This is a genomic window from Nisaea acidiphila (assembly GCF_024662015.1).
Lineage (GTDB): Bacteria > Pseudomonadota > Alphaproteobacteria > Thalassobaculales > Thalassobaculaceae > Nisaea > Nisaea acidiphila.
On record NZ_CP102480.1, the window covers coordinates 4138230 to 4193834 of the forward strand.

The window sequence follows — 55605 nt, forward strand, 5'->3', positions numbered from 1 at the left end:
CACCATTTCCCGGATGCTTCAGTAGGCGCGGTCGCTTCGGTGCGTCAGACCTGCCCCGTGCGCCGCAGACGAAACAGCTCCGCGTAATTCCCGGCCAACGCATGTGTGCGTACGTCGATCCCTGGCGATGCGGATCGCGCTTCGACCCATTTCCGGATTCCCGGACGATGCTCGACATGGAACCAGGACAGCCATGTAAAGAGTAGGCGGCGGAACCAGGCCGGCATGCCGCGCTGATCCCCGAAATCGACAATATGCAAGGTGCCGCCGGGCCGGAGTAGTTGCACCGCGCGTTCGAGCGCCGCGTCCCAGGGCGGGATCATGGAGAGGGAATAGGAGAAGACGATATGGTCGAACCCGTCCCCCTCATCGAAAGTTCCCTCCGGATCGAACTTCTCCGCGAATGCGAGTCCGAGCCGCACCCGGTCTTCGAGGCCCGCGCGCCGCAGCGAGGCTTCCGCGGTTTCCAGCATTTCCGCCGAGGCGTCGATGCCGAAATACCGGCAGCCCGGATAGCGCCGTGCCAGCTTGACGAGATTGCGCGCCGTGCCGCAGCCGATCTCGCAGACCGTCTGGCCGGGAGCGGCATCCAGTTCCCGGATCAGCCTGTCGCGCCCTAGTAGGTAGAATTTCCGCGTCAGATCGTAGAAGTGCCGTTGGACCCGGTAGATCCGGTCCATCTTCTCTCCGGCATCTTCCGGTAGGTGATCAATCCCGGCGGATGTAGAGATGGAAGCCTCCATAAATCGAGGACCGGTCGCGCCGGCAGAGATCTTCCGACTCTTCGGCCCGGTAGTCCCAGCGCTCCAGGATCTCGTCCGGAATCCGACCGGGCAGGGGACTTTCCTCGCCGGCGGTGCGGAAGATGACGCGGGCGCCCGGCGTGGAGGTGCGCAGGATCTCCGACCAGAGCTGGGTAAGCTGCTCCGCGTTCATCCAGTCCTGCGCGTCCAGCAGGATGTAGCGGTCGAAGCTATCCTCCGGGCTCTCGCCGAGGAAATCGGTCATCGAGGCCTGCACCGCATCTACCTTCGGCGCGGTCTCGCGCAGGGTCTCGTAGTTGCTGGCATGCAGATAGCGGGGGATCGCCTGCCGCCTGTGCCGGTCGTAGCCGCGTCCGAATGCCTGCCAGGCGAAGTAATTATCGTCGATCGAGAAGTCGCAGGCGAGCCGCTCAAGGCGCGAGCGCATGAGGCCCGCCATGTCGCCCCCGGCGGAGGCGGAGAGGGCCTCGAACTGCGCCGGCGGAATGCCGAGCCCGTAGAACGAGACCGGCAGGCGGCAGAGGGCGCGGACCATGCGGCTGTCGAAGATCGGGCCGATGATGCTGTCGAACAGGGCGCGCTGTTCCTGCAGGGTTTCCGCCTCCAGGATATGGCGCGGGTTCTTGCCATGCAGGCGCGCGATCAGGTGGAGCAGTCCGATGAAGCGGCCGAGCAGGCCGAACTCGTAGACATTGCGGGTGAACATGTCGATCCGCCGGCCGCGCAGTCCCCGCTTGCTCCAGTAGGCCCGGGTCTCGGCGTCGAGATGCGGCGCGAGGTCGTTGAAATAGACCCGCTTGTTCTCGCGCTCGTCGGCATGGCCGAAGAAACGGAAGAAGGTCTCGTGTTCGGGGAGCTGTTTCAGCGCGGTCAGCTTCAGACGGGTCAGCGCGATATGGGCCGGATTGAGATCGACGGCCTGGATCCGCGCCGGACGCTCGGTCAGGTAGTTGAGGATGTTGCAGCCGCCGGAGGCAATGGTGAAGACCCGGCTTTCCGGCGTCAGCTGCAGGGCTTCCAGATCGACTTCCGGGTCTTCCCAGATCTGCGGATAGACGAAGCCCTTGAAGGCCATCGTGAACATCCGGTCGAGGATGCCGCGTTTGGTGAGTTTATGACTCTTGCCGGCAGTGACTGCGTTCTGAAGCAGGGGGTTGGCGGTCATGGATGCGAACTCTCCCGGATGGCGCGGCGCCGGGCGGGTGATGCCGGGCCGGTCCATGCTTGGCCAAACCTCTTACGGGATTCGTGTTTCAGCTTTGTTGCGGCTTTGTTGAAGGACGGTGGCGAGAGGTTTCCTGCCGGATCTCCAAAATGCAGTATCGAATGCAAAAGCATCACTTTAAGAAAATTCATTATCATATTGTAAAATAGTAATTATCGACGAATGGAGGTTTTGCGCCCTGGTGTCCGGTGTCGGGGCCGCCGTCTCATCGGGCATCCGCCAGTCTTGTCCGAAAACAGCAAAGAACCCTGAGCCGCCGGCCGATCGGCCAATGCTGGCGAATCGCCTCTCAGGTGCGTCCGTGCGCGGCCAGTGCGGCGCGGCCCGACCGGGTCGCTTCCACCATCGCGCCTGTACCGGCGACGTGTCGCCGGGCCACGAGCCCGCGATCGACCGCTTCCTCCCAGACCGTGAGCCGCGGACAGGAGGTGCGCCAGGCCTCCATCACCTCGCTGTAGAGACGCGGAGTCGCGGCGACCCACTCGACGAGGTCCAGGATCAGCGGCAAGGGGGGATCGGTGGGGGCATCGCTCATGGTGGTTTCCTCCGTCGGCGCGATGGGCGATCCTAGCGCGGAAACGGGCACGGAGCTGCAAACGCGGTTTCGTGACTGCAATCCGGGTTGCGCGACCTGCGGACAAAGTTGCGCCGCCTGGGGTGGCGGGAGGAGACGGTTTCGATGAAAGGTATATGGCGGTGGGCCGGGACCGCGCTGCTTATCCATGCGCTCTTGTTTTGGCCCGGCATTGCGGCGGCGCAGACCGATGCCCGCGCGGCCTGGTCGGTGGCCTCGCCCTCGATCTTCGAGGTGGAGCCGACCTGGCCCGGCTATGCGCGCCCGGGCTTCGGCGCCCCCGCCGGAACGGCGCCGGAAGGCACCGGCATAGCGGTGCTGAAGTCCGGCGTCATCGCGACGGCGCTGCATGTGGTCGCCAAGGCGACCGAGATCCATGTCCGCGCGCCGGACGGTACAGTCCTTCCGGCCGAACTGCTTCGTGCCGATCCGCGCACCGATCTTGCCTTCCTGAGGATCGATGCCGAGACGGTGCCGATCCGCCTTGCTGAGGACCGCCCCGAGACCGGCGCACCGGTCTGCGCGCTCTCCAATGCCTTTGGACTCGGTATCGGGATCACCTGCGGCGTCGTTTCGGCCAATCGCCGTTCCGGCGTCGGCTTCAACCGGGTGGAGGATTTTCTGCAGACCGACGCCGCACTCAATCCCGGCTCATCCGGCGGCGCGCTGGTCGATCTCGAGGGCCGGCTGGTCGGCCTGCTCTCGGCCATCTTCACGAAAGATTCGGACGCCAATATCGGCGTGAATTTCGCCGTCTCGACCGAGCTGCTGCTGAAGAGCGTGCCGCCGGAGCTGCGCTAGTTATTCTGTTTCACAACCAGTTTGAAGTCGTCATCCCCACGGCAGTGGGGACCCAGGGAAGACGGGCCCGGCTCTACGATCCCTGGGTCCCCGCGTTCGCGGGAATGACGACCTCAGACTGGGAAGATGAGGCGTTTCGCTCCGCACCGGAGAGAGTGAGTTGCGCGGCTCCACACTTGCCCCGTGCGCCCGAAGCCGGGAGACTGCGGCCGAAATCAAATACGGAGGAAACAAGATGACCGCCCTGCTGCCCGGCCCGTTCGAGACGCTGACCCTGGAGCATCCGTCCGAGCATGTGCTGCTGCTCACCCTCGACCGGCCCGACCGCGGCAACGCGCTCAATACCCAGATGGGCTTCGACCTGCGCGATCTCTTTACCGAGCTCTACCGCGACCAGCGCGGCATCCGCTGCATCGTGGTCACCGGCCGGGGCGAGAAGATCTTCTGCGCCGGCGGCGATCTGAAAGAGCGCAACAACATGAGCGACGAGGCCTGGCAGACCCAGCACGCGCTGTTCGAGCAGGCGGTGCGCGCGATGAAGGATTGCCCGATCCCGATGATCGGTGCGATCAACGGCGCCGCCTTCGCGGGCGGCCTCGAGATCGCGCTTTGCTGTGACTTCATCTATATCGCTCCGAACGCCCGTTTCGCGCTGACCGAGGTGACCCTCGGCATCATGCCGGGCGCGGGCGGCACCCAGAACCTGCCGCGCGCGGTCGGCGTCCGCCGGGCCAAGGAAATCATCCTGACCGGTACGCCGTTCAATGCGGAGCAGGCGATGGAATGGGGACTCGCGAACAAGCTCAGCGAGGCGGGCGAGGTGGTCGACGACGCGCTGGCGACGGCGGAGAAGATTGCCTCCAACGCGCCGATCTCCACCCGCCAGGTGAAGAAGGCGATCGACGTCTCGACCCAGCTCGACCTCCATAACGGCTACGCCTTCGAGATCGAGGCCTATAACCGCATGGTCCCGACCGAGGATCGGCTGGAAGGGGTCAGGGCCTTCAACGAGAAGCGCAAGGCGGAGTTCAAGGGGAAGTAAGTCCCCTAGATCCTGCCTCCAGGTTCGTCATCCCCACGGAAGTGGGGACCCAGGGAAGACGGGCGGCGCTCTACGATCCCCGGGTCCCCGCTTTCGCGGGAATGACAACCTTTGTTTAGGGCGACAGAGGGAGCGGTCTAAAGCCCCGCCCCCGCGCGCCATTCGGAGAGCGGCAGGAAGCTCGGGATCGGGCGCGGCTCTTCCGGCAGCAGCGAGATGAATTCCAGCGAGTGGCCGTCCGGGTCATCGAAATAGACGCTCGCCGCCGGCATCCAGCTCAGCACCACCGGCTCGTCGATGGGCTCCTCTCCGTTCTTCGTCGGGGTCAGACCGGCCGCCTTCAGCCGCTCGACCGAGCGCTCCACGTCCTCCAAAGCCACGTTGAAGGCGATGTGCAGCTTCATCCCCATCGGTGCCGAACCGACGCCCCAGAGCCCGAGCATCGCTTTCTCCGCCTCCGGCACCCAGAAGAAGGCGACGTTGCGATCCTTCACCACGTGGGCCAGCGGCAGGCCGAGCACGTCACGGTAAAAGGCGATCGAGCGGTCGAGGTCGCGGACGGTGAGATGGGCCTCGTAGAGACCCTTGATGGGGACGATCATGCGGGCGTTTTCCTATTTTCAAGTTATTTCTTGAATAATAAAAGGCAAATTGGTCCGACGCAAGATGCTGTTGGGCTGGATCCCTGGCGGACCGGGGGCGAGTGGCTCCTGCACTTGTGATGGCCCCTCGATGCCGCGCGCTTTTCGGCTTTTCAAAAATTAAAATCCCGCGACAGAAAAACAAAAAAATCCTGCTCCTGTATTTAAAGATTTTCGCATGATAGTTGTAGTGCGTTCTTGCGTAATCGACTCGCATTTCGTTGTTTGAGTATTTGCGCTTTAAATTGCTTACTCTTCGATTGGAGAAGGAAAATGGGAAAAGTTTTTGGATTTCTCGCGCTTTTCACAATGTTTCTTGGCGGCCTGGCGGGGCTCAGTCCGGCGAAGGCCGACGATACCCTGATGGTGGTCTGCGCGCAGCAGGGCGGGACCTGCACGGCGCCGACCTCCGGCACGAAGATCTTCTACGGCTATAACGGGGCCGTCGTGACCACGACCAATACGACCGAGGTGCGTTGCAATAACGAGACCTTCGGGCGCGACCCGCTGTCGGGCGAGACCGCCAAGTTCTGCTGGTACTATGTCGATCCCTCGAAGGGATCCTGGGCGACCTGCGCGGACAAGCAGGGCAAGAAGTGCAACTTCACCGGCGCGAAGCTGGTCCGCTACGGCGTTCCGGGCCGCTGGGTCTATGGTGCCTTCATCAACAACGTCACCTGCAGCAACGGAACGTTCAAGGATCCGGCGCATGGCGACACGAAGAAATACTGCGAGGCTTTCACCCCGAGCTGAGGCACCGTCGGCCGCGGCCGGAGAGGCGGGTGCCGTCATACGCCTCCCGTGACCGCCCGCTCTCCGCCCGCGGCGCAGGCAAGTCCTGCGGCCGATCCGTTCCCGGTTCGGTCGCTTTTCTCGTTCGCCGCCTCTCGTGCCGTGGGGAGCGGGAGGAAGAGGTTTCGCGTCCCGCGCGGGTGCGGATAGTTTCGCTTAAGATGGCGCGAGCGGATATGTCGGATGGGGAGTGGCATGCCGGAAGAACGGGGCAGCGAAGGGGGCACACAGGCGGCATTGCCGCGCCATTGGATCAGACTGGCCGCGGTCTATTTCCTGATCCCGGCGATCCTGCTGCTGTGCGGCGGGGAGCCCGGCTGGTGGCAGGCGTGGCTCTATTCCGTTCTGGTCATTGTCGCGGGTCTCGGCGGACGCATCTGGGCGGAACGGCGGCATCCCGGACTGATGGCAGAGCGGCAGGATGCCGGGAATTTCCGCAAGGCCAAAGCCTGGGACAAGGTGCTTGCCCCGCTGATGGCAGTAAGCATCGGCTATCCGCTGGTCATCGCGGCGGGACTGGACCACCGCTTTCAGGGCTCCCCGGACTTTCCGCTCTGGCTGAACCTCGCCGGCTTCCTGCTGATCGCCTTCGGGTACGCTTTCGCGGTCTGGGCACTGGCGGAGAACCGCTTCTTCTTCAGCGTGGTCGTCGTCCGGACGGACCGCGGGCACGTCGTCTGCGACACCGGGCCGTACCGGTATGTGCGGCATCCGGGTTATGCCGGTAACATCTACGCCCTGTTCGGGATCGTTCTCGCCCTGGACTCGCTCTGGACGCTGATCCCCGTGGCGGTGGCGCTGGTCGTTTCGGTGATCAGGACGGAACTCGAGGACCGGACCTTGCAGGAGGAATTGCCGGGGTATCGGGACTATGCGGGGCGGGTGCGGTATCGGCTGGTGCCGGGAATTTATTGAGGGATATATTCCGTACTCTGCGTTGCACTCCATTGATTGCCAAGTGCGAATGAAATTCTTTTTTTGAACTAGAATAGAAAGAAAATCATGCTCCCTAAATTTCGATTGATCATACTTGGCGCCGGTTTCTCGAAGCCTGCCGGGTTTCCGATCGCAGACGAACTATGGAAAGAGATTAGAAGTACAGCGCTTGCATACAGACCAAATGAAAGGGCTTATAAATTTAAAAAGGACCTCGACGAGTATATTGAATTTTACAACAACGCAGATGGAAAAGCGATTTCACCGGACGATGTCAATTTCGAAAAACTCATGCGATTTCTAGATGTTGAGCATTATCTCGGTTTGCGCGGAGGGGATACTTGGAGTTCTGATGGGAACGAGGGCACCATTGTCACGAAATATCTTATCGGGAAGATATTGGCACGGCATGTTAATTCTCTTGTTTCCATACCAGATCTTTACCTTGAATTTGCAAGACGTCTCCAGCCGCATGACGTCATCCTCACGTTCAATTATGACACCTTGTTGGAGCGGGCACTTGATGCGGTCGGCAAACCGTACCGATTGTTCCCGAAGCGGTTTGATAGGGTTAGTGAATATGCCGGCTTTGGTGGCGACGATCGAGATGAAGTAGTTGTCTTAAAAATGCACGGTTCAATCGATTGGTTTGACCGAACAAGTTTTGAACGACGTGTTGATGAACGAAAAAGGCAAAAGGTCTCGCCCCCAACTGATGTAATTTTCTCCGATGAGAAAGCTCTAAATCTGGAGCGCGTGGTTGATGGGCCAAGATTTGAGAATGACCCACTAAAAAATGTGTATCGAGCCAAAAACTTGAAGGCTCTATATGATAAGAAGATTCTTTTCCACGCTACGCCTCGTATCCTTGCGCCTTCTGCAACGAAACTTTTGTATGCAAACGGTCTGAACAATTTCTGGGAAGGAATGCGTGACGCGGGTTATCTAAATTTTGGAATGGCGATTATTGGCTTTTCGCTTCCGGACCACGATGAATATGCGAAACAAATTCTTTATCGGCTAGTTCAGAATTATCAAAAAAATTATTGGAACTCAGATGAGTTTGAGCAAAAGAAGTCGCCTCTCGCCATTGTCGATTTTTTCCGAGATGCGGCATCGGAAGCCAAGTTTATGGAGCGGTATCGTTTCGTTGATTGGTCTCGTGCTTATCTCAGCGGAGATGGGTTTGACGCGGCGTCGCTTGATCGGGTTTTTGCCTGAGAGTTTTACGCTTCGAAGCGGGACGTACTTAACACAGGCGACTCAATTGAGCCCAATCGTCCCCTCAACCGCCGCCACCACATTTCCCACCGGGATCAGCTCCGGGTCCTTCCCACCATACTCCTTCGAATCCACGATCGTCAGCCGCGCGGCGCTCGGGGCGTATTTCGCCGGGTCGTGCTTGCTGAAGAGCGAGACCAGCGGCGCCCCGCCGGTCGCCAGCATGTGGCCGCTGCCGCTGTCATTGGCGAGCGCGGCCGAGAGGCGGCCGGCGAGGGCCATGACGAGCACCGGGCCCTTCAGGTCCGGGCGGCTGTCGCTGCGGTCCCATTCGGGGAAGAGGGCCTCCGGCACCGCCGCGCGCCAGGCCGGGACCTTGGCGGCTTCCTCCGGGCCCGCGAAAAAAACCGGGGTGCGGCCTTTTGCGACCTGTTCCTTCGCGACGGCGAGGAAGTTCGCTTCCGGCCAGACCTTCACCGTATCGCCGGCGCCGGGGGCGATGCCGATATAAGTCGGCCCGTCCGGCAGCAGCTCGGCGGCGAGCGCTTTGTAGTCCGGTGCAACCGGGTCGAAGGCGGGCGGGGCCGACGATGGCGGGGCGGCGAGGTCGGCCAGGAAGGTGAGGGCCTTCAGCAGGTGGCGGTCCGGTTTCGCGTTGCCTTTCGGTTTGGCGTCGGAGAGGAGGAAACCGGCCGCGGGGCTGATGAAGCGGGTGTGGCGGATGCGGCGCGCATTGAGGCTTCGGCGCAGCGTCATCTGGGTGTCGATCACGAGATCGAATTGGCGGCCCTCCAGCGGGCGCGGTGCCCAGGGGAGTAGGGCGCCGAGATCGTCGCCGATCCCCGCATGTTCGATCACCTCGTCGAGCAGGTCCTTCACGACCGGAGCCAGCACCTTCGCGTACATCGACGGGCCGAGGCCGGCGAGCCAGGTGATCTTCGCCTCCGGAAAGCGGGCCCGGAGATCGATCAGAAACGGCAGCTTGAAGAGGCCGTCGCCGATGGTCTCGCCGCAGGAATAGATGAGGACCGTTTCGGGCGTGAGGGAACTGTTCGTCATGGCGGCAAAATCGGTGGTTTGAGGGCGCCGCACTATGACCGATCTTTGCTTCCGAAACCACACGTGCTAGCCAACGCACCACCTGACATTCGCTGGACGGATCCCATGAGCGACACCATCCTCGTTCCCATCGCGCCGGGCGAGCTGCTGGACAAGATCACCATTCTCGAGATCAAGCTGGAGCGGATCGGGGACGCGGCGAAACTGGCCAACGTCCGGACCGAGTTCGATGCGCTCGATGCGGTGCGCCGGGAGACGCTGCCGGCGAGCGCGGAGCTTGCCGACGCGACGGCGCGGCTCAAGGCCGTGAACGAGGAGCTCTGGATGATCGAGGACGATATCCGCGACTGCGAGCGCGGCGGCGATTTCGGCGAGACCTTCGTCTCCCTCGCCCGCGCGGTTTACCGCACCAACGATCGCCGCGCCGCGATCAAGAAGGAGATCAACCTGCTGCTCGGCTCCGCGCTGGTGGAGGAGAAATCCTACAAGGACTATCTCGCCCCCGGGGCCGGAGCGGCAGAGGGGTGACGCGCTCGTGACGGTTTCCGAGAGCGCTGCGGATCCGCGCTTCGCCCGCTTCCGCTTCTGGCTATTGGCGCTGCTCCTGCTGCTTTTCGTACCGGTCGGTATTCTCGCCAAGCAGGCGATGGCCACATTCTTCATCGCCGGCGCGATCCTGCTGCTCGGCGCGGTGGCTCTGGAGCGCCGCCGGCTGCCATTGCCGGAGCGCCCGGTGCTGATCGCCTTCGCGGCGGTCGTGCTGCTTTCTCTTTTGGGGCCTCTTGCGGGCGGTTTCCCGCTCGATATTGCCCGGACGGCTCCAAAGCTCGGTCTGCTGGCGCTGCTGCTGTTGGCGATCTCGGCGGCGCCGGATATCGCGGAGGGGCTGGCGCGCCGGAAACTCGCCCATATCCTCGCCCTGTCGCTTTGCCTCGGCGCGCTGATCTTCGCAATCGAGATCCATTTCGACGCGCCGCTCTACCGGTTCTTCTCCGGAAAGGGGGACGCGGTGGATGTCGCGCCCTCGCGCTTCAACCGGGGCAGCACGGCCCTGGTGCTACTGACCTGGCCTGCCGCCGCCGCGCTCTGGCTGCACGGGCGGCGGATCTTCCCGGCGGTTATCCTGCTGCTCGGCCTCGCCGCCGCTTTCACGGGTGAGTCCGCGTCGGCCGCGCTCGCCGCCGTGGTGGCGCTGCTGCTGTTGCCGCTCGGCCTGCTGCTGCCGCGTTTCACTGCCGCGGCGATCTTCGTCTGTTCCACCTTGCTGATGCTGGCCGCGCCCTGGATCTTCGCGCATGTGCTGACGCTGGTGCCGGACTATCTCCGCCTGTTGCCGCCGTCCTTCGCGGAGCGGCTGGAGATCTGGAACGCCGCCTCCCTCGCGGTGCTGGAGCGGCCCTGGCTCGGGCAGGGGCTGGGGGCGATGCGCTCACTCGCCGTGCCGGAGGCGCTGAGAGAAAGCTACGCGCTCTTCAAGACCTCGACCATCCATCCGCACAATGCCGCGGTGCAGATCTGGCTCGATTTCGGTCTGTTCGGGATCTTGGCGGCGCTGGCGTTGCTCTGGAACCTCATCCAGGCGGCGGGGAGGAGCGCGACGGTCGCACGAGCGGCGGCGCTCTCGGCGCTCGGCGCCGGACTGGTCATCGCCTCCGTCTCCTACGGTCTCTGGCAGGAGACCTGGCTCGGCTTGATCGGCTTCACCATCCTTACCTTCGGCGTGCTCTGCCGCGACGATAGCGCTTCCGACTGATCGCTTTTCCGTCCCGCTGCGCTGGTGTTAAGTGGCGGAAAGAAAACGCGAAGCGTGGGAGGCGCGGCATGGCGAACTATCCGGCGGTCGAAGACATCCGCAAAATCGGCATTCTCGGGGGCGGCACGATCGGCGCGAGCTGGTCGGCATGGTTTCTGGCGCGGGGCTATGATGTAACCGCCTGGGATCCGGGCGAGGGCGCCGAGGCCAAGCTCCGTGCCTTCGTCGACAATGCCTGGCCGCAACTGACCGAACTCGGGCTGAGTGCCGGGGCCGACAAGGCGCGGCTGACATTCGTCGCGACGCCGGAAGAGGCGGTCGCGGGCGCCGATTTCATCCAGGAAAGCGCGCCGGAACGGCTGGACATCAAGCGCGAGCTCTATGCCAGGGTCGACGGGGTGCTTGGGCCGGATGCGATCTTCGCTTCCAGCACCTCCGGCCTCGTCATGAGCGAGATGCAGCAGGGGCTGAAGAGCGCGCCGCGCATGGTCATCGGCCATCCCTTCAACCCGCCGCACCTGATCCCGCTGGTCGAGGTCGTTGCGGGCAAGGAGACCGATCCCGCCGCCGCGGACTGGGCGATGGACTTCTATCGCCATGTCGGCAAGCACCCGATCCGGCTGAAGAAGGAGCTGAAGGGCCATCTCGCCAACCGCCTGCAGGCGGCGCTCTGGCGCGAGGCTCTGCTCGCGGTGAAGGAGGACATCGCCTCGATCGAGGATATCGACGCGGCGATGGCGCAAGGTCCCGGGCTCCGGCTCGCCCTCATGGGGCCGCACATGATCTTCAATCTCGCCGGCGGCAAGGGCGGCATGGCGCATTTCTATGACCATATCGGCCCGGCGATGGAAGCCTGGTGGGAGACCATGCAGGAGACGCCCAAGCTCGACGCTGAACTGCGCGCCGCGCTGATCAAAGGCGTTGAGGAGGAAGCGGCCGGCCGCTCGATCGACCAGCTCGAGGCGGAGCGCGACGGCAAACTTATCGCATTGCTGAAGATGCTGCAGGAGAAGGGATAGGCATTCAGGTGTCCGACGGCTCGAAAAGGATTATTGTCATTGGCGCCGGTATTGTCGGCACCGCGACGGCGCTACGGCTCGCGATGGACGGGCACAAGGTCCGGGTGATCGATCCGAAGCCGCCGGGGCGCGCCACCTCTTTCGGCAATGCGGGCGCGATCGCCAGCGGGGCCGTGACGCCGACCGGCTCGCCGGGCAATTTCAGACAGTTGCCGAAGATGCTGCTGGACCCTGCCGGGCCGGTTTCGATCCGCTGGTCTTATCTGCCGAAATTGGCCCCCTGGCTCATGCGCTTTTTCGCAGCAAGCACGCCGGCGCGGGTCGAACAGATCTCGAAGGAGCTTTGGACCCTGACCGCTCCGGCCGGCGATGCGCATCTGGCGCTGATGAAGGCGCACCGCATCGAGGGCATCGTGAAGCCGCTCGGCTGGCTCAAGGTCTATACGGGCGAGGCTTCGTTCGCCTCGACGAAATTCGAGCGCGGGCTTCTGGAGAAGCGCGGCGTCAACCTCCAGATCCTGAACCGGGACGAATTGCGCCAGTTGGAGCCGGGCCTCGCGCCGACCTTCACCCACGGCGCGTTCCAGCCGGACAATCATTTCGTCACCAGCCCGGTGAAGCTCACAGAGGCGTATGCCGAGGCCTTCACCCGGCTCGGCGGCACGTTTATCGCCGAGCAGGTCCGCCGGTTCGAATTCGACGGGAACCGGGTGAGCCGCGTGATAACGGATCTCGCCATGCACGAGGCCGACGCCGTGGCGGTTTGCACCGGAGCGTGGTCGGCGAGGGTCTGCGCCATGATGGGGCTGAAGGTGCCGCTCGACACGGAGCGCGGCTATCACCTGAACCTGGTCCAGGAGGACGCGCCGAAGCTTGGCCGCCCGGTGGTGATCGGCGATCACGGTTTCGTCCTCGCGCCGATGCAGGACGGCATCCGGCTGACCAGCGGGGTCGAGTTCGCCGGCCTGGACGCTGAGCCGGATTTCACACGTATAAAGCGCATGCTTCCGCTCGCGCGCAAGGCGCTGCCGGGGCTCGGCGGAACCGTCACGCGGGAATGGCTCGGGCACCGTCCCTCGACACCTGACAGCAAACCTGTGATTGGCGCGGCGCCGGAAATACCGAATGTTTTCCTCGGCTTTGGTCACGGGCATCTAGGCCTTACTTTGGCGGCACGGACTGCCGATCTTCTCGCCGGGGAAATCTCTGGGCGCGAGCCTGACATTGACCTCGCGCCGTTCTCGGCCGCCCGTTTCTGAGCCTTTCGTCCAAAATGCCTTATTTATTACGGGTTTCTGACAAAATGACCGTTCAAGATCGGGTGTGACGAAAATCATTGCCCACGGGAACCATTGCGCTAAGAGTCTCGTGGGACTCTTCTAGTCATGCAGGAAGCCACCGAGGAGGGGAGAAGAATGAAAAGCCTTCAAAACCCGGCACTTAAGAAGATTGCTGTCGTTTTCGGAGCTGTGCTGCTGTCCGGTTGCGCCGGCATGCAGCTTGAAAAAGCACGTATGATTGAGCCCAAGGGAGACGAATTCAGCGTGGCGCTGAACAAGGAATATCTGCGCCTGTCCGAGCTCGAGTTCCTCGAGGGTGATTACAAGGATTCGGATAATTTCGCGCTCCGCGCGATGCAGGCCGCCAACAATCAGCCACCGGCGCCGGAAGCGCTGGAAGCCCGCAACCTGCCGGCCGCCCACAAGGGCGAGCTTGCCCAGGCACGGCGTGAACTGGTCGAAGTCATGGGCGCGACGGCGACCAAGAAAGTTCCTGTGAATGCAGCGCAGGCGCAGGCCGCGTTCGATTGCTGGATGCAGGAGCAGGAAGAGAACTTCCAGCCTGACGATATCGCCCGCTGCAAGGCCGACTACATGGCGGCGATGAACGCGATCCGCCTCGCCATGGCGCCGGCCCCCGCGGCGGCCGCTCCGGCTCCGGCACCGAAGGCGCCGCAGCGCATGGCTGCGACCTACACGGTCAATTTCGACTTCGACTCCGATGCGATCACGCCGAAGGCGAGCGCCATCATCGCCGAGGCGGGAATGGCCATCGACGAGATGAAGGCCGGGACCATTATCCTCTCCGGCTACACCGACCGTGCGGGCCCGGCGAGCTACAACATGAAGCTTGCGGATCGCCGCGCGAAATCGGTGCTTGGCGCCCTCGATATCCGCTCGCGGATGAAGGTCGCCGGCAAAGCCGAGATCAAGGTCTATGGCGAGAACAACAACCTCGTGAAGACCGAGGACGGCGTCAAAGAACCAGAAAACCGCCGCGTGAAGATCGAGATCATCCGTTAAGCGGAACTCCATATAGAAACGGAAAGGCCGCCTCCGGGCGGCCTTTTCTTTTTCTCATCGCTCGTTCCCGGATAACCAATCGTCATCCCCACGCAAGTGGGGACCCATGGAAGACGGGCACCGCTCTACGAACCCTGGGTCCCCGCTTTCGCGGGAATGACGGATACTTATGGGGCCGGTGGTAGAAGGCGCCGGCCGGGGCTGGGGGGCGTCCGCTTAGCCGAACTTTTCCAACCCGATCATGGTCTGGCGGATGATCTGGCGGGAGCGCCAGAGCACCATTTCGTACCAGTCGGACATCTGCGGCGAATAGTGGTTGCGGATCTGCTCCTTGATCCGTTTCGTCTCCGGCGCGTTCCAGTCGACCTCGCCCTGGTTGTGCAGCCAGTGGTCCTCTCTGAGCGCGATGCGCCCGCGGTCTGTGCTGTAGGTACCGTATTCCAGCGCGACGTAGGTGTAATCGTCGCCCAATTTCGCGTTCCAGAGCTCGCGCGAAGTGCCGTGCAGGGGGATCGAGGAGGAAGTGCCGAGTTCCGGCACGCCGACGGAATCGCCATACATCTCGACCACGCGCTGCATGCCCTTGCTGCCGGGCAGGTGGGCGCAGATCGGCTCGCCGTAACCGAACGGGCCGAGGCCGGTGTGATAGTCGATCACGGAGACCAGCGCGCGGTCGGCCAGCTTGAAGTCCTCGATGATCTTCTCAAGCGTCTGTCGGGCCCAGGAAGGTCCGAAGCCGCCGAAGAACATGCTGTGCGCATGCTTGTACTGTCCGGCCTTGCGCGCGGCCTGAAAGGCTTTCTCGCCGTGCTTGGCGCGGAAGGCGGCGATCTTGTCCTCGGCGGCTTTCAGTGTCGCCTCGTCGAGCGCCGGCGGAACCAGCGCACCGACCAGCTCGTCATGGCCGGGGTTTTCCGGTACCGGCTTTGAGAAGTCGATGTAGTTGCGGTTGAGGTCGCAGCCTTCGTCGGTGACCCGACGGAGCCAGGCGAAACCGTGCGGGTTGAGCGCGTGGATGTGCAGCGCGGCCATGTCCGCGCCGAGGCCCTGTCGGGCGCCGGAGAGGAACCAGTCGATCTGCGCGCCGGAGCCGCAGAAGCCCTCGACCCCGTGGGTGGCGGAAATCGTCACCAGCACCTTTTTCGCGTCCTTCGGACCGACCCAGGCTGCGTCGCAGGCGAGCGTCTCGCCGTTCGGTCCCTTGTTCGGGTTCTCGTAGGTCGTGACCTCCGCCCCGTCACGCTTCGCGGCGGCGAGTAATCGCTCGCGCGCTTCGGCATAGTCTTTGGAAAAGGCGTGGTCGAGGAATTCCAGGATGCTCATCGGGTCGGGTCCAGGGAGGGCCAGAGGGAGAAAAGGCAGCGGCGGATGCCAGTTTCCGTGGAGACTAGCAAGAGAGGCGGCGCGGACGCCATTTCCGTAACGGAATTTTCTGTTGAGCGGATCGGGACAAGTTGGCAGCGTTGGGTCCTTGCACGTTACCCTTTTCCCGAGTGCCCTCCGACATGACCGGTCCCGGAAACATCCTCCTGATCACCGCCGACCAATGGCGCGCCGATTGTCTCTCCGCCCTTGGCCATCCGGCGGTGAAGACGCCGAACATCGATGCGCTCGCGGCCGACGGGGTGCTGTTCGAGCGGCATTACTGCCAGGCCGCGCCCTGTTCGCCGGCGCGGGCCTCGCTCTATACCGGGCTCTACCAGATGAACCATCGGGTCTGCCGCAACGGCACGCCGCTGGATGCCCGCTTCACCAACATCGCGCTGGAGGGACGGCGCGCGGGCTACGGACCGGCGCTGTTCGGCTACACGGACCAGAGCTTCGATCCGCGCGCGTTGGCGGCGGGCGACCCTCGGCTCACCACCTACGAGGAGGTGCTGCCCGGCTTCGAGCGGATCGAGCGGTTCGACGAGCAGGCGGCGGACTGGCTGCAATGGCTAGAAGGTGCGGGCGAGGATGTTTCGGACGGGCTCGCCGGGGTCTACGGCTCGGTGTCGAAGCCCTTCACCCGGGCGGACCTGACGCCGCGCTTCAAGGCCGAACATACCGAGACCGGCTTCATCACCGAAAGCTTCCTCGACTTCCTTGGACGGCAGGAGGCGGACACGCCCTGGTTCGCGCATCTCTCCTTTATCCGCCCGCATCCGCCCTTTTCGGTACCGGAGCCATACAATTCCATGGTGCCGGACGAGTTGGTGGAGCTGCCCGTGAGGGCAGCCTCCCCGGACGCGGAGGGGGAGATCCATCCCTTCGTCCGCTACGTGCTCGAACAGGTAAAATCGAAATCCTTCGTGCCGGGCGGCGGCGAACGGCCGGTGATCGACTGGAGCGACGACGAGATCCGCGCCCTCATGGCGGTCTATTACGGCATGATCGCGGAGGTCGACGCCCAGCTCGGGCGCCTCATCGAGGGCTTGAAGCGGAACGGCGCCTACGAAAACACGCTGATCGTGCTGACCAGCGATCACGGCGAGATGATGGGCGAGCACCATCTCTTCGGAAAGCTCGGCTATTTTGAGGGCAGCTACCACATCCCGCTCATCGTCCGGGCGCCGGGAGCCGGCGTCGCGCGCGGGACGCGGGTGACGAAATTCACCGAGTCCATCGATATCGCGCCGACGCTGGCGGAATGGAGCGGGATCGACGTGCCGCTGCAATATGACGGTCGCTCCCTGCTGCCGTTTCTCCGCGGCGAGGCGCCGGCGGACTGGCGCGACGCCGCACATTGGGAGTTCGATTTCCGCGAGGTCGTCAGCGGCAAGCCGGAAGGCGCGCTCGGTCTCAAACTCGATCAGTGCCAGCTCGCGGTACATCGCGGCGAGCGTTTCAAATATGTCCATTTCGCCGCCCTGCCGCCGCTTCTTTTCGACCTTGAGGCGGATCCCGGCGAATTGGTGAACCTTTCGGGGAATCCCGATTACGCGGCGGAAGAGCTCGCTGCCGCGCGGTCTATGCTCTCCTGGCGGCAGGCGATGAGCGAGCGCACGCTGACCGGGATCGAAATCACCTCCGGCGGTCCGGTCGCGCGACCCTTCGCGGATCGGTACTGAAGCGGTGCCGCCGGACCGCTTGGATATGCGCGCATTTGCCTGATAGGCTCGGAAAAAAGATCATCCGGGGACGCAGAATGAGCGAGACGGCCGACTATTCCATCGATCCGCAGATGGCCAAAGCCATGGAGCGCATGGTCGAGATTGCCGAGGAAGGCAAGTTCGAGCCATTGCCGCTCGACCCGGACCCGGTCGAGGCGCGGGTCCGGATGGAAGCCGAACGCGCCTGGTGGAACCAGAAACTGCCGGAGATGGCGGAGATCCGTGAGGAGGTCTTCGAGGGGCCGAACGGTCCGGTCCCGGTCCGTCTGCTCTATCCCGACGTGCCGCGTCCTGCGCCGGTGCTGGTCTATTTCCATGGCGGCGGCTGGGTCGTCGGTTCGCTCGAGACCCATCACCGGGCGATGCGTTATCTGGCTTTGAAGAGCGGCTGCGCGGTCGCCGCGGTGGATTACCGTCTGGCACCCGAGCACAAGTTTCCGGCCCCGCTGGAGGATTGCGTCGCCTCGATCGACCATGTCCATGCCAACGGCGCCGCCTGGGGGCTCGATCCGTCGAAGCTGGCGGTCGGTGGCGACAGCGCGGGGGCCAACCTCGCGCTCGGTGCGGCGCTCTCCCTGCGCGACCGGGGCGATAGTCCGATCCGCTCCCTCACGCTGTTCTACGGCTGCTTCGACCGGGATTTCGAGGACGAGTCCCATACGCTCTTCGGCGACGGTTCCTTCGGGCTCTCGACAGACTCCATGCGCTGGTACTGGAACCACTATCTCAGCGACGAGACCGACGCCGCGAACCCCTATGCCTGCCCGATGAAGGCGGACCTCTCGGGCCTGCCGCCGACCCAGCTCTACCCGGCCGGGCTCGATCCGCTGCGCGACGATTCCGCACGCATGAAGGAGCTGATGGAGGCGGCCGGCGTGCCGGTCGAGTACAAGCTCTATCCCGGCGTCTGCCATGCCTTCATCAACCTGACCCGTATGGTCGACCAGGCGCACGAACTGATCGACGACGCGACCGCGGCGATCCGGCGCAATCTGGCTCTCGGCTGATCGCGCACCTGTGCTGAAGCTCGATCATCTCACCGTCATCGCGCCCTCTCTCGGCGAGGGTGCGGCGCATGTCCGCGACTGCCTCGACATCGATGTCCCATTCGGCACACGCCACCTCTATATGGGGACGCATAACCACCGTTTGCAGCTTGGCGGACGGGTCTATCTCGAGATCGTGGCTCTCGACCCAGCCGGGACCGCGCCGGCACGCGCGCGATGGTTCGGCCTGGACAATGCGGCCAAGGTCCGGGCCGACTGGGAGGCCGGCCGAAGGTTGCGCGGCTGGGTCGCCAACACGGCGAATATCGAGGCTCTCATCGCGGCGCGCGGCGCAATTTTCGGAGAGGCTGTGCCGCTGCCGACAGGCGATCCGAGCTTCGCCTTCGCGATCCCCGTAGACGGCTCGCTCCCGCTCGACGGGGGGGCGCCATCCGTGATCGACCACAAGGACGATCCGACCTCCATGGAGGAGATCCCGGATCTCGGGGCGCGGCTCCGTTCCTTCACCCTCGCGCACCCGGACCCGGACGCGATAGCGGCGCTCTACCGGACACTCGCGATAGACCGCCCGCCGGTATTGGTTCCGGGATCCGAGCTGCGCTACAGCGCCGAAATCGAGACAGCCGCGGGACCGAAAACGCTCACCTGATAAGGTGGGTCAGGCCTCGGTCGCCGCCCGGTCCTTCGGCAGGCGGAGCGTGATCAGGTTGGTGATTAGGATCGACCCGGCCAGCATGTAGAAGACCGAGGCGAGCCCGTAGGCGTCCGCCAGCATGCCGCCGAGGAGCGGCATGACCATCGAGAAGCCGCTTTGCGTGCCGAACATCAGGCTGGTTGCCGAGCCGCCGAGATGGTCCGGCGTCAGGTCCATCATCCAGCTATGCACCACCGGGCGGACCGCATAGAGCACGAAGCCGAGCAGCGAGATGCCGGCGATGAAGGCGGTCTCGCTGCCGAGAAAGGTGAGGCTGGCGATGATCAGGGTCGAGGCGCTGAGCCCGGCCAGCACCACGCTGCGCCGTCCCGCCCGGTCCGACCAGATCCCGGCGACCGGCGTCGCGATCACCCCGCCGACCTGCATCGCCGCCATGGCGATGCCGATCATCACCGGGCCCGAGCCCATGTCGTGGGCGAGATAGAGCGGCAGGAAGGCGAGCAGGCCGGACTGGGTCATCGAGCGGAAGCCGCTCATGACGCAAAGGCCGAGGATCGCGCGGTTTGCGATCACGGTCCGGATGCCGTCCAGATATTCCGATAGCCCGGCCCCCTGTCCCGCATCAGTTTTCGGCCGCGCGGTCTCGTAGCGCCAGAGGCCGACGGCGAGGATCGCCGCGACGGCGAGCACGGGCAGGGCGGAGACCTCCGCCGCCTGCTGCCATCCGAGCGCGGCGATCAGCGCGCCGGCGGCAAGCGGGGCGATCGTGTCGCCGGTGCTGGCGCCGAGCCCGTGAATGGAGAGCGCGTAGCCGCGGTTCTTCGGATAGCGCGAGGAGAGGAAGGAGATCGCCGGCGGGTGCCAGAGATTGCCGGTCACCCCGATGATCGTGACGAGACCGGCGATGGCGAGGAAGGTGCCGGCAAGCCCCATCGCGGCCAGCGCGAGCGCGCCGATGGCGACGGAGAGGATCTGGAACAGCACCTTGCGCCCGGAAATGTCGATCAGCGGCCCGCTGAAGAAATTGGCGGCGAAGGAACTGACATGGAACACGCTGACCAGCGCGCCTGTCTCGGTGTAGCTGAGACCCAGCGTCATCGACAGCGGCGGCAGCAGCAGGTAGAAGGTCGCGGCCGTCCAGTGGATGGCGCCGTGGCCGAGCCCGACCAAAGTGATCGGAATGTTCTCCCTGAGGGTGACGCCGGTCAGGCGCTCGGAAATGGACATGGGATTATCCTGACTTGAGGGCTGCCGGGATGTCGTCCGGCGGCCGGGCACTTCGGAATGACTTCTGAAAATAGCACGCCGGTCCAGTCGTTTGACATGCTAGTTCACGAGATGTTTGCGACGGGCTGGTTCGAGCCGCTACTGTTCGCCGTCCTGCTGCTCGCCGGGCTCTCGATCCTCTTCTACACGCTCCGGACCGGCGTGCCGCCGATGCCGTCCAACCCGATGGCGCGTGGGGCGATGTTCAGGCTCATTCCCGGCGGCGCGCAACCGAAGACGATCTACGAGCTCGGCTGCGGCTGGGGCGGGATCGCCTTCGCGCTGGCGGCGCGCTTTCCGGACGCGCGGGTCATCGCGATCGAGCTCTCGCCGCTGCCCTGGGCGGTTTGCCATGTCCGGCGCCTGTTTCAGCCGCGTCCCAATCTCGAGATCCGGCGCGGCGACTTCTTGCGCACCGATCTTTCCGGCGGCGACCTGCTGTTCTGCTATCTCATGGTCGCGCCGATGACCGCGCTGGAACGCAAGCTGAGCGCCGAGCTGCGGCCCGGTGCGCTGGTGATCGCGAATTCCTTCGCACTGCCCGGCTGGGTGCCGGAGAAGACGGAAGTGGTCACGGAAGCGTCCTACGCCAATATCTACCGCTACCGCGCGCCGGGCCGGTAGCGCTCAATCCAGCTCCGCCTCCAGAGCGGCGTCCTTGGCCGGGCTGTCGATCCGCGGCGGCCCCTCCGTCGTCACCGCGCCGCTCATATGGCTGGCAATGCGCCAGACATGGTAGGCGCAGCGATGCAGCCAGCGGATGCCGTCGAGACGTCCGATCGCATCGTCGAGCGAGAGTTCCCGGGCGGCGGCGGCGCGCGCCGCATCGTCCCTCAGCCGCCGTCTCTCCTCCCGAAGGGACTTCCGCAACGCGTCGAAGATCTCTTCCGCGGCCGCCGGGTCCTGCGCGTCCGTAAAGGTCTTGAGAGCGGCGGCGAAGTCCCGGCGCGCCTGCTGGAGCGCCGGATCGCGCGCGATTGTCTCGATCCGCCCGCTGCGGCCGACGCGGTGGAAGAGACGCCGCAGGTGATCGAGCGCATGCATCGCGGCGACGAACCGTCCGGGATCGGAAGCGGGGTCGAGCCGTGGCTGGATGTCCTCCGCATAACGTTCGGCTTTGCCGATCGCATCTCCGATTTCCGCCAAATCGGATTCCGACCGGTGCCGGACCGGATCGGTCATTGCCTGCTCGATCAGATCGAACAGACGGTAGGAACACTCACCGAGCGTGCCGGCGAGCGCGTCCGTCGCGGCGCTCGTGTCCGGCAGCAGGTTGCGGTCGAGACGACGGGCGAGATCCGCGCCGTCCTCCGGAATCAGCCAGAGGATCAGGCGCGCGAACCGGTGGGTGAAAGGCAGGATGAGGAGCACCCCGAGCGTGTTGAAGGCGGAGTGGAAGGCGACCAGAGCGACCTGCTCCGAGCCGACGACAGCGGGGTCGGCGAAATGCGCCGCGATAGCGGCGAACGGCGTCAGAAGGCAGAACGCCATTAAGCCGGTCAGCAGGTTGTAGACGACGTGGGCGGCGCCGGTCTGGCGCATCGCGGAGGATCCGCCGACCGTGGCCAGGATTGCGGTGAAGGTGGTGGCGATATCCATACCGATCACCATTGCCATCGCCTGCGGCAGGGTGATCGCTCCGCTGCCGAGCGCCACCATCGCCGTCGCCACTCCGGCACTGGAAGACTGGGTGACCAGGGTGATCGCGGCCCCGATCGCGACCAGCTGCAGGCGGCCGAGAAGGGTGTCGGAGGGGAAGTCGGCCGGCGTGACCGCGCCTTCGAAGAGCTGCATGCCCTGCTGCATGGTGTCGAGGCCGATGAAGATCAGGCAGAAACCGGCAAGTGCCCAGCCTGCCTGCGCGGTGCGGGCGCGCCCGAACATCTTGACCAGCACCGCGATCAGCAGAACCGGGAGCAGGATCGCGCCGAGCTTCAGCTTGAATCCGATCAGCGCGACCATCCAGCCGGTGACGGTGGTCCCGATATTGGCCCCGAAGATGATCCCGAGCGCCTGCGGGAAGCTGAGCAGGCCGGCCCCGACGAAACCGACGGCGGTCACCGTGGTCGCGCTGGAAGACTGGATAACCGCGGTGGTCAGCGCGCCGGTCGCGGCGCCGGAGACCGGGCTGTTGGTGAAAGCCGCGAGCAGCCGGCGCTGGCTATCGCCGATCAGGCTCTTCAGCCCGTCCGTCAGGATCAGCATCCCGATGAGGAAAAGGCCCACTCCGCCAATGGCAACCGCTGCGCTCGCGAGCATGGTGTCCGTTCAGTCCCCCGTGCCGCTCAGAAGCCAAGGCGCTCGGCGTGCCAGCGCAGGTGGTCCTCGATGAAGGTAGCGATGAAATAGTAGGAATGATCGTAACCCGGCTGGCGGCGCAGCGAGAGCCGAATACCCGCTGCATCGCAGGCGGCCTCCAGCAATTCGGGTTTCAACTGGCCCTCCAGAAACCCGTCCTCGAGTCCCTGGTCGACGAAAATCGCCGGCACCCGGGCGCCGTCCTCGATCAAGGCGCAGGCATCGTATTCGCGCCATTTCGCCCGGTTCGGCCCGATATAGCCGGTCAACGCCTTGTCGCCCCAGGGGCAGCGCATCGGAGCGCAGATCGGCGCGAAAGCGGAGACCCCCTTGAAGCGCTCCGGATTGCGGAGCGCGATGGTCAGCGCGCCGTGCCCACCCATCGAATGGCCGGTGATCGCCTGCCGTTCCATGTCGAGCGGCAGGGCCTGTCCGACGAGCGCCGGCAATTCAGTCTCGATGTAGCTGCGCATCCGGTAATGGGCCGACCACGGCGCCTCGGTCGCGTCGACATAGAACCCGGCCCCGAGGCCGAAATCGTAGGCGCCGTCCGGGTCGTCGGGAACCTCGTCGCCGCGCGGGCTGGTGTCCGGCGCGATCAGCGCGACCCCGAGCTCGGCCGCGACCCGCTGCGCGCCTGCCTTGACGGTGAAATTCTCCTCCGTGCAGGTCAGGCCGGAGAGATACCAAAGCACCGGGACGTCCATCTTATCGGCCTGCGGAGGCAGAAAGGCGGCGAAACGCATCTCCGTGCCGGTCTCCTCCGACCGGTGCGTATAGACAAACTGCTTGCCGCCGAACGCCTTGGCTTCGGAAACGGTCGTCAGGCCCGGTGCACTCATCTTCTCTCTTCCTATTCAGGGTATCTTGCCGGGAGGCTACACCAAGGCCGGATGCCGATAAACACGGCGTCGCCTTTATGGCGCCGAGAGGCAATGAAGGGTCCCTTTCGGGTTATCGGGGTTATGTCCGCCACCTTAGATCTCTAGGATGCGGGCTCAGCCGGATAAGAGGGACCCCATGCCGAAAATCAATGCCGAACGCCTCCTGAACGATCTGAAGACGCTGCGCTCGATCGGCGCGGTCGAGACCGGCGTGGTACGGCCTGCGCTCAGCGAGAAGGATCTCGAAGCGCGGCGCTGGCTGAAGCAGCGCTTCGAGGAGGCGGGGCTCGACACCACGCTGGACGGCGTCGCCAATGTCATCGGACGCTCCACGAAAAACGGCCCGGCGCTGATCGTCGGCTCGCATTCGGACACACAGCCGCGCGGCGGCTGGCTCGACGGTGCGCTCGGCGTGATCTACGGCCTCGAGGTCGCGCGGGCGCTCGCCGAGGATCCGGAGACCTCCGATCTCGCGGTCGATGTCGTCTCCTGGCAGGACGAAGAGAGCCGGTTCTATGGTTGTCTCGGCTCGCGCTCCTGGATCGGCGTGGCGGACTCAGAGGTCGAAGCGAAGGCCACCGACCGGGATGGCGTGAAGCTGACCGACGCGCTGGCGGCCGCGGGCCTTACGGACGTGCCGCGGGCGCGGATGGAGGAGGGGCGCTATGTCGGCTACCTCGAGGCGCATATCGAGCAAGGCGCCTGGCTGGAAGAGGCCGGCGAGCAGATCGGCGTGGTGACCAGCATCGTCGGTATCCGCGGCATGACGCTGACCTTCGAGGGCGAACAGAACCATGCCGGGACCACGACCATGGCAAGGCGCAAGGACGCGGCGACGGCGCTCTTCAAGGCGGCGAGCCGGATCCACGAGGAATTTCCGAAACACGCCAAGCCGACCACGGTCTGGACCATCGGCCGGGTCTCGATCGAGCCGGGCGCGGCCTCCATCGTGCCCGGTTATGCCGAGCTGACCCTGCAGTTCCGCGACAGCGAAGACGCACTGCTCGACAAATACGAGGAGATCGTCGAGGAGATCGTCGCCGCCATCAACGCGGAGGGCCGGGTGAAGGCCGCCGCGACCCGAAACCGTACGCCGGTGCGGCCGTCGGACATGGACGACGGCTTCCAGCAGCATCTCGCGGCGGCCGCCGAGAAGACCTCGCCCGGCAAATGGCGCCGGATGCCGAGCGCGGCGGGACACGATCCGATGGTGCTCGTCGACGCGCTGCCCTGCGCGATGCTGTTCATACCGTCGATCGACGGGATCAGTCACGATTTCGCCGAGGACAGCCACGAGGAGGATATCGTCGCCGGCTGCCAGGTGCTGGCGGATGCCGCGGCTTCGATCCTGAAAACCGCGCAGGAGAAGAGTTAATGACGGAGAACGACCGCATTCCGAAAGCCGTCGACTGGCTCGCCAAGGCCCGCCTCGGCGGCGGGCCGACCGAGCGGCTTCCCGACGAACTCATGCCCGTGACGGAAGCGGAAGGTTACGCTCTGCAGGCCCGGCTGAACGCCCATCTGACCCAGGCCGGGTTCGGGCCGGTGGTCGGTCACAAGATCGGCTGTACCACGCCGGTCATGCAGGATTACATGAAGATCGACCATCCCTGCGCGGGTGAGATCTTCGCCACGATGGAATTTCACGAGCGCGCCGACGTCCAGATCGATCTCTATCACCGGATCGGGATCGAAGTGGAGATCGGCGCGCTGCTGTCGCACGAACTGGTGGCCGACGGGCCTTTCGATCGCGACAATGTGGGCGGCTATGTCGAGGCGATCATGCCGGCGGTGGAATTGGTCGACGACCGCTACGCGGACTGGCGATCGCTTCCCATGCCGATGCTGGTCGCCGACAATTTCTTCAATTCGGGCGCGGTGCTCGGAGCACCGGTCCTGAACTGGGAAGGCATCGATCTGCCGGGGATCGCCGGAAGCCTCTATATCGACGGAGAAGAGGCGGGGACGGGAACCGGCGCGGACATTCTCGGGCACCCGTTCGAGGCGCTCGCCTGGCTCGCCAATCTGCGTCAACAGCAGGGCTGTCCGCTTCAGGCCGGAGAATTCGTTCTCCTCGGCAGCGTGGTGAAAACGGTTCATTTCGATGCGCCGGCCCGTTGCGTCGCCGATCTCGGCGAACTTGGCTGTGTCGAGGTCAATTTCCTCTGAGCCACCGGGTGAGCGCCGCGATTCGCTCGTGCGATCACGTGAGATGCGTGCGGCGGCGAAAACCGTTCTGCCCTTGTTCGTGCCAAGCGTTCCGCGCGTCTTGTGCTGCACACATCGCGGTGCCAACATTTTCCAGGCTGCGCCGGCACATGGCATTCCGCCAATTCGGCTAGATGGAATTCGGATCTGAGACGGGATTGATATGGCAACTTTCGTACTCGTTCACGGGGCATGGCACGGCGGATGGTGCTGGCGGCGGGTCGCGGACCGGCTGCGTGCGGCGGGACACGATGTCTTCACCCCGACCTTGACCGGGCTCGCGGACCGTTCTCATCTTTTGACCCCCAATGTAACGCTGCAGACCCATGTGCTCGACATCGCCAATCTTCTCGAATGGGAGGATCTGAACGATGTTGTGCTGTGTGGCCACTCCTATGGCGGGATGGTGATCACCGGCGCAGCCGACCGTCAGAGCGAGCGCATCAAATCGCTCGTCTATGTGGACGCCTTCGTGCCTGGTGACGGCGAGTGCGCGATGGATTCCCGACCGCCGGAACGCGTGAAACTCGCCTATGAGCAGGTTCGGACGGTCGGAGAGGGCTGGTGGATGCCGCCAACGCCCGCCGCGTCCTTCCGTGTTAACGAAGCGGATCAGGCCTGGGTAGACTCGAAATGCACCAACTTTCCGATCGCGTGCTTCACCCAAAGGCTGTATCTGACTGGCGCGGCTGATCGGGTCGCGTCGAGATATTACGTCCGGGCTGCGGGCTACAAAGCGCCTCAGTTCGATGCCTGCGTCGAAAGACTTGCCGGCGTTCCGGGATGGACGGTCAGCGAAATGCCTTGTGGGCATGACATCATGGTCGACATGCCGGAAGAGCTGACAGCGCTTCTCGCAGAGGCAGGATGCTAGACTGTGGAGCGTCCCGATCTTGCCGAAGCTGGTCACAAAGACGCGTCGCGCTCCTGTTCCGTATTCTCTCAATACGGGAACTCCCGTGACGGTTTGTGCGTTTACGGATTCTTAGGAGCCTTAACCCTAAAAGGTTTGATCAACGAGTTTTGCGTCCGACCCGCTTGCCGGGACAACGTTGCCCGCTCCCGGTCCGCTCATAGGACCCGATCATGAGTAGTTTGGACATTGCCGGACAGTTCAGTGCTTTCGATGCGTTGAGAGACGGAGTCTTTCTGATCGATTCCAATGGGCTTGTGGTCGCGGTGAACGAGGCCGGCACGGAAATGGTCGGCCTGGAACGGATGCGTCTGGTCGGTACCCCGATCCAAAAATATTTTCCCGATTGCGAAAGCGTTCTTCAAAGCGGTGACGGCGACGTTGTCGAGCTTAACGGTCGACGTGCGGACGGTGGCGCGATGCTCGTCGAAGGGCGGTCGACAGAAACGGCAGATGGGGGCAGAACCTGTTCGATCCTGGTCCTCAGGGATCGCCGGACCAGGGTTGCGCTCGAAGAGAAGCTCGTCTGGGCGGCATTCAACGATCCCGCAACGCGGTTGCCAAATCTCCTCGGCTTCTGCAGCCATCTGGGTCAGCGGCTGCAGACTGGCGATTTTGCCGGGGGCGGCCGCGAAATGGTCGTTGCGATATCGCTCGGGCGGCTAGGTTTCTTCGCAGGAACGCTCGGCGAAGCCACCCGCGCGCGGATTGTGCGGGAAGCGGGCGACCGCCTTGGGCGTCTCGATGCTGTCCTTGAAGTGGCGCTGCTGGACGACTCCACACTCGGTGTGATTGCCGCACTTGGGCAGGATGAAGACGCGATCGACGAGTTCATCGGCGCGCTTAGAACTTGTGTGGAAGTCAGCTATTCTCCCAGTGAGAATGCAGCGCGCATCGTGCCGCATTTCGGCATAAGCCGGATCACCGACCTGCAGCTGGACCCGGAGGATATCGTCCGCAAGGCGCGCTTTGCCTTGAACAGCTCCATGCAGAAAGCTCAGGGAAGTGTCGAGATATACCGCGACGAGACTCACCGGGCAGCGGTTGAGAACCTGGTCGTGGAACACGATCTGCGGCGCGCGATTTCCGAGCGTCCGGAAGAGTTCTGGCTTGCCTATCAGCCGAAGGTCGATTGCGATACCGGCGAGCTTGTGGGGTTCGAGGCGCTGCTGCGCTGGAACCACCCGAAGAGAGGGAAGGTTCCGCCGAACGAGTTCTTTCCCGTTGCCCGCCAGGCGGGCATTGCCTCCGATTTGACCGATATCGTTCTGGAGCGTCTCGTTTCCCAACTGAAGGAATGGCGGGATGCGGGGCTCCGGACCGTCCCTGTCGCGTTCAATATCGCGGCGGACGACGTACGCGAGGGCCGCCTTGTTCCGATGCTCGACCGTATGTTGCGCGAGGCCGATTTGCCTCCGAGCATTCTCGAATGCGAGCTCACGGAAACCAGCATCGTTGCCGATGTGACCGCTGCGAAGAAAATATTCGAAAAGCTGGTGGCAATGGGACTCACCACGGCCGTGGACGATTTCGGAACCGGCTATTCTTCTCTGGTTCACCTCACCGACCTGCCGATCAACGTGGTCAAGATAGACAAATCTTTCGTGCAGACGATGGATACGAGCACGGGTAGCAAGGCGATCATTCAGGCGATTATCGCCATGACATCGGCAATGGGATCTGTCTCGATCGCGGAAGGTGTCGAAACGCATGCCCAACTGCGGGAGATCCGCGATCATGGCTGCAGGCTCGTGCAGGGATATCTCTTCGACCCGCCTTTGACGCCGGACGCCGCCGCGGACCGACTGGCGGAAAAACGGCCCTATGCTGCGCGTCTCCAGCCGGATATGGCTTTGCTGGTTTAGGGTGCGGTCGATGGCCTCTCCGTTACATGATATTGATCCGGTTCCGGCAAGGGACAACCGTTCGGCAATCTGTAGCGCGGAGACGGAATAGTGTCAGAGGGCGAAGAGGGGAAACCGGACGACGCGTGCGCTGATCCAGCGCCGCAGACCGCCGCCTCCGCGATCTCGGCCAGTGCCGCGAAATCGGCTGCGGCCGCCCGGGAGGACAAAGGTCATGCCCCGGTTGAAGGCATTGACTTCACTTATTTCCTCTGGCTCGCGACGGTTGCGACGGCGATTCTTGCGTCGGTGAGTTTGCTGCTTGCGCTGGCGATTTACGTCATCAATTTCATATTTGGTTTGATTTGGGATTCGCCGCTCTTCGCGGGTGCCAACTATATCGGCATCATGCGGGTCACGGGGTTCTTCGCTGTGATGTCCGTGGTCGCGCATGCCTTGCGACTGCGGATGATAGCGCTCGCTAAGGCGACCCAGGCAATTCCGTTTCCGGATGAGATCGTTGCAGCGCCGAATACCGGAGACCCGAGCATCGATAAATTCGAATGCGTCGGTCGGGTCCATATCCATGTCTACGAGAACGAGGTGGCGGACCTCATACTGGCCAACAGGTCGCGAATTCAACAGGCTCTGGCGGCGGCGCTGGTCATTGCGATCAGCGACCCGGTTGTCCGCTATTCAAAGGATAAGATCGAACACACATTGCGGATGGGGCTCGGCAGTCTGCTGCCGTTGAAAAGCATTTCGCAGGTTACGCTGTCGGAACTGCGCCACCGCGCCCGTTCCATGCGTCCGCCGGAATAAGAGCGCCGAATATCTCCTCAGGACGCCTGGCGCGGTTCGTCCAAGAGCACGAGATTGGGATCGAGAGGGGCGAGCAGGGCGTTCTCCAGATTCGCCGAGCGCAGATTCGTTTTCCGCACCTTGCCGGCCTTGCTGCCGTCGCTGGCACTTATCGGCGCGGGCTGGATCACCGCATCGGTAAGATCGGCGCCCCTTAGATTGCAGCCCCACAGATTAGCGCCCGAGAGGTTACAGCCTTTCAGACTGGCCATCTCGAAATCGGAATTCGCCAGATTGGCGAGGATCAGCATGGAGCCGTTGAATTGGGCGCCGCGGAAGCTTACACCCCGCATTTGTGCTCCGCTCAGATTGAGATTCCTGAGATCGGCATTGTCCAGATTCGCGCCGTCGAGATCGGCGCGTGCGCCGCGCGCGCCCCCGGTCGTCACCCAGAAATCGTGGTCGATCAGCTGGCGGTGTAGCTCGACAGATACCGGGTCCATGGCGCCATGCAGACGTACGACCGTCATATCGACACCCGACAGGTCGGTGTCCTTGATGCGGGCGCCGATCATGTTGGCGCCTTTGAGCAGCGCTCCTTTCAGATTGGCGCCGCTCAGATCCGCGCCGGTCGCGACGGAGCGGCTGAGATCAGCGGCGTCGAGGGCAGCTCCAACCAGCTTTGCGTTCCGCAGCGTCGCACCGCTGAGGCGGGCATGGGAAAGATTTGTGCGCTCCAGATTGGCGCCGGAAAGGTCCGCGTCCTCGAGAATCGCGCCGGTCAGGTCCGCGCGCTCCATATTTGCCTGATGCAAGCAAGCATGGGACAGGTTGAGCGGTGTGGCCTCGCTGTCGGCGCCGGACCAGGAGGTCTCGGCCACCCGGCCGCGGGTGCGGGTCAGGTTTGCGCCACGCATGTCCGCGTCGGTGAAATCGACCGAGGCAATGATGGCCGCGCTGAGATTCGTCTTCTGGAGTTTTGCGCCGCGCAAGTTCGCGGACATGAGATCGGCGCCGGAAAGATCCGCTCCGGAGAGGTCCGCACCTTCCATGTTCGCGCCTTGCAGGTTCGCTCCGCGCAGCATCACGCGCTGCAGCTTCATCTGCCGCAAGTCGGTGCCAAAGAGATTCGTATCGGACAGGTCCGCCGGACTGCCCGCGGTCGGGTCCTCCAGCCACAGCAAATGCTGATGAAGCGTGTGCTCCAGAGCCGTCTTCGTGATGTATTGCAGAGTCGTCATGAGCATACGATATGGGAGCAGCCTTAATGTTTGGTTAAGTGAATCGCGAGAGCAGCGATATTTTGCTGCCGGAATGCCCTCTGGACGGAGGGGCGGCGCCCCGGCATAAAGGCGTCCAGATTCGGGATTGGAAGAAGAAGGGACCGGCCGTGGCGATTAACAAGGTCGTCCAGACCCGCGCGGAAGCCGTGCAGGGTATCGGGGACGGGAGCACGGTACTGATTTCGGGATTTGGTGCGGCGGGCGTTCCGACGGACCTGATTCATGCCTTGCTCGATCAGGGCGCGCGCGATTTGACGGTTGTCTCCAACAATGCGGGGACCGGCGACCGCGGCCTGGCGGCACTTTTGCGCGAGGGGCGGGTGCGGCGGATCGTCTGCTCCTATCCGCGCTCGGCCGGATCCATCGCCTTCGACGAGCTTTACGCAGCGGGCAAGATAGAGCTTGAGCTGGTGCCGCAAGGGACGCTCAGCGAACGCATGCGGGCGGCGGGTGCCGGCATCGGGGCCTTTTATACGCCGACCGGGGTCGGCACGAAGCTTGCGGAAGGCAAGGAAGTCCGCGAGATCGATGGCCGAGAGTATGTGCTGGAATATCCGCTGAAAGGCGATGTCGCGCTGGTCGAGGCGGAAAGCGCCGACCGCTGGGGAAATCTCACCTACAACAAGTCGGCACGGAATTTCGGGCCGGTGATGGCAATGGCCGCCGACCTGACCATCGTCGAGGCGCGCAATATCGTCGAGCTGGGTCAGATGAACCCGGAAACGATCGTCACGCCGAGCATTTTCGTGGACCGCGTATTCCACGTTCCGGCGGAAACCGCTTCCGCCGCCTGACTCTTCTCGGAAAGAACCGGGATCACCCGTCCCGGTTCTTCTTCCGTTCCGCCACCAGATAGTCGATTGCCTTGGTGACCCCGCCCGGCTCGTACGGCACGTCGAGATAAGACAGTGTCGCTTCCACGGAGGCCAGCGCGCCATAGAGCAGGGCCTCGTTCATGTCGCCCATATGGCCGATCCGGAAGGCGCGGCCGCTCAGGTTGCGCAGACCGCCGCCGAGCGCGCATTGCATCTCGTCGCGGCAGACATCGCGGATCTTCGCGCCGTCGATGCCTTCGTTCAGCAGAATGGTGGTGACACCATCGGCGCGCTGAGCGGCATGGATCGCGTTCAGCTCCATGGCGCCTGCCTTGCCCCAGTGCTCGACACAGCGATGAGTCGCGGTGGCGAGGCGCTTGTGACGGGCAAAGACGTTCTCGAGGCCTTCCTCGAGCAGCATGTCGAGCGCGGCGCGGAGCCCGTAGAGCTGGCTCTGCGGGCTGGTGCCGCAGAAGGTGCGGTAGCTTTCCGAGGCGAGGCGCAGGGACCAATCCCAGTAGCGGCGCTGCGAGGTCGCTTTCTTGTGCGCCTCGAGCGCTTTCGGCGAGGCCGCGACGAAGCCGAGACCCGGCGGCATCATGAGGCCCTTCTGGGATGCGGTGACGGCGACGTCGACGCCCCACTCGTCCATCCGGAAGTCGGTGACCGCAAGGGTCGGGATGGTATCGACCAGAAGCAGGGCCGGATGTCCGGCCTCGTCGATCGCCTTGCGGATCGCGGGAATGTCGCAGGTGACGCTGGTCGCCGTGTCGGTCTGGACGATCAGGAGCCCCTTGATCTCGTGGCTCGTGTCGGCGGCGAGCCGTTCGCGGATCTTCTCCGGGTCGATTGCCTGGCGCCAGTCGCCCTTGATGGTTTCCGTGCGCATCTGCAGCGCTTCCGCCATCTCGCCCCAGCCGGTCGAAAAGTTCCCGAGCTCCGGGACCAGCAGCAGGTCACCCGGCGACATGGTATTCACCAGCGCGGCTTCCCAGGCGCCGTGGCCGTTGGAGGCATACATGAAGATCTCATGTTCGGTCTTGAAGATCTTCTTGATGTCCTGGAAACAGGACTCGATCACGGCCAGAGGTACCGGATCGCTCAGATCCATCGGGTTGCGGACCATAGCCTGCAACACACGTTCCGGCACATTGGTCGGGCCAGGGGTATTCAGAAGATGCCGGCCGCGATGAACGCTGTAAGACATAGTTTACTCCCGGTTCGGTCGCACTGCTTCCCGGGCGGGGTCTCCCTCGTCCGGGTTTCGGTGCAATCCGCGAATTTCTTGGGTCGGTCCGCGAAGAATCCCGCTTAACGGGGATGCGGATGGAGTTATAAGTTCCCCCGCACGACGCGGCAACACTTCAAAACCGGGGTTTTGCCGTTATTATGTGCCCGAATTCGAACCCAACCGGAGCGCCGATATGGCACTGGAAGCTGTGGCCCAGGACGAGGCCGTCAAAAAACTGACGCGAAATCAGGTAGCTTGGCGGGCCGCGAACGAGATTCCCGACGGATCCTTCGTCAATCTCGGTATCGGACTGCCGACGACCTGCGCCAACTTCATGCCGGAAGACCGCGAGATCGTTCTGCATAGCGAAAACGGGATCCTCGGCGTCGGCCCGGCCCCGGCAGAGGGGGAGGAGGATCCGGAGCTGATCAACGCCTCCAAGGATCCTATCACGCTCGTTCCCGGCGGTTCCTTCTTTGTCCATTCGGACGCTTTCGTGATGATCCGTGGCGGGCATATCGACCTTGCCCTTCTTGGCGCGTTCGAGATCTCAGCGGACGGCGATCTCGCGAACTGGACCACGGAGAACCCGAATTTCCCGCCGGGCGTCGGCGGTGCCATGGACCTCGCAGCCGGGGCGAAGCAGGTCTGGGTTCTAACCGATCATGTCACCCGCAAGGGCGCGCCGAAGATCGTGAACAAATGCAGTTATCCGCTGACCGCGCAAAAAGTCGTCACCAAGATCTTCACTGATCTTGCGGTGATCGATGTGGCGCCGGACGGCCTGGTGGTGCGCGAGATGGTCGAAGGCATGACGCTGGAGGCGCTGCAGGAGCTGACCGAGCCGAAGCTCACCCTCGCGCCGGACTGCAAGGTTCTGACCGCGCCCGCACTCTGATCCCTTTCACATGCATGTCCGCACAGGTTGACTCGTCCGGCATCCACGGTTTCACTTCGTGGCCGAATGCGGCGCCATGTCGGCGCCGGTGCCGGGGGCGTGCTTAAGTCATGGATGCGGTGGAGATTTTTCCTGCCCACGAGAGCGACAGGGATGGGCTGACGGAGCTGGTCCGTGAGCTCAAGAACTACGAACGCTATCTGCACCAGGCGCGGCAGCCCGGTGACCGGGTGGCCGCGGACCATGTCGATTATCTGATCGCCTCGGCGGAAGAAGGCGGCGGGGCGATTTTCATTGCCTGGGTCGGCGAGGATATCGCCGGTTTCGTCGCCGGCTGGATGGCGCTCGATCAGGATCCGCTGAATTTCCCGGAACTCGCCTCACACGGATACATTTCCGACATCTTCGTGCTGCCGCGCTGGCGCGGCAAGGACATCGCCCAGCAACTGCTCGGCGCCATCGAGGCCCATCTGCGCACACAGGGCGCGCGCCGGCTTCGCATTCATTCCCTCGCACGCAATGCGGCCGCGCTCGCGGCCTATCGCGGCTGCGGCTTCGATCCGCTTGAGATCGTGCTCGAAAAACCCCTCTAGGGCTGCGGGCAAGCTTCACATACCCATTGGCGCCAAGCGCGGATTTCCGCCGAATTTCGGCTTACTTGTGCGCAATCGTATGCCGCCTCTTTCCAATAGAGAGGCAATTTCGCGCGGTGGCGGCCTTGCACCCAGTCCCCATGTTCGGGACTATGGGCCCCGAGACGGAGCCGTACAGGCGGTGCCGTCACTGAATGCGGCCGGAAAGGCCGTTCCTATGGGAGGAAATTATGAAGCAAGTCCTGAAGGCGGCGCTTGTCGCCGCGCCCTTGGCGTTTGCCGGTACTGCCGCCGACGCCGATACCTTCGTCCGTATGGTTTCCGGCCCGGCCGGCGGTTCCTGGTATCCGCTCGGAGCCAAGATCATGCAGGTCCTCGGCGAGGAAGTTCCCGGCATCGCCACCTCGAACACTTCCGGCGGCGGCATTTCCAACGTCAAGGCGGTCGATGGCGGCGATGCGGAGATCGGCTGGTCCTACGCGCACACCTCGTATAACGGCTATGCCGGCCGCGGGAAGTTTGACAGCAAGCATGAGAATGTCCGTCACTTCGCGACGCTCTATCCCGCGACTTTCCAGGTCGCGGTGAAGGCGGATTCGCCGATCAAGACCTTCGAGGACATGAAGAATGCGAATATCAGTCCGGGTAAGGCCGGCTGGACCGGTACCGCGTTCGCCGAGTCGATCCTGAAGGCGTACGGCTTCGATTTTGCCAAGGTCAAGGAGAACGGCGGCACCGTTCACTACGTGAGCTACACGGAATCCGTCGCCCTGATGAAGGACGGCCATATCGACGTCTTCATGGCCGCGACCTCCGTGCCGCAGGCCTCTTTCATCGAACTGCAGCACAGCCCGGGCATCCGCTTCGTCGGCCTGCCGCAGGCGAAGCTCGACCAGATCATCAAGGACAATCCGGGCTACATCACCGGCTCGATCCCGAAAGGGTCCTATGAAGGCCTCGAGGCCGACATCCCGTCCCTCGGCATCGTCACCAACATGGTGGTGAGCAAGGACCTGCCGGACGACATCGTCTATCAGATGTGCAAGTCCTTCTGGAAAAACCACGCCACCTTCGCCGCGGTGAAGAAGGTCTGGAACCGGGTGAAACTGGAAGACGCGCTCAACGGCGCCGCGATCCCGGTCCATCCGGGGGCGCAGAAGTGCTACGACGAGCTCGGCGTCAAGGCCGCCAGCTAAGCGTCTGACTCTCGCGGACCGGGCTCCGGCCCGGTCCGCTTCTCATTTCAGAACATCGGACCGACCATGAGCGAAGCCAGCCAACCGGCGGCGGCCGGACGCCTTGAGTACGAAGAGGTCAAGGAATACTCGTTCCTTGAGGAACTCCTCGTCTCCAAGCGCGTCAACCTGACCTACATCATCATGCTCGTGTGCTGCACGATCAGCATCGCACTGGCGCTCTTCCATCTTTTCATCGCGCTGTACGGCACGCCGGAGGGACGCTCGTTCCGTTCGGTCCATCTGTCGGTAATGCTGGTTCTCGCGATCCTGGTCAATCCGCTCTTCCGGTCCTCCCACAAGGATCCGATCCTGCAGTCGGGCGATCCGCGCAATCTCCTGCGCACGGCCGGTTTCGGCATCGACATGGTGCTCGTCGCGCTGGTAATCGCGGTACAGGTCTGGACGCTTTGGGACATCGACGCGTTCCAGATGCGCCTCGGCTCGAAGGACCCGACCGACATGATGTTCGGCGGCATCCTGATCGCGCTGGTGCTGGAGGCGACCCGCCGCGCCGTCGGCATCGCGATGGTGTGCGTCACCGGCTTCTTCATCGTGCACACGCTGTATTCGCATTATTTCTTCGGAATCTTCTACGGCCCGCCGACGCGCTTCGCGAAATATATCGATGTCATGTTCGTCAGCAGCAACGGCATCTTCGGGATCCCGCTGCATGTCGCGGCCACCTACATCGTGCTCTTCATCGTCTTCGGCGGCGTGCTGATCCGCTCCGGCGCCGGGCGGTTCTTCATCGACCTCGCCGTCGCGCTGACCGGGCACCGGATCGGCGGCCCGGCGAAGGCCGCGACGCTGTCGAGCGCCTTCATGGGAACGGTCTCCGGCTCCGCCGTCGCGAATGTCGTGACCACCGGCTCCTTCACCATTCCGCTGATGAAAAAGACCGGCTATCGCGGCAAGTTCGCCGCGGCGGTCGAGGCCTGCGCGTCCTCCGGCGGGCAGATCACCCCACCGATCATGGGGGCCGCCGCCTTCATCATCGCGGAGAACCTGCAGGTCAGTTACTTCACGGTGATCATCGCCGCCGCGATCCCGGCCTTCCTCTATTTCGTCACGGTCTATTTCATGGTGCATCTGGAGGCCGAGAAGCACGGCATCGAGAGCATCCCGGCAGAACGTCTGCCGCAGGTGATGGAAGTCCTGAAGGGCGGCTGGCACCTGCTCCTCTCGCTGGTGATCCTGATCGCCTTCCTGATGATGGGCTATACGCCGATGAAGTCGGCCTTCTGGGGTATCCTCAGCCTGATCGCGCTCAGTTTCTTCCATCCCGGAACGCGCATGAGTCCGGTCGATATTCTGGCGGCGTTCGAGACCGGCGTCCGCTCCACGGTCGCGGTCACGGTCGCCTGCGCCTGCGCCGGCATCATCATCGGTTCGATCTTCGCCTCCGGATTCGGCCTGAAATTCACCCAGTCGGTGATCGACATGTCCGGTGGCAACCTGCCGCTGCTGCTGACGATGACTGCGGTGGCCTCGATCCTGCTCGGCATGGGGATGACGACGACGGCGGTCTATATCACCGTCGCGGCCCTGATCGTCCCGTCGCTGGAGCAGATCGGCGTCAATATCATCGCGGCGCACATGTTCGCGTTCTATTTCGGCGTGGTCTCGACCATCACACCGCCGGTGGCGCTCGCCGCCTTCGCCGGAGCCGCGATCGCGCGCACGCCGCCGATGGCAACAGCTTTCGAAGCGACCAAGGTGGGTATCGCGAAATATCTGGTCCCCTTCGCCTTTATCTATAACCCGTCGCTGCTGATCGAAGGGCCGATCTGGATGACCGTGGTCTCCACCGCGCTGGTGCTGATCGGTCTCTGGGTTCTCTCGCTCGGGCTGGAGGGGTGGTGCCGCGGGCGGCTCGGCCCGGCACCGAGGGCGGTCCTGCTGCTTTCCGCCCTATTCCTGATGGTTCCGATTACCGCCGCGCCGTTCGGCATCCCGGGCGCCGTGATCGTTGCCGCCGGGCTGATTGCCTCGGGCGGGATCTACTTCTGGCGCCGGTCCGTTCCCGTCGGCCAGCCGGCGCAATAGGAGGAAACGAGATGGCTTCCATTTTCCTCGGAAAAGCCTGGCACTGGCTGCTTTTCGTCGTGGTTGCGGCGGTGTTCTGGGCCACCGGCATCTATCACCTGCATGTCAGCGCCTTCAATATCTTCATCGCGATCACCGGAGGGCTCTCGCTGCTGCTGGTCTTTGCCGTGCTCCTCGACTACCGTCCGGGCGACCATGTCACCCGGGAGCCGCTGCCGGATCCGGATGACGACTGACAGAACTGGCGTATGCCGCATTTACGGGCCGCGCCTTGCGCGGCCCTTTGCGTATTCGAGGATGGAATGACCGAGACAGCGACTTTCGACGAGCGGGATGCCGCCAGCTACCACTATTGGATCGAGGAGAATATCCGCTTCGCCGATCTCGATCCCGTCGGCCACGTGAACAACAACGCGATCGGCGTCTACCTCGAGACTGCGCGGGTGACGCTTTTTGCCGATGCTGCGGGCGAGATGTATGGCGGCGAGCACAGGGGGCATACCTGGGTCGTGGCCCGCATGGAGGTCGATTACCTGAAGGAAATGCACTTTCCCGGAAAGGTCCGGGTCGGCACGCGGATCGAGAAGCTCGGCAACAGCTCCATCGTCATGCGGCAGGCGATCTTCAACGGTGAGACCCTGACCGGTCTCGCGCGCGTCGTCGGCGTCTGTTTCAACATGAGCGAGCGAGGCTCGATGCCGATCCCGGCACCGGTCAGGGACGGTCTGGTCCGGCTGGCGGGACCGGTCGGCTAGCGTGCCTCCGGACCCGCGCGGGAGCTCAGTTCACCGGGGTGATTAGCGGCTCGCCTGCGAAGTAGGCCTTGATGTTGTCGTAGACCAGCATGCCCATTGCCATCCGCGTGTCGTGGCTGGCGCTGGCGATATGCGGGGTCAGCACGACATTCTCGGTCATCGTGAACAGCACTTCCGGCACGTTCGGTTCGTCCGGATAGACGTCCAGGGCCGCAGCGCCGAGGCGTTTGTCCTTCAGGCAGGCGATCAGGGCGTCCATATCGACCACGGAACCCCGCGCCACATTCACCAGAAGTCCATCCGGACCGAGCGCTTCCAGCACCACCTCGTTCACGAGATTGTTCGTGGCCGCCCCGCCTGGCGTGATGACGACCAAGATCTCGACGTCCCGGGCCATTTCGACCAGGTCCGGGTAGTAGCGGTACGGCACGTCCGGTTTCATGGAGCGGTTGTGGTAGGAGATCTCCATCTTGAATCCGGCGCAGCGCGCGGCGATTTCCTCACCGATGCGGCCGAGCCCGACGATCCCGACCTTGGAATGGTGCACCTTGTTGACGAAGGGATAGAGCTTCTTCACGGGCCACTGGCCGGCGCGCACGAAACGGTCAGCATCGACGATATGGCGGCGCGCGGAAATGAGCAGGCCGAGCGCGAGATCGGCGACGCAATCGTTCAGCACGTCCGGCGTGTTGGTGACCTTCACGCCGCGCCGGTTCGCGTCCTCGATGTCGATGGCATCGTAGCCGACGCCGAAATTGGCGATCAGCTTGGCGTTCGGCACCCTGTCCAGGAGAGGCGGGTCGGCCTTCATGAAAGTGGCGAAAGCGACGCATTTCTCGCCCACCTCGGCGAGCATCTTTTCGGGATCCGGCGCCTTGTAGAGGTGATGTGTTGTGGCGATCTCGTCCAGCCGGTCCATGGCGGGCTTGTAGTAGGGGGCGGGGATCAGGACATGGGGTTTCTCGGCCACGGGCTCGCTCCTCTCGATCTTTTATGGTTCCCGGATGCTCAGAACGAGGAGCCCGGTTCTTTCAGGAAGGCCAGCTCCTCGTCGGTGCTTTGCCGGCCAAGTGCTTCGTTCCGGTGCGGAAAGCGTCCGAAACGCTGGATAATATCGCGGTGGCGGATCGCGTAATCTGTCTTCTCCGCGTCACCCAATGCCTCGAACAGCGCAACGCAACGGCTCTGATCGGCGAGATCCTCGCTGTGTTCGAGCGGCAGGTAGAGGAAGGTTTTCCGCCGGGAGTCGAGTGCCGCGTCAAACCCGGCCTCGAGCGCGCGCTTGCATGCCGTGCGTGCCTTCCCGTCGGCGGCGAAAGCCTTGCCCGAACCCCGGAAGATGTTCCGGGTGAACTGGTCGAGCAGCAGCAGATAGGCGAGGGTGCCGTCGGCGCTTTCGCACCAGTGGTCCAGTTCCCCCGCCATCGCGGCGTCTACCTGTGCGCCGAAGCGCTCCCGGATCGCGGCATCGAAATCGGAGTCCTTGCCGAACCATTGTTTTTCCGAGCATTCCTCGAACCAGAAAGACAATATCCGCTCGATGTCCTGCATCTGACGACCCATGTTCCAATTTGCGCGCTCGAACGATATACCTCCATCGCAGGTGCCGTAAACGCGGGTGGCCCGTCGGCCATTCCGGCATGCGGAAGAGGAGACAAGATGTTCCGGTCCCTGAAGCGGATGATTGCCCTGTCGGCCCTGATGCTGTCGGTCGCGGCCTGCGGAACATCGGTGACCCAGGCGCCGACCGGCGTCTCCGGACAGTCCAAGGCGCGTGTGCTGGCCTTTGCCGGAAAGCAGGGACCCATCCTGTTGCAGGTTTCCGGGGAGCCGTTCCGCGAAGGCAAGGCAGAGACCGCCGCCCTGTCGGCCCGAATTCTCTCTCCCTTGTATCCGGAAGTGCCGCAGGGATTCACCGTCAATCCGCAGCAGGCAGGGGCGCCGCAGTTCCGTTTCCGCCTGGCCTTCGATCCGATCGCCTCGACCAGCCCGGGCCGCGTCTGTTCGGCGGGAACTTCCAACCCGCTGAGTTATGACAGGCGGCCGTCACGTCAGGCGCTATTCATGGTGTTCTGCCGCGCAGACGTGCCGATCGCGGCAGTGAAGGCGCTCTCGGACCGGATGAACACGCTGCAGGATCCGAAGTTCCGCGACCTCCTGATGCAGAGCGCGCGGCAGATGTTCGCGGCCGATCCGAACGATACCGGAAGTCTCGGCATTCTTGAATTCGACCCGAAGCCACGGATCAAGCTGAACCCGTTGGAAGGGATCTTCTAAGGCCTTCCGTAAAAGGCCCCGCCAATCACGCTATGCGCGATGTGGTGTCTGCCACTTTGCCGCAATTGATGCATCCTGCGTGCGTTCCCATATCTTGCGGACAAGCGGCCGATGCCGCGTCGCAACGGGAGAGATTCGGTGCGCAAGAACATGAAAATCGGGGCTTTTGCCTTCGGAACCCTGGTATCGGCAGGTTTGCTTTCCGGCTGCGTCATCACCCAGCCTGGGTTCTCCCAGCTCGACAATGAGGGCAAGCGCGAGCATCTGGGCTACGCGGCCGCCGAGACGCCGGTCTATCTGAAGACCGCAAACTGGTCGTTCGCCGAAGGTGAGGCGGCTGCTTCCGAGGCGGCGGCGCGCTACGCGTCAGGCTCGATCTTCGGATCGACCGCGGAATTTACCTCCGATCCTGCGAAGGCGAAGCGGCCGAACTATTATGTTGTGCTCGCAATAAACCTTCCGCGGTCGTCGTTGACGACCATCCTCTGCAGCGATGGTCCCGTGCCGACCGATGCGGATGCTCAGGCGAACAATCTTCGGATCACCGCGGCGTTCTGTTCCGGCGGACAGACCCTCAGCTCTTCGACCGCCAGCGGTCCGGCGCCGGCAGGCGTCGGCGACGAGGCGTTCCGCAAGCTTGTCCGCGGCGCAATGCAGGAGTTGTTCCCCATAGAAAAGGAACGCGACAGCGACCGGACCCGCGGGATCATCATCTCAGGCTGAGCGGGCACGCTTGATCTTGCCCGCTGAGGGCCAATCTCTATTTTGTTGGTTAACAGCTTCCTGCGGAGGCGTTGCGATGAAATCTGCCTTGAGTGGACTTCCGGCGGCAGGCGCCCGAATCGGTACCTGCGCCGCGATCATGCTGTCCCTTGCCGCCTGTGTGACCGTCATTCGCGGTGACGGAAACACCGAGGGTTCCGCCAAGCGGGAGATGCTGCAATACGCGGCGAGTCGCGGGCCGGTCTATCTGGAGATGAAGGGCGATACTCCGGAGCTTCCCGAGGTTCATCGGCGCATGGCGGCGGCTGCGAGCGGCGCCCTACAGGATATGGATCTGGTCTTTACGGCGGACCGCGGGCAAGCCGGAATACCTGACTATCGCTTCGTGCTGGCCTTCAATCCGGCTGCCCGCGTAACGGAGCGGGACCTGTGCGAGGGCGGACCCGCCTGGGTCCGGCGCAGCGAAGGAGAGACCCGGCTGATCACCAGTTTCTGCGCGGGTGAAAGCCTGATCGCGAGTTCCATTACGACCGCGCCGCAGGTGAGCGGTCCGGACGATCCGGTGCTGGGTGAGATGATCCGCGCCGGGGTTGCGGAAACCATCCGGGGACGCGCCACGCTGGGCGGTCCGCGGCCCTAGTCGCCGCTGTTCAGAACGTCGTCCAGCCAGGCAATGTTGCGCTTTGCGGCGTCGAGCATTTCCTCACGGCCGGTGAAGGAGATCCCGCCCGTGCCGCCGACCGCATACCAGCCGCGACTGTCGTCCGGGTCGCGGCGGTATTCCTCGAAGCCGAACGAGCCGTCGGCATGTTGCAGCAGGTCGACGCAGCGCCGCCCGTCCGGCGTCTCATGCGAAACAAAGACGAGGGGCTTATCGCCCGTGCCTCGAGGCATGGCGGTAACCTGTCCGCTCAGAACCGGTCGAGCGCCATTGCCATCACCGCATCGCCGGCTTCCGTCATCTGCGTGACGAGGGACGGTGCCTGGCTCAGGTGATAGTCGGCGAAGAAACGCGCGGTGGTCAGCTTGGCGTCGAGGAAACCCGCATCGCCGTTCGCGTTCGGCTTCTGCGCTGCCCCGGCAGCGACGCCGCGGGCGAGCAGCCAGCCGGCGCAGAGCAGCCCCATCAGGTTCTGGAACGGCACGCCGGCGGAGGCCGCGGTGGCGGCGTCCTTCGGGAAGGTCGCGACCAGCCAGGAAACCCCGTCCTCGGCGGCGGCCAGGGCCGAATCAAGATGTTTCACCAGCGCCCGGGCGGCGAGTTCGTCGCTGTCGCGCAGCGGCTCGAGGTCGGCGCGGATGTCGGCGAAGAGTTCACGTGCCGCCTCGCCGCCGTCGCGGGCGACCTTGCGGCCGATCAGGTCCATCGCCTGCACGCCGTTGGTGCCCTCGTAGATCGTGGTGATCCTTGCGTCGCGGTAATGCTGGGCGGCGCCGGTCTCCTCGATAAAGCCCATCCCGCCATGCACCTGGATATTGCAGGAGGTGACGGCGAGCGCGGTGTCGGTACACCAGGATTTCACCACCGGGATGAGCAGGTCGACGCGGCGTTGCGCCTTGGCGGCGGCGTCCGGATCGCTTTCCCTGTTCGCCCGGTCGATCTCGGCGGCGGTGTAATAGCAGAGTGCCCGCATGCCCTCGACCTGGCTCTTCATGCCGAGCAGCATGCGACGGACGTCCGGGTGATGGATGATCGGCACCGGCCCGTCGGCGCCCTGCACCGGCCGGCTCTGAACCCGCTCGCGGGCGAAGGCGGCGGCCTGCTGGTAGGCCCGGTCGGCGATCGCGAGGCCCTGCAGGCCGACGCCGAGGCGGGCGTTGTTCATCATCACGAACATATATTCGATGCCGCGGTTTTCCTCGCCGACGAGATAGGCGACCGCGCCCTCGTTGTCGCCGTAGGACATGACGCAGGTCGGCGAGGCGTGGATGCCGAGCTTGTGCTCGAGCGAGACCGGGCGGACGTCGTTGCGCGCGCCGAGCGAGCCGTCGTCGTTGACGAGATATTTCGGCACGATGAAGAGCGACAGCCCTTTGCTGCCCGGCGGTCCGTCGGGTGAGCGGGCGAGCACCATGTGCACGATATTCTCGGTCATATCGTGGTCGCCCCAGGTGATGAAGATCTTCTGGCCCTTCAGCCGGTAATGATCCCCGTGCCGCTCCGAGCGTGTGCGGATTGCGCCGAGATCGGTGCCCGACTGGGGCTCGGTCAGGTTCATCGTCCCGGTCCATTCGCCGGAGACCAGCTTGGGCAGGTATTTCGCCTTCTGCTCCTCGCTCGCATGCTTGCTCAGAGCCTCGATGCCGGCTTGCGTCAGCAGCGGGCAGAGCGCAAAGGCGAGGTTTGAGGCGTTCCACATCTCCCAGACCGCCGTGGTCAGCGTCATCGGCAGGTTCTGGCCGCCCAGCTCCTCCTCGAACGGCATCGCGTTCCAGCCGCCTTGCCAGAACTGCCCGTAAGCCTCCGAATAGCCGGGCGCCGGGCGCACCACGCCATTCTCCAGTTTCGCCTGCTCCCTGTCGCCGACCGGGTTCAGCGGCGCCAGCACGTCGCGGGCGAGCTTGCCGGCCTCTTCCAGCACATGCTCCATGATCTCGTCGTCGGAGCCGCTGAAGCCGGGCAGGGCCGCGATCCTGTCGAAGCCGACAATGTCGCGCAGCGCGAAACGCATATCCTCGAGGGGGGCGGAATAAACGGTCATCGGTTTCCTCTCGGCTGGCCGTCCGGGTTTCATTTTTCGGACAGCTTAGTTATCCGCCGCAGTCTAGTCGGAGACGCGCGCGTTGCAATTCAAATAGAGGGTTTCTGGCGGGGGAAAAGCGGAAGGCCGGCCCGGCCCTTTGGGAGGACCGGGCGGAGTCCGGAAACGGCGCTCACGCGCCGATCTTGATCTTGCGTTCCTGGTGCTTGCCGTCCTTGCTCTTCGGCATGGTGACGGTCAGGACACCTTTCTCGAAGGCGGCCTTGATCTTCGCCTCGTCGACATTGTCCGGCAGGCGGAAGGAGCGGTGGAAGGAGCCGTAGCGCCGTTCCGTCAGGTGATAATTCTCCTTCTCGTCTTTCTTCTCTTCCGTTTTCTCGCCCTTGATGGTGATCGACCCGTTGCTGATGGACAGGTCTACATCCTCTTCGCCCATGCCGGGGAGTTCGGTCGTGAGCGTGTATTCCGTCTCGCCTTCCTTCAGGTCGGCGCTCGGCATCACCAGGCCGTTGCCGGCGCCCGTGAACGGCAGCGGCATCGAGAAGGCGGGGTTCTGCAGGAAATTATGGAACATGCGGTCCATCTCCGCCCGGAAGGCGGTGAAGGGATCGGCATAGGTCCGGGCGGGTTCGGTGGTCTTTTTCTCAGCGACGTTGCTCATCTGCTTCCTCCATCGAGCACGGTGTCAGAACACACTGCGCGCTGAATGTAGGCAGTCACCGCAAGATATGCATTGAGCTGGGTCAAGAAGTCGCGGCGAGGGTCAGATCACCTTACCCGGATTCATGATCCCCTTCGGATCGATTGCTGCCTTCAGGGTGCGCATCAGGTCGAGGGCGACCGGGTCCTTGTAGTGGGCCAGTTCCTCGCGCTTCAGGCGGCCGATGCCGTGTTCGGCGCTGATCGAGCCGCCGAAGGAGACGACCACGTCGTGCACGGCGCGGTTATAGGCGTCCCAGTTGCCGACGAAGGCCTTGGTGTCGCCGCCTTCCGGTTCCTGCACGTTGTAGTGCAGGTTGCCGTCGCCCATATGGCCGAACGCGACAATGCGGGCTTCCGGGTCCACCTTGTGAACGGCCTCGGCGGCGGCGGCATAGAAGGTCGGCACGCTGGCGACCGGGACCGAGACGTCGTGCTTGATCGAGGCACCTTCGATCTTCTGGGATTCGGACGCATTCTCGCGCAGCTTCCAGAGTTCCTGGCGCTGGTGCTCGTTCTGGGCAAGCGCCGCGTCCAGGATCAGGCCGTCTTCCATCGCCTGGCCGAGGATGCCCTCGAAGCGCTCCTCGATGCCGTCGTCGTTGTCCCGAGTCGTGACCAGCTCGATCAGCGTGTACATGTCGTAGCGGGTCTCGAGCGGGTCCTCGCAGTCGGGCATGTGCTTCAGCACGAGGTCGATCACCAGGCGCGGGATCAGCTCGAAGGTCTCGACGCTGTCGCCGCTCTCGGCGCGCGCTCGCTGCAGCAGCTCAAGCGCCGCGTCGACGTCACGAATGGCGCAGAAGGCGGTGCGGATGTCGCGCGGCTTCGGGAAGAGTTTCAGGACCGTAGCGGTGATCACGCCGAGCGTGCCTTCCGAGCCGATGAAGAGATGCTTCAGGTCGTAGCCGGTATTGTCCTTGCGCAGGCTGCCGAGCCCGTTCCAGATCCGCCCGTCCGGCAGCACCACCTCGATACCGAGCGTCAGCTCGCGGGCATTGCCGTAGCGCAGCACGTTGGTGCCGCCGGCATTGGTGCCGAGATTGCCGCCGATCATGCAGCTTCCCTCGGCGGCGAGGCTGAGCGGGAAGTAGCGGTCGGCCTTGGCGGCTTCCTCCTGCAAGGTCTGCAGCACGCAGCCCGCCTCGACCGTCATCGTGAAGTTCAGCGGATCGATCGAGCGCACTTTGTTCATCCGGGAAAGCGAGAGGACGATCTCGTTGCCCTCCTCGAACGGAACCGAGCCGCCGCAGAGGCTGGTATTGCCGCCCTGCGGCACGACCGGGATGCCGGCCTCGTTGCAGAGCTTGAGGACGCCGGAGACCTCCTCGGTCGTCGCCGGCTTGGCGACGAGCTGGGCGCGGCCGTGATAGATGCCGCGATCCTCGATAAGGTTGCCTTCCATGTCGGCGGGATTGTCGATCCAGCCTTTCGGCCCGAGCAGTTCCTTCATCCGCGCGATGGCGTCGGACTCTTCGGGACTTGGAACATAGGGCGCATCGGAAAGGGCCGTCGTGCGCGGGGCGGACATGGGCTCGGTCTCCAGATCGACATACTCAATTGGCGAGGCGGCAATATTAGTGTCCGGCGCGGGAACGGCAACCCGCGCAGGCGCGAAGGCACCTATGCGCGGGGCGCAGCGGCGCGGCGCAGGCGGTCGTTGATGGCGATACCGAGGCCTTTCTCCGGGATCGGGGCGACGGCGATGCCCTTCGCGCCGGGCCGGTCGAGGGCGCGCAGCAGGGCGAACAGGAGGGATGCGGCCTCGGTCAGGTCGCCGCTTTTGCTGAGTGTTTCCGAGCCCTCCGGGCCGGTCACCTCGCCGAAGCCGAGGAAGATCTCGCCCGTTTCCGGCGCCGTCGCCTCAAGCCGGACGGGCAGGGCGGGAGCGTAGTGGCTTTCCAGCATGCCCGGCGCGGCGATCTTCGCGCCGTGACCGGCCATCGCGACGGGTCCGGCCAGCGGCGCAAGCATCTCGGCGGTGACGGCGCCCGGACGGAGGATCGTCGGTGTCCCGCCGGAGAGGTCCAGCACGGTCGATTCGAGACCGACGCTGCACGGACCGCCATTGAGAATGATTGAAACCTGGCCTTCCAAGCCGGCCAGAACATGTTCGGCAGTGGTCGGGCTGACGCGGCCCGAGGGGTTGGCGCTGGGAGCCGCGACCGGGCGCCCGGCGGCGCGCAGCAACTTCGCCGCGAGCGGGTGCGCGGGGACCCTGAGCGCGATGGTATCGAGGCCGGCGCTGGCGAGCAGGGAGATGGGGCAGCCCGCGCGCCGCGGCACCACAAGGGTCATCGGGCCCGGCCAGAAAGCCTTGGCGATATTGCGGGAGCGCTCGTCGAAGTCTCCGAGTTCAAAGGCGGATTCCGGATCCGGCAGATGAGAGATCAGCGGATTGAAGCTCGGCCTCTGCTTCGCTTCGAAGATCTTCGCGACGGCCCGGTCGTCGGTCGCGTCACCGCCGAGCCCGTAGACGGTCTCCGTCGGAAAGGCGACGAGCTCGCCGGCCACGAGCGCGTCGGCGGCTTCGCGGATGGCATCGTCGGAGGGCGGCAATGTCCGGGTCTCTGTCATGGCTGCCGCTTATCGGCTTTTCTGCTGTCCGGGGTCAAGCCGCTGAGGTTTGTTGCGGCGCACAAGAATGGTGGTAACCTGAAGCTCCGATTGCAGCCGTGATGCAGCCTGGAGCCACGCCATGACGGGAACCATCATCACCATCGCGCAGCAGAAGGGCGGGGCCGGAAAGACCACGCTGGCGGCCCAGCTCGCGGTCGCGCTCGCCCATTCCGGCAAATCGGTCGCGGCCATCGATATCGACCCGCAGATAAGCCTCGCGACCTGGTTTGGCATGCGCAATTCCTTGAACGGCGCGATCGGCTACAAGGGCAAGGGCGCGCTGGAAATCGTGCAGATCACCGGCTGGCGTGCGGCCTCGGAAATCGAAAAGCAGGCGAAGCTGCACGATGTGGTGATCGTAGATTCCCCGCCTCACGCGGAGACGGAAGCCAAGATCGCCATCCGCAATGCGCATCTGGTGCTGATCCCGGTACAGCCGAGCCCTATGGATGTCTGGGCGACGAAGCCGACGCTGGAAATTGCCGCGGCGGAGAAAACGCCGGTCCTGCTGGTGCTGAATCGTGTGCCGCCGCGCGCCAAGCTGACCGAGCGGATGAGCGCGGCGCTCAAGGAACTGAAGGTCCCGCTCGCAAAAGCCACGATCGGCAACCGCGTGGCGCTCGCCAGCAGCATGGCCGACGGCCTTGGTGTGGTCGAGGCGGCAAAGCGCAGCGTCGCGGCGCAGGAGATCGCGGCGCTGGCGAAGGCTGCACTGAAGGCGGCTGGCTAGGAAGGCAGCTCTTACACTCCCGGGCCTTTGGCGACGAACATGCCGTTGAGGAAGCGTTCGTCCGCCTTGCCGTAGCGGAAGGGTGTTCCGTCGAAGGCGGTCATGCTGCCGCCGGCCGCAAGCAGCACGGCCTGACCGGCGGCAGTGTCCCATTCGCAGGTCGGGCCCACGCGCGGATAGAGATCGGCTTCGCCGCGGGCGACGAGACAGAATTTCAAGGCGGAGCCGCGGGAGATTTCCTCGGCCGGTTTCAGTTCCGCGAGATATTCTTCCAGTTCCGGCGAGCGGTGCGAGCGGCTGGCGACCACGGTCAGCCTGTCCGGGTCGGCCTGGCGCGCGGCGATCGTCGTCCGCTTGCCGTCGGCATCCTCATCGAACGCGCCTTCGCCAACGATACCGGCGGAGGCAAGCCCCGTCACCGGCGTCAGAACAACACCGAGCACCGGCTCGAACTTTTCCAGCAGCGCGATGTTTACGGTGAAATCGCCGTTGCGCTTGATGAACTCCTTGGTCCCGTCCAGCGGGTCGACGAGCCAGTAGGTGCCGCCGGAAATGTCGGGATTCGAGCCGGCGGCAAAGCCCTCCTCGGAGATGACGGGGATGTCCGGTGTCAATTTCTTGAGCCCGGCGACGATATGGGCGTCCGCCGCCCGGTCGGCCGCGGTCACGGGCGAGCCGTCGGACTTGTCGTCGACCGCGATTTCTCCGTCATAGTATTTGAGGATGATTGTCGAGGCCTCGCGCGCAATCTGGATGATCTCGTTCAGAAGCGACTGTTTATCCATGACCGGTCCGGGAGAGTGTTTGTGATGTGCCCGGCGGGATCGTAGGCTCGCTGCACGGGCAGAGTCCCTGAATACTTTATACGGACGGATTTGAACAGGCATGTGCGGACGCTACAGCATCACCAGCGCGCCGGAGGCGATCCGGCGGCTCTTCGCGGTCAGCGACATGATCAACCTGGAGCCGCGCTACAACATGGCGCCGATGCAGAGCGCGCCGGTGATCCGGGAACGGGAGGGCGCGCGTCACATGGACATGTTGCGCTGGGGGCTGGTGCCTGGCTGGGCGCAAGACGAGAGCCGCGCCGCCTCGATGATCAACGCGCGTTCGGAAACCGTCGCGGAGAAGCCCGCTTTTCGGGACGCCTACCGGATGCGGCGCTGCCTGGTGCCGGCGGACGGCTTTTACGAATGGCGCAAGCTCGGGCGCGACAAGCAGCCCTATCGCGTGTCGCTGGACGGAGACCGGCCATTTGCTTTCGCCGGGCTCTGGGAGCGGTGGGAGAAAGGCGCCGAGCCGGTCGAGACTTTCACGGTTCTGACCACCGAGGCCGATCCGCGTATCGAGCATATCCATCACCGGATGCCGGTCATGCTGGCGGAAGATGCCGCGTTCGAGGCCTGGCTGGAGGGCGGCGAGGCGGATCGGCGTACGGTACTGAAACCTTATGACGGCGCCGATCTCGTCTTCACGCCGGTCTCGTCCCGCGTCGGCAATGTGCGAAACGACGATCCCGCGCTGCTGGAAGCGGTGGCCGAAGCGGAAGAGAAGGCGGAGCCGAAACCGGAACCGCCGCGTCAGGGTTCGCTTTTCTAGGAGCGCTTACTGTCTAAGCGCTTATTGCCGTGGGCAGCGGTTCAGGATCTGGATCGTGTTGCCGCTCGGCATGAAGCCCGCGGTTCCGGTCGAACCCGCCATCTGGATATCGTTCGGGCCGAGCTTCTGCAGGTGCTCGACCAGCGTCGGCGTCCGCCGGAGATAGAACTGGAAGTCGTCTTCCATGGTCTCGGTGATCTCGACGATCTCGGGCGAGGTCTTTCCTTCCCGTGTGACCGTGTAACCATCGTCGGTGAAGACCACGTAGTTCTCGGCACAATTGTCCGGAGACCAACGGCCGACCAGCGACGGCGCGATACCCTTATAGGTCACGACGTTGCCGGTGGTGAGCGGCATTACGGCAGGCGGCGCGTCCATCGGCGTCTCCATGCTCTCGTCGTGCGACATGGAGGCGTGCGGGAACATGCGCGCATAATCCCCTAGGCCAGCCTTGTCCGCGAGAGAGAGGATCGCCGGATGCTGCAGGTAGAGCAGGACCGCTGAGGCGACGCCGCCCGCAAGGAGCAATACCAGAAGCAGCAGGATCAGCGTTCTTATGGGCGAGGGGCGGCGCTTCTTCGGCATCGGTTTGCGGAAGACCGGGGGCAGTTCCTCGTAGGGATCCGGCTCGTCGGCGCCGCCGGTTCCCCCACTTGCCCACGGCAGCCCTTCGCGGGTTTCCGGTTCCGCTTCCTCGGGTTCGGGTTCGGGCTCCGGCTCGTAGTGCGGTTCCGCGATCTCGTCTTCGTGGGCATTGCCGGTGCCGAAACCGTCTATCGCGTCGTGGTCGAATCCCGGGCGGTTATCCTCGACATCCGCGGCGGCGATGCCGGGGAGATCCATGGAGCCCTGGTCGAGATAGAAGAGCTGCGCGTACTGCCACTCGCCGGAGGCGTCGTCGTGGTAGGCGCCGACGAGGCGGATCTCCGCGTCGCGATCGTTCGCGATCTCGCGGGCGAGGCCGGATTTCAGTACCGAATAGGCGCGGGCCTGCTCGACGGTCTCCCAATGTCCTCCGCGGGCTGTAGCGGGGCGGGACTGGAGGAAGTAATGCGCGTATCGCTTCATGACGGCGTGATGATACCTAGGCTACCAGGACTTGTCTTCCGCTAGGAACGCGGCCACTTGGTCCGCGCCGATCGGTCTTGAGAACAGGAACCCCTGCGCATAGTGGCAATCGAGCGCCCGCAACTGCGCGAGCTGCTCCGAAGTTTCCACACCCTCCGCGATCACGTCCAGACGCAGATTTTGTCCCAGCATTGTGATCGTGCGGACGATTTCCAGGTTCTGATAATTGCTGGTCATATCCTGGATGAACGACTTGTCGATCTTCAGCGTGTCGATCGGGAAGGTATGGAGATAGGAAAGCGAGGAGTAGCCGGTCCCGAAATCGTCGACGCAGATCTTGATATCTGCGGCCTTCAGCCTGTCGAGCATCTCGGTGGAGCGGTCGACATCCTCCATCAGGGTGCTTTCGGTAATCTCGATCTTGAGCAGGTTCGCGGGCAGGCCGACGCCGTCGAGACAGTCGATAATGCCGGAGACGGCGTCCGGCCGGGCGAACTGGCGGCCGGAGAGATTGACGCTGATCTCCAGCTGCTCCGTCGCCGGGCGCGCCTTGTTCCATTCGGTAATCTGGGTTGCCGCGGTCCGCAGCGCCCACTGGCTCAGCGTGAAAATCGATCCGGTTTCCTCGGCGACCGGAATGAACTCGACCGGAGAGATCTCCCCGCGTTCGGCATGGTACCAGCGCATCAGCGCCTCGAAGCCGGCGAGCTTGCCGCTTCGCATGTCGATGATCGGCTGGTAGTGCAGCCGCATCTCGTCCCGCTCAAGGGCACGGCGAAGATCGGAATCGAGATCGAGCGGCGTAACGGGCCAGACCCGCATCTCGTCCTCGAAGGCGATGCTCTGCGCCTTGCCGCGTTCCTTCGCCTGATACATCGCAAGTTCCGCGTCGCGCAGAATATCCTCCGGCCTTTCGTAGCCTTGGTCGCAATGGGCGACCCCAAGCGAGGCGGAGACAAAGATCTCTTTTCCTCCCAGGCGGAATGGAGAGGCGAGAGACTGGTGCAGGCTCTCCGTGAGCATGGTTGCCTCGTCGGGAGATTCGATCTCCTCCAGCAGGATGGCGAACTCGTCGCCGCCAAGCCGTGCGACGGTGTCGCTTTCGCGCAGCGCATTCTCGAAGCGGCGGGCAGTGGCGACGATCAGGTCGTCGCCATGGACGTGGCCGAGACTTTCGTTGACGATCTTAAAGCGGTCGAGATCGAGGAAGGCGACGGCGAAGCGAGCGTCGGGTTCGCGCCGGATCCGGGCTAGCGCCTTACGCACCAGATCGAGGAACAGGGTTCGGTTCGGAAGGCCGGTCAGGGCATCGTGCAGGGCGTCGTGGACGAGCTGCTGCTCTGCCCGCTTGCGGCCCGTGATGTCGGTCTGGCTGCCGGCGATCCTATGCGCCGAGCCGTCCTCGCCGCGGACGGCGAGACCCCGGGTAAGCATCCAGAGATAGGTACCGTCGGAATGGCGCACCCGGAACTCGCACTCGAAATGCGGGACCGCGCCGGCGAGATGGGCGTCGATCTGGGTGGTGACCCGGGCCACGTCGTCCGGATGAATCCGGCTGAACCACTCGGCGGGGCTTTCGCCGATGTCGTCCTCGACGAGGCCGAGCATTTCGCGCCAGCGCGGGGAGAGGTAGATCTTCTCGCGGCGAAGGTCCCAGTCCCAGAGGCCGTCGTTCGAACCTGCGGCGGAAAGGGCATAACGCTCCTCGCTCTCCGCAAGGCCCAGCCGCGCGGTCTCGGCGAGGGTCACGTCCGTTACCGCCATGATCACGTCGCCGTTTTCCATGGGCGTGAAGGCGTATTCCAGTATCCGGCCCGATGCGAGTCTATGGCTGTCGATCATCGAGCGTTCCAGCCTGAGATAACCGATGATCTCCTGCAACAGGGCGTCACGGTCTTGCTCGATGAAGTCGCCGCGCGCCATCATGAAATCGACGAGCTCGGAGACAGGCGTGCCGACGCGCATCAGGTGTGCCGGGAAATCGAACAGCTCGACCAGCCGGGTGTTCCAGACGCGCAGGGTCAACCTGGCATCGAACACCGCGAGCGCCTGGTCGATGCTGTCCAGCGTTGCGCGCAGCAGCATTGTCTGATCCTGAGCGTGTCGACGCTGTTCCTTCTCTTCGGTGATATCGCGGTGAAATCCAAGCACGCCGCCGCGGGCGGTGTGAAACTCGGTTATCTCGATCCACCGGTCCCTGCGGTCGTGGATTAGGACGGCGCCGCCCGGTTCTTGGTGCCGTCGCAGCCGCCGCTGAAGCCATTTCTCCGCGTCCTCGTTCTCCGGGTCGGTCACCCAGCGGGAGTACACGGCGTCCTGCTTCAGAATTTCTTCCAGGGTTTTTCCGGCAATTCTGTCCGGGTCGAGCTCAGGGTAAAGTTGCAGCAACTGTTCGTTCCAGGAGGTCAGGCGGCCCCGCTGATCATAGTGGCAGAGTCCAACCTCAAGCTGCTCAAGCGCGCTGAGCAACTCGCTCGAATCATTTTGCAGATTTGCCGGAGTGGTCATTCCCGTGGCGTCACTTCGCTGCCCTGTCTGGCCCGTTCGGTAAGGCTTAGTCGGGCTCTCGTTTGTCAATCCGGCTCTCCGTCCCGCATTTCTGCTCGTTCGACTTGCCGTCGGATGCCGGTCTGGAGATGTACCGGACGGAACAGTATCGGCCACTGGTTTGAATTCGATTTCCCGAAAGATATCAGCGCGATGCACCGTCTGTCACGGGAAGAACGCCGTTCTCCGCCGAATTGTCTCCGAACTTGAGAAAGCGGTAATGCTGCCAGAGGAGCTGCGCCGCCGCACCGCGGTACGGCTGCCAATCCTCGGCAATCAGGCACGTCTGCCGCTCGTTCGGCCGTTCGGACAGGCATTTGATATCGCGCAGAGCCTCCTGGATGGCAAGATCGCCTCCCGGCCATGTATCGAGGCGGCCGAGGCAGAAAAGCAGATAGATATCCGCCGTCCAGTTCCCGATTCCCGGTACCGCGGTAAGCGCTGCGCGCACCGCCTCGTCGTCATCTCCAGCCAGCGCTTCCAGGTCGAGGCGGCCGGACAGCACATGTTCGGCGAGTGCCCGTGCGTAGCGCACTTTGGGGCGGCTGAAGCCGGCTTCCCGGAACACTTCGTCCGTGGCGGTCGCGACCGCACTCGGGTTCACCTCCAGGATCTGATTGAGGCGGGTCCAGATCGCGCTGGCGGAGGCGAGGGAGACCTGCTGCGCGGTCAAAATCCGGATCAACGCGGCGAAACCCGGCGCCTCGCGGCGCGATGGCGGCGGGCCGAGGCGTTCATAGACTGCACGCAGGTCCGGGTCCCGCGCCACGACCGTGGCAACGGCCTCGCCAAGGGCCCTGTCATGCTCCGTCCCGCTCATGTCCGCTTCCTGTTGTCCCTGCACCGGCGGGCGAGCATAGTTTGCCCGCCGAGGATTGGTAAGGGCGGGGCACCATGAATTCTGTCGTGAGCCGGCAGGCGCAGGAAATCCTCCCGGTCGGGAGCCGCGGAACCGGGTTTTATGACGTCACGCGCGAGGTCGCGCACTGGGTCGGCGGGACGGGGATTGGAACCGGCCTGCTGACGCTGTTCATCCGGCACACGTCGGCCTCGCTGACGATCCAGGAGAATGCCGACCCGGATGTCAGAGCCGATCTCGCCGACTATCTCGCCACTATCGCGCCGGAGGACCCGGGCCGATATCGCCACGGCATCGAGGGGCCGGACGACATGCCGGCCCATATCCGCACAATGTTGACGCAGACCTCGCTCACCATTCCGGTGGGCAATGGACGGCCGCTGCTCGGGACCTGGCAGGGGATCTACCTTATCGAGCACCGCCGGGCGCCGCATCGGCGCGAGATCGTCATGCATCTGCTCGGGGAATGAGCTGCTGCGAATTCCGTGCGGGGCCTTGACCTTCCAGTGACTGGAATCCTTATCTAGGAATTCGAAGGCCGATTTCGGGCCGCGAACCTTGTTCCCTGGAGACCGCGCATGTCCTGTCACGCGCACGAGAAAACCGAGTCCGATAATGCCTGCTGCCATGGCACGCCGAAGCCCGCTGAGGCCAGTTCCTGTTGCCATGCTGAGCCGGCGCCGACGGCGCATTCCTGCTGCGGCGGCGGTCATGGCGCTGCGAGTTCCGGCAAGGCGGTGATGACAGGCAAGCCGGAAGGCGCCGGTGCCGGCTATATCTGCCCGATGTGTCCGAGCGTCTGGAGCCTGGAGCCCGACTCCTGCCCGATGTGCGGCATGGCGCTGGAGCCGGAGATGATCACCCGGGACACCCCGCCGAACCCGGAATATCTCGACATGCGCCGCCGTTTCGCAATCGGCCTGGCCTTGACCCTGCCGGTCTTCGTGCTGGCGATGGGGGAGATGGTGCCCGGGCTGAAGGAGCTGGTCGCCGGCTCCTGGAATCCGTGGGTGCAGGCCGTGCTCGCCTCGCCGGTGGTGCTCTGGGTCGGCTTTCCGTTCTTCGAGCGCGGCTGGTCGTCGCTGAAGAGCGGGCATTTCAACATGTTCACGCTGATCGCGCTCGGCACCGGTGCAGCCTATCTCTACAGCCTTGCCGGGCTGCTGCTGCCGGATCTCTTCCCGGACGGTTTCCGGGGAGAGGGCGGCGCGGTCGGGCTCTATTTCGAGTCCGCCGCTGTGATCATCACGCTTGTCGCGTTGGGCCAGGTGCTGGAACTCGGCGCGCGGGAGAAGACGTCCGACGCGCTGAAGGCGCTGCTTGGTCTCGCTCCGCTGACGGCCCGCCGGCTGACCGCGGACGGCGGCGACGAGGAGATCGATATCGAGCGGATCGCCGTTGGAGACCGGCTGCGGATCCGTCCGGGCGAGCGCATCCCGGTCGACGGTCGTCTTCAGGAAGGCAACGGTTCGGTCGACGAGTCCATGTTGACCGGCGAGCCTCTCCCGGTGGAGAAGGCTGCCGGAGACGCGCTCGTTGGCGGGACGCTGAACGGTAACGCCACTCTGGTTATGGAAGCGGAAAAGGTCGGCCGCGACACCATGCTGGCACGCATCGTCGCGATGGTTGCCGACGCCCAGCGCAGCCGCGCGCCGGTGCAGAAAGTGGCGGACGCGGTGGCGGGCTATTTCGTCCCGGCCGTTGTGCTTTCCGCGGTCGTGGCCTTCGCCGTCTGGGCCCTTGCGGGCCCCGAGCCCGCGCTGGCGCACGGGGTGATCGCGGCGGTCTCGGTCCTCATCATCGCCTGCCCCTGCGCCCTCGGTCT

56 protein-coding genes (2 of these 56 running past the window's edge) are annotated in these 55605 nt (G+C 64.0%); 34 read left to right on the forward strand and 22 right to left on the reverse strand.

Annotated elements, in window-relative coordinates; genetic code table 11:
- Positions 1-25, forward strand: the 3' end of a protein-coding gene (locus NUH88_RS19305; protein ID WP_257768257.1) for a response regulator. It extends 341 nt beyond the left edge of the window; 25 of the gene's 366 nt are visible here — the last part of the coding sequence; the start codon falls outside the window, past its left edge; its stop codon occupies positions 23-25.
- A gap of 19 nt (positions 26-44) precedes the next feature.
- Here NUH88_RS19305 and NUH88_RS19310 read toward each other — a convergent pair whose 3' ends face one another.
- From NUH88_RS19310 to NUH88_RS19320, 3 genes are all read right to left on the reverse strand, one after another.
- Positions 45-680, reverse strand: coding sequence for a class I SAM-dependent methyltransferase (locus NUH88_RS19310; RefSeq protein ID WP_257768259.1), 636 nt, complete (start codon positions 678-680; stop codon positions 45-47).
- A gap of 28 nt (positions 681-708) precedes the next feature.
- A complete protein-coding gene (locus NUH88_RS19315) occupies positions 709-1929 on the reverse strand; it encodes a BtaA family protein (protein ID WP_257768261.1) in 1221 nt (406 codons plus the stop codon).
- 349 nt (positions 1930-2278) lie between these two features.
- Positions 2279-2605, reverse strand: coding sequence for a hypothetical protein (locus NUH88_RS19320; protein WP_257768263.1), 327 nt, complete (start codon positions 2603-2605; stop codon positions 2279-2281).
- Positions 2606-2668: 63 nt separating this feature from the next.
- On the opposite strand from NUH88_RS19320, the gene NUH88_RS19325 reads away from it, so the two are divergent.
- Complete coding sequence (locus NUH88_RS19325; protein WP_257768265.1) at positions 2669-3364, forward strand: S1C family serine protease; 696 nt, start codon at positions 2669-2671, stop codon at positions 3362-3364.
- A 235-nt stretch (positions 3365-3599) separates the two neighbouring features.
- Positions 3600-4406: an enoyl-CoA hydratase/isomerase family protein gene (locus NUH88_RS19330; RefSeq protein ID WP_257768266.1), complete on the forward strand. Its 807-nt coding sequence runs from the start codon at positions 3600-3602 to the stop codon at positions 4404-4406.
- Between the two features lie 137 nt (positions 4407-4543).
- On the opposite strand, the gene NUH88_RS19335 is transcribed toward NUH88_RS19330, so the two are convergent.
- Positions 4544-5008 carry a VOC family protein gene (locus NUH88_RS19335; RefSeq protein ID WP_257768267.1) on the reverse strand — a complete coding sequence of 155 codons (465 nt, stop codon included), beginning with the start codon at positions 5006-5008 and terminating at the stop codon, positions 4544-4546.
- A gap of 312 nt (positions 5009-5320) precedes the next feature.
- Between NUH88_RS19335 and NUH88_RS19340 the strand changes: the two genes are divergently transcribed.
- The 3 genes from NUH88_RS19340 (at position 5321) to NUH88_RS19350 (ending at position 7996) form a co-directional block, all read left to right on the forward strand.
- On the forward strand, positions 5321-5800 hold the full coding sequence (locus NUH88_RS19340) for a hypothetical protein (RefSeq protein ID WP_257768269.1): 480 nt from the start codon (positions 5321-5323) through the stop codon (positions 5798-5800).
- Between the two features lie 234 nt (positions 5801-6034).
- The gene (locus NUH88_RS19345; RefSeq protein WP_257768270.1) at positions 6035-6754 is read left to right on the forward strand and encodes a methyltransferase family protein; all 720 of its coding nucleotides are present in this window, start codon (positions 6035-6037) and stop codon (positions 6752-6754) included.
- An 87-nt stretch (positions 6755-6841) separates the two neighbouring features.
- Complete coding sequence (locus tag NUH88_RS19350; protein WP_257768272.1) at positions 6842-7996, forward strand: SIR2 family protein; 1155 nt, start codon at positions 6842-6844, stop codon at positions 7994-7996.
- A gap of 42 nt (positions 7997-8038) precedes the next feature.
- Here the strand turns inward: NUH88_RS19350 and NUH88_RS19355 are convergent, their stop codons facing one another.
- Positions 8039-9055, reverse strand: a complete 1017-nt coding sequence (locus NUH88_RS19355) for a glycosyltransferase family 9 protein (protein ID WP_257768274.1) — start codon at positions 9053-9055, stop codon at positions 8039-8041.
- A 105-nt stretch (positions 9056-9160) separates the two neighbouring features.
- Between NUH88_RS19355 and NUH88_RS19360 the strand changes: the two genes are divergently transcribed.
- The 5 genes from NUH88_RS19360 (at position 9161) to NUH88_RS19380 (ending at position 14130) form a co-directional block, all read left to right on the forward strand.
- Positions 9161-9583 carry a DUF6165 family protein gene (locus NUH88_RS19360; RefSeq protein WP_257768276.1) on the forward strand — a complete coding sequence of 141 codons (423 nt, stop codon included), beginning with the start codon at positions 9161-9163 and terminating at the stop codon, positions 9581-9583.
- Between the two features lie 7 nt (positions 9584-9590).
- Positions 9591-10808, forward strand: coding sequence for an O-antigen ligase family protein (locus NUH88_RS19365; RefSeq protein WP_257768278.1), 1218 nt, complete (start codon positions 9591-9593; stop codon positions 10806-10808).
- Positions 10809-10876: 68 nt separating this feature from the next.
- Positions 10877-11827 carry a 3-hydroxyacyl-CoA dehydrogenase NAD-binding domain-containing protein gene (locus tag NUH88_RS19370; protein ID WP_257768280.1) on the forward strand — a complete coding sequence of 317 codons (951 nt, stop codon included), beginning with the start codon at positions 10877-10879 and terminating at the stop codon, positions 11825-11827.
- Positions 11828-11835: 8 nt separating this feature from the next.
- Positions 11836-13086, forward strand: coding sequence for an NAD(P)/FAD-dependent oxidoreductase (locus NUH88_RS19375; protein WP_257768282.1), 1251 nt, complete (start codon positions 11836-11838; stop codon positions 13084-13086).
- Positions 13087-13242: 156 nt separating this feature from the next.
- Positions 13243-14130, forward strand: coding sequence for an OmpA family protein (locus NUH88_RS19380; RefSeq protein ID WP_257768284.1), 888 nt, complete (start codon positions 13243-13245; stop codon positions 14128-14130).
- Between the two features lie 216 nt (positions 14131-14346).
- On the opposite strand, the gene NUH88_RS19385 is transcribed toward NUH88_RS19380, so the two are convergent.
- Complete coding sequence (locus tag NUH88_RS19385) at positions 14347-15453, reverse strand: M14 family metallopeptidase (RefSeq protein WP_257768286.1); 1107 nt, start codon at positions 15451-15453, stop codon at positions 14347-14349.
- 182 nt (positions 15454-15635) lie between these two features.
- Between NUH88_RS19385 and NUH88_RS19390 the strand changes: the two genes are divergently transcribed.
- From NUH88_RS19390 to NUH88_RS19400, 3 genes are all read left to right on the forward strand, one after another.
- On the forward strand, positions 15636-17180 hold the full coding sequence (locus tag NUH88_RS19390) for an alkaline phosphatase family protein (RefSeq protein WP_257768288.1): 1545 nt from the start codon (positions 15636-15638) through the stop codon (positions 17178-17180).
- A 77-nt stretch (positions 17181-17257) separates the two neighbouring features.
- A complete protein-coding gene (locus NUH88_RS19395; protein ID WP_257768290.1) occupies positions 17258-18229 on the forward strand; it encodes an alpha/beta hydrolase fold domain-containing protein in 972 nt (323 codons plus the stop codon).
- A gap of 10 nt (positions 18230-18239) precedes the next feature.
- Entirely contained in the window at positions 18240-18878 is a 639-nt protein-coding gene (locus NUH88_RS19400) for a VOC family protein (protein ID WP_257768292.1), read from the forward strand.
- 9 nt (positions 18879-18887) lie between these two features.
- Here NUH88_RS19400 and NUH88_RS19405 read toward each other — a convergent pair whose 3' ends face one another.
- The gene (locus tag NUH88_RS19405; protein ID WP_257768294.1) at positions 18888-20111 is read right to left on the reverse strand and encodes an MFS transporter; all 1224 of its coding nucleotides are present in this window, start codon (positions 20109-20111) and stop codon (positions 18888-18890) included.
- A gap of 57 nt (positions 20112-20168) precedes the next feature.
- Between NUH88_RS19405 and NUH88_RS19410 the strand changes: the two genes are divergently transcribed.
- Positions 20169-20774, forward strand: coding sequence for a class I SAM-dependent methyltransferase (locus NUH88_RS19410; protein WP_257768296.1), 606 nt, complete (start codon positions 20169-20171; stop codon positions 20772-20774).
- 3 nt (positions 20775-20777) lie between these two features.
- Here NUH88_RS19410 and NUH88_RS19415 read toward each other — a convergent pair whose 3' ends face one another.
- On the reverse strand, positions 20778-22409 hold the full coding sequence (locus NUH88_RS19415) for a Na/Pi cotransporter family protein (RefSeq protein ID WP_257768298.1): 1632 nt from the start codon (positions 22407-22409) through the stop codon (positions 20778-20780).
- Between the two features lie 26 nt (positions 22410-22435).
- Positions 22436-23290, reverse strand: a complete 855-nt coding sequence (gene fghA / locus NUH88_RS19420; RefSeq protein ID WP_257768299.1) for an S-formylglutathione hydrolase — start codon at positions 23288-23290, stop codon at positions 22436-22438.
- Positions 23291-23468: 178 nt separating this feature from the next.
- On the opposite strand from fghA, the gene NUH88_RS19425 reads away from it, so the two are divergent.
- The 5 genes from NUH88_RS19425 to NUH88_RS19445 all read left to right on the forward strand — a co-directional run bounded on the left by NUH88_RS19425 (position 23469) and on the right by NUH88_RS19445 (position 29119).
- Positions 23469-24707: a hydantoinase/carbamoylase family amidase gene (locus NUH88_RS19425; RefSeq protein WP_257768300.1), complete on the forward strand. Its 1239-nt coding sequence runs from the start codon at positions 23469-23471 to the stop codon at positions 24705-24707.
- Positions 24707-25501 carry a 2-keto-4-pentenoate hydratase gene (locus NUH88_RS19430; RefSeq protein ID WP_257768301.1) on the forward strand — a complete coding sequence of 265 codons (795 nt, stop codon included), beginning with the start codon at positions 24707-24709 and terminating at the stop codon, positions 25499-25501. The genes NUH88_RS19425 and NUH88_RS19430 overlap by 1 nt, the downstream gene beginning before the upstream one ends.
- A 202-nt stretch (positions 25502-25703) precedes the next feature.
- Positions 25704-26414: an alpha/beta fold hydrolase gene (locus NUH88_RS19435; protein WP_257768303.1), complete on the forward strand. Its 711-nt coding sequence runs from the start codon at positions 25704-25706 to the stop codon at positions 26412-26414.
- Positions 26415-26626: 212 nt separating this feature from the next.
- The gene (locus NUH88_RS19440) at positions 26627-28318 is read left to right on the forward strand and encodes a putative bifunctional diguanylate cyclase/phosphodiesterase (protein WP_257768305.1); all 1692 of its coding nucleotides are present in this window, start codon (positions 26627-26629) and stop codon (positions 28316-28318) included.
- A 90-nt stretch (positions 28319-28408) separates the two neighbouring features.
- Positions 28409-29119, forward strand: a complete 711-nt coding sequence (locus NUH88_RS19445) for a hypothetical protein (protein WP_257768307.1) — start codon at positions 28409-28411, stop codon at positions 29117-29119.
- Positions 29120-29136: 17 nt separating this feature from the next.
- Here NUH88_RS19445 and NUH88_RS19450 read toward each other — a convergent pair whose 3' ends face one another.
- Positions 29137-30339, reverse strand: coding sequence for a pentapeptide repeat-containing protein (locus NUH88_RS19450; protein ID WP_257768309.1), 1203 nt, complete (start codon positions 30337-30339; stop codon positions 29137-29139).
- A 149-nt stretch (positions 30340-30488) separates the two neighbouring features.
- Here NUH88_RS19450 and NUH88_RS19455 point away from each other — a divergent pair, with 149 nt between their 5' ends.
- Positions 30489-31175: a 3-oxoacid CoA-transferase subunit A gene (locus tag NUH88_RS19455; RefSeq protein ID WP_257768310.1), complete on the forward strand. Its 687-nt coding sequence runs from the start codon at positions 30489-30491 to the stop codon at positions 31173-31175.
- A 22-nt stretch (positions 31176-31197) separates the two neighbouring features.
- Here the strand turns inward: NUH88_RS19455 and NUH88_RS19460 are convergent, their stop codons facing one another.
- The gene (locus NUH88_RS19460) at positions 31198-32403 is read right to left on the reverse strand and encodes a pyridoxal-phosphate-dependent aminotransferase family protein (protein ID WP_257768312.1); all 1206 of its coding nucleotides are present in this window, start codon (positions 32401-32403) and stop codon (positions 31198-31200) included.
- Positions 32404-32620: 217 nt separating this feature from the next.
- Here NUH88_RS19460 and NUH88_RS19465 point away from each other — a divergent pair, with 217 nt between their 5' ends.
- From NUH88_RS19465 to NUH88_RS19490, 6 genes are all read left to right on the forward strand, one after another.
- Complete coding sequence (locus NUH88_RS19465; protein ID WP_257768314.1) at positions 32621-33325, forward strand: 3-oxoacid CoA-transferase subunit B; 705 nt, start codon at positions 32621-32623, stop codon at positions 33323-33325.
- 110 nt (positions 33326-33435) lie between these two features.
- The gene (locus NUH88_RS19470) at positions 33436-33918 is read left to right on the forward strand and encodes a GNAT family N-acetyltransferase (protein WP_257768315.1); all 483 of its coding nucleotides are present in this window, start codon (positions 33436-33438) and stop codon (positions 33916-33918) included.
- A 230-nt stretch (positions 33919-34148) separates the two neighbouring features.
- Complete coding sequence (locus NUH88_RS19475) at positions 34149-35114, forward strand: TAXI family TRAP transporter solute-binding subunit (protein WP_257768317.1); 966 nt, start codon at positions 34149-34151, stop codon at positions 35112-35114.
- 66 nt (positions 35115-35180) lie between these two features.
- Complete coding sequence (locus NUH88_RS19480; protein ID WP_257768319.1) at positions 35181-37202, forward strand: TRAP transporter permease; 2022 nt, start codon at positions 35181-35183, stop codon at positions 37200-37202.
- A gap of 11 nt (positions 37203-37213) precedes the next feature.
- On the forward strand, positions 37214-37438 hold the full coding sequence (locus NUH88_RS19485) for a hypothetical protein (protein ID WP_257768320.1): 225 nt from the start codon (positions 37214-37216) through the stop codon (positions 37436-37438).
- Positions 37439-37504: 66 nt separating this feature from the next.
- The gene (locus tag NUH88_RS19490; RefSeq protein WP_257768321.1) at positions 37505-37957 is read left to right on the forward strand and encodes an acyl-CoA thioesterase; all 453 of its coding nucleotides are present in this window, start codon (positions 37505-37507) and stop codon (positions 37955-37957) included.
- 25 nt (positions 37958-37982) lie between these two features.
- On the opposite strand, the gene NUH88_RS19495 is transcribed toward NUH88_RS19490, so the two are convergent.
- Together NUH88_RS19495 and NUH88_RS19500 are read right to left on the reverse strand one after the other, a co-directional pair.
- Entirely contained in the window at positions 37983-38927 is a 945-nt protein-coding gene (locus NUH88_RS19495; RefSeq protein ID WP_257768322.1) for a 2-hydroxyacid dehydrogenase, read from the reverse strand.
- Between the two features lie 38 nt (positions 38928-38965).
- A complete protein-coding gene (locus tag NUH88_RS19500) occupies positions 38966-39520 on the reverse strand; it encodes a DUF924 family protein (protein ID WP_257768323.1) in 555 nt (184 codons plus the stop codon).
- A gap of 96 nt (positions 39521-39616) precedes the next feature.
- Between NUH88_RS19500 and NUH88_RS19505 the strand changes: the two genes are divergently transcribed.
- From NUH88_RS19505 to NUH88_RS19515, 3 genes are all read left to right on the forward strand, one after another.
- Positions 39617-40234 (forward strand): hypothetical protein, encoded by a 618-nt coding sequence (locus tag NUH88_RS19505; protein ID WP_257768324.1) that lies wholly within the window; start codon positions 39617-39619, stop codon positions 40232-40234.
- A 138-nt stretch (positions 40235-40372) separates the two neighbouring features.
- Positions 40373-40957: a hypothetical protein gene (locus NUH88_RS19510; protein WP_257768326.1), complete on the forward strand. Its 585-nt coding sequence runs from the start codon at positions 40373-40375 to the stop codon at positions 40955-40957.
- A 76-nt stretch (positions 40958-41033) separates the two neighbouring features.
- Positions 41034-41597: a hypothetical protein gene (locus tag NUH88_RS19515; RefSeq protein WP_257768328.1), complete on the forward strand. Its 564-nt coding sequence runs from the start codon at positions 41034-41036 to the stop codon at positions 41595-41597.
- On the opposite strand, the gene NUH88_RS19520 is transcribed toward NUH88_RS19515, so the two are convergent.
- The 5 genes from NUH88_RS19520 to NUH88_RS19540 all read right to left on the reverse strand — a co-directional run bounded on the left by NUH88_RS19520 (position 41594) and on the right by NUH88_RS19540 (position 46935).
- Positions 41594-41851 carry a hypothetical protein gene (locus tag NUH88_RS19520; protein ID WP_257768329.1) on the reverse strand — a complete coding sequence of 86 codons (258 nt, stop codon included), beginning with the start codon at positions 41849-41851 and terminating at the stop codon, positions 41594-41596. The genes NUH88_RS19515 and NUH88_RS19520 overlap by 4 nt on opposite strands.
- A 17-nt stretch (positions 41852-41868) precedes the next feature.
- Positions 41869-43659, reverse strand: coding sequence for an acyl-CoA dehydrogenase (locus NUH88_RS19525; RefSeq protein ID WP_257768331.1), 1791 nt, complete (start codon positions 43657-43659; stop codon positions 41869-41871).
- 172 nt (positions 43660-43831) lie between these two features.
- Positions 43832-44320 (reverse strand): Hsp20/alpha crystallin family protein, encoded by a 489-nt coding sequence (locus NUH88_RS19530; RefSeq protein ID WP_257768333.1) that lies wholly within the window; start codon positions 44318-44320, stop codon positions 43832-43834.
- Positions 44321-44422: 102 nt separating this feature from the next.
- A complete protein-coding gene (locus NUH88_RS19535; RefSeq protein WP_257768335.1) occupies positions 44423-45889 on the reverse strand; it encodes an FAD-binding oxidoreductase in 1467 nt (488 codons plus the stop codon).
- Positions 45890-45981: 92 nt separating this feature from the next.
- A complete protein-coding gene (locus tag NUH88_RS19540; RefSeq protein ID WP_257768336.1) occupies positions 45982-46935 on the reverse strand; it encodes an L-threonylcarbamoyladenylate synthase in 954 nt (317 codons plus the stop codon).
- A gap of 121 nt (positions 46936-47056) precedes the next feature.
- On the opposite strand from NUH88_RS19540, the gene parA reads away from it, so the two are divergent.
- A complete protein-coding gene (gene parA / locus NUH88_RS19545; RefSeq protein WP_257768337.1) occupies positions 47057-47707 on the forward strand; it encodes a ParA family partition ATPase in 651 nt (216 codons plus the stop codon).
- Positions 47708-47718: 11 nt separating this feature from the next.
- Here parA and cysQ read toward each other — a convergent pair whose 3' ends face one another.
- Entirely contained in the window at positions 47719-48492 is a 774-nt protein-coding gene (gene cysQ, locus NUH88_RS19550) for a 3'(2'),5'-bisphosphate nucleotidase CysQ (RefSeq protein ID WP_257768338.1), read from the reverse strand.
- 100 nt (positions 48493-48592) lie between these two features.
- Here cysQ and NUH88_RS19555 point away from each other — a divergent pair, with 100 nt between their 5' ends.
- Positions 48593-49306, forward strand: coding sequence for an SOS response-associated peptidase (locus NUH88_RS19555; RefSeq protein ID WP_257768339.1), 714 nt, complete (start codon positions 48593-48595; stop codon positions 49304-49306).
- A gap of 21 nt (positions 49307-49327) precedes the next feature.
- Here the strand turns inward: NUH88_RS19555 and NUH88_RS19560 are convergent, their stop codons facing one another.
- From NUH88_RS19560 to NUH88_RS19570, 3 genes are all read right to left on the reverse strand, one after another.
- On the reverse strand, positions 49328-50374 hold the full coding sequence (locus tag NUH88_RS19560; protein ID WP_257768340.1) for a hypothetical protein: 1047 nt from the start codon (positions 50372-50374) through the stop codon (positions 49328-49330).
- 21 nt (positions 50375-50395) lie between these two features.
- The gene (locus NUH88_RS19565; RefSeq protein ID WP_257768341.1) at positions 50396-52882 is read right to left on the reverse strand and encodes a sensor domain-containing protein; all 2487 of its coding nucleotides are present in this window, start codon (positions 52880-52882) and stop codon (positions 50396-50398) included.
- Between the two features lie 184 nt (positions 52883-53066).
- A complete protein-coding gene (locus tag NUH88_RS19570; protein ID WP_257768342.1) occupies positions 53067-53741 on the reverse strand; it encodes a DNA-3-methyladenine glycosylase family protein in 675 nt (224 codons plus the stop codon).
- Between the two features lie 74 nt (positions 53742-53815).
- On the opposite strand from NUH88_RS19570, the gene NUH88_RS19575 reads away from it, so the two are divergent.
- Positions 53816-54250 carry a secondary thiamine-phosphate synthase enzyme YjbQ gene (locus NUH88_RS19575; RefSeq protein WP_257768343.1) on the forward strand — a complete coding sequence of 145 codons (435 nt, stop codon included), beginning with the start codon at positions 53816-53818 and terminating at the stop codon, positions 54248-54250.
- Positions 54251-54358: 108 nt separating this feature from the next.
- Positions 54359-55605, forward strand: partial view of a copper-transporting P-type ATPase gene (locus NUH88_RS19580; RefSeq protein ID WP_257768344.1) — the 5' portion only. It continues 1048 nt past the right edge of the window; 1247 of the gene's 2295 nt are visible here — the first part of the coding sequence; it begins with the start codon at positions 54359-54361; its stop codon lies off the right edge, out of view.

Coding starts and splice junctions, on each gene's coding strand:
- NUH88_RS19310 (WP_257768259.1), bottom strand. CDS start 680: ATGGACCGGATCTACCGGGTCCAACGGCACTTCTACGATCTGACGCGG.
- NUH88_RS19315 (WP_257768261.1), bottom strand. CDS start 1,929: ATGACCGCCAACCCCCTGCTTCAGAACGCAGTCACTGCCGGCAAGAGT.
- NUH88_RS19325 (WP_257768265.1), top strand. CDS start 2,669: ATGAAAGGTATATGGCGGTGGGCCGGGACCGCGCTGCTTATCCATGCG.
- NUH88_RS19330 (WP_257768266.1), top strand. CDS start 3,600: ATGACCGCCCTGCTGCCCGGCCCGTTCGAGACGCTGACCCTGGAGCAT.
- NUH88_RS19335 (WP_257768267.1), bottom strand. CDS start 5,008: ATGATCGTCCCCATCAAGGGTCTCTACGAGGCCCATCTCACCGTCCGC.
- NUH88_RS19340 (WP_257768269.1), top strand. CDS start 5,321: ATGGGAAAAGTTTTTGGATTTCTCGCGCTTTTCACAATGTTTCTTGGC.
- NUH88_RS19345 (WP_257768270.1), top strand. CDS start 6,035: ATGCCGGAAGAACGGGGCAGCGAAGGGGGCACACAGGCGGCATTGCCG.
- NUH88_RS19350 (WP_257768272.1), top strand. CDS start 6,842: ATGCTCCCTAAATTTCGATTGATCATACTTGGCGCCGGTTTCTCGAAG.
- NUH88_RS19355 (WP_257768274.1), bottom strand. CDS start 9,055: ATGACGAACAGTTCCCTCACGCCCGAAACGGTCCTCATCTATTCCTGC.
- NUH88_RS19360 (WP_257768276.1), top strand. CDS start 9,161: ATGAGCGACACCATCCTCGTTCCCATCGCGCCGGGCGAGCTGCTGGAC.
- NUH88_RS19370 (WP_257768280.1), top strand. CDS start 10,877: ATGGCGAACTATCCGGCGGTCGAAGACATCCGCAAAATCGGCATTCTC.
- NUH88_RS19380 (WP_257768284.1), top strand. CDS start 13,243: ATGAAAAGCCTTCAAAACCCGGCACTTAAGAAGATTGCTGTCGTTTTC.
- NUH88_RS19385 (WP_257768286.1), bottom strand. CDS start 15,453: ATGAGCATCCTGGAATTCCTCGACCACGCCTTTTCCAAAGACTATGCC.
- NUH88_RS19390 (WP_257768288.1), top strand. CDS start 15,636: ATGACCGGTCCCGGAAACATCCTCCTGATCACCGCCGACCAATGGCGC.
- NUH88_RS19395 (WP_257768290.1), top strand. CDS start 17,258: ATGAGCGAGACGGCCGACTATTCCATCGATCCGCAGATGGCCAAAGCC.
- NUH88_RS19405 (WP_257768294.1), bottom strand. CDS start 20,111: ATGTCCATTTCCGAGCGCCTGACCGGCGTCACCCTCAGGGAGAACATT.
- NUH88_RS19410 (WP_257768296.1), top strand. CDS start 20,169: ATGACTTCTGAAAATAGCACGCCGGTCCAGTCGTTTGACATGCTAGTT.
- NUH88_RS19415 (WP_257768298.1), bottom strand. CDS start 22,409: ATGCTCGCGAGCGCAGCGGTTGCCATTGGCGGAGTGGGCCTTTTCCTC.
- fghA (WP_257768299.1), bottom strand. CDS start 23,290: ATGAGTGCACCGGGCCTGACGACCGTTTCCGAAGCCAAGGCGTTCGGC.
- NUH88_RS19425 (WP_257768300.1), top strand. CDS start 23,469: ATGCCGAAAATCAATGCCGAACGCCTCCTGAACGATCTGAAGACGCTG.
- NUH88_RS19430 (WP_257768301.1), top strand. CDS start 24,707: ATGACGGAGAACGACCGCATTCCGAAAGCCGTCGACTGGCTCGCCAAG.
- NUH88_RS19435 (WP_257768303.1), top strand. CDS start 25,704: ATGGCAACTTTCGTACTCGTTCACGGGGCATGGCACGGCGGATGGTGC.
- NUH88_RS19440 (WP_257768305.1), top strand. CDS start 26,627: ATGAGTAGTTTGGACATTGCCGGACAGTTCAGTGCTTTCGATGCGTTG.
- NUH88_RS19450 (WP_257768309.1), bottom strand. CDS start 30,339: ATGACGACTCTGCAATACATCACGAAGACGGCTCTGGAGCACACGCTT.
- NUH88_RS19460 (WP_257768312.1), bottom strand. CDS start 32,403: ATGTCTTACAGCGTTCATCGCGGCCGGCATCTTCTGAATACCCCTGGC.
- NUH88_RS19465 (WP_257768314.1), top strand. CDS start 32,621: ATGGCACTGGAAGCTGTGGCCCAGGACGAGGCCGTCAAAAAACTGACG.
- NUH88_RS19470 (WP_257768315.1), top strand. CDS start 33,436: ATGGATGCGGTGGAGATTTTTCCTGCCCACGAGAGCGACAGGGATGGG.
- NUH88_RS19475 (WP_257768317.1), top strand. CDS start 34,149: ATGAAGCAAGTCCTGAAGGCGGCGCTTGTCGCCGCGCCCTTGGCGTTT.
- NUH88_RS19480 (WP_257768319.1), top strand. CDS start 35,181: ATGAGCGAAGCCAGCCAACCGGCGGCGGCCGGACGCCTTGAGTACGAA.
- NUH88_RS19485 (WP_257768320.1), top strand. CDS start 37,214: ATGGCTTCCATTTTCCTCGGAAAAGCCTGGCACTGGCTGCTTTTCGTC.
- NUH88_RS19490 (WP_257768321.1), top strand. CDS start 37,505: ATGACCGAGACAGCGACTTTCGACGAGCGGGATGCCGCCAGCTACCAC.
- NUH88_RS19500 (WP_257768323.1), bottom strand. CDS start 39,520: ATGGGTCGTCAGATGCAGGACATCGAGCGGATATTGTCTTTCTGGTTC.
- NUH88_RS19505 (WP_257768324.1), top strand. CDS start 39,617: ATGTTCCGGTCCCTGAAGCGGATGATTGCCCTGTCGGCCCTGATGCTG.
- NUH88_RS19515 (WP_257768328.1), top strand. CDS start 41,034: ATGAAATCTGCCTTGAGTGGACTTCCGGCGGCAGGCGCCCGAATCGGT.
- NUH88_RS19520 (WP_257768329.1), bottom strand. CDS start 41,851: ATGCCTCGAGGCACGGGCGATAAGCCCCTCGTCTTTGTTTCGCATGAG.
- NUH88_RS19525 (WP_257768331.1), bottom strand. CDS start 43,659: ATGACCGTTTATTCCGCCCCCCTCGAGGATATGCGTTTCGCGCTGCGC.
- NUH88_RS19530 (WP_257768333.1), bottom strand. CDS start 44,320: ATGAGCAACGTCGCTGAGAAAAAGACCACCGAACCCGCCCGGACCTAT.
- NUH88_RS19535 (WP_257768335.1), bottom strand. CDS start 45,889: ATGTCCGCCCCGCGCACGACGGCCCTTTCCGATGCGCCCTATGTTCCA.
- NUH88_RS19540 (WP_257768336.1), bottom strand. CDS start 46,935: ATGACAGAGACCCGGACATTGCCGCCCTCCGACGATGCCATCCGCGAA.
- parA (WP_257768337.1), top strand. CDS start 47,057: ATGACGGGAACCATCATCACCATCGCGCAGCAGAAGGGCGGGGCCGGA.
- cysQ (WP_257768338.1), bottom strand. CDS start 48,492: ATGGATAAACAGTCGCTTCTGAACGAGATCATCCAGATTGCGCGCGAG.
- NUH88_RS19555 (WP_257768339.1), top strand. CDS start 48,593: ATGTGCGGACGCTACAGCATCACCAGCGCGCCGGAGGCGATCCGGCGG.
- NUH88_RS19560 (WP_257768340.1), bottom strand. CDS start 50,374: ATGAAGCGATACGCGCATTACTTCCTCCAGTCCCGCCCCGCTACAGCC.
- NUH88_RS19565 (WP_257768341.1), bottom strand. CDS start 52,882: ATGACCACTCCGGCAAATCTGCAAAATGATTCGAGCGAGTTGCTCAGC.
- NUH88_RS19570 (WP_257768342.1), bottom strand. CDS start 53,741: ATGAGCGGGACGGAGCATGACAGGGCCCTTGGCGAGGCCGTTGCCACG.
- NUH88_RS19575 (WP_257768343.1), top strand. CDS start 53,816: ATGAATTCTGTCGTGAGCCGGCAGGCGCAGGAAATCCTCCCGGTCGGG.